Here is a 57,671-nt window from a genome sequence, read left to right as displayed (position 1 = left end):
ATATAAAAAGTGATTTAAATAATATAAAAGATAAAGTCATAGAATTATATAAAAATGGTAATAGTATTGATAATATAGCAAAAACTTTGGATAAAGGTAAAAGAGAAGTAGATATGATAATAAAACTTAATTATTTAAATAAAAAATAAAAAAGAGGTTGTAATCAATATAAGTTTTATGATATACTACTTAAGGTAAAAATACACACACTTATTGATTTCTATGAATGTGCTGTAAGAGGTCTCATAGAGAAATGATTTAAGTGGAGGAAAAACAAAGGAGGTGTACTTATGTCAGTAATAACAATGAAGCAACTTCTTGAAGCAGGTGTTCATTTTGGACATCAAACAAGAAGATGGAATCCTAAGATGGCTGAATATATATTTACTGAAAGAAATGGAATCTATATTATAGATCTTCAAAAAACAGTAAAGAAAGTGGAAGAATCTTATAATTTCATAAAAGAGATTGCTGAGAATGACGGTGAAATTCTTTTTGTGGGAACTAAAAAACAAGCTCAAGAGTCAATTGAGACTGAAGCTAAAAGATGTGGAATGCACTTTGTAAGTCAGAGATGGCTAGGAGGTATATTAACAAACTTCAAAACTATAAATAAGAGAATAGCTAGACTTCATGAATTAAAGAAAATGGAAGAAGAAGGAACTTATGAATTGCTTCCTAAAAAAGAAGTTATAAAGCTGAAGCATGAAGAGGAAAGACTTGAAAAATTCCTTGGTGGAATTAAGGATATGAAAAAACTTCCTGATGCATTATTTGTAGTTGATCCTAGAAAAGAAAAAATTGCTGTTAAGGAAGCAGAAATTTTGGGAATACCCGTAATTGCAATAGTTGATACTAATTGTGATCCAGATGAGGTTGACTATGTGATACCAGGTAATGATGATGCTATAAGAGCGGTGAAATTACTTGCTGAGACAATGGCTAATGCTGTTTTAGAAGGTAAGCAAGGTGAACAAATAGAAGATAATGAGTAATCCAAATGGTAAGGGCTATAAGGGATTTTTCCCTTACTACTCTTACCATTTATTAATATACGAAGATTAATGAGGAGGCGTTTATATGGCAGTAACAGCATCAATGGTAAAAGAATTAAGAGAACGAACTAGTGTTGGTATGATGGATTGTAAAAAGGCATTAGTTGAAACTGATGGAAATATGGAAGAAGCAGTGGAATTACTTAGGAAAAAAGGATTATCCAAAGCAACTAAAAAAGCAGGAAGAGTTGCATCTGAAGGAATAATTGAATCATATATACATGGAGGAAGAATTGGTGTTTTAGTTGAAGTTAATAGTGAAACAGATTTTGTTGCCAAAAATGATGAATTTATAGAATTTGCTAGAGATGTAGCTATGCAAGTAGCAGCTCAAAATCCTCAATATGTATCTAGAGAAGAAGTACCTGTTGCAGAAATAGAGAAAGAAAAAGAAATTTTAAGAGAACAAGCATTGAATGAAGGAAAACCAGAAAAAATTGTTGCTAAAATGGTAGAAGGAAGAATAGAAAAATACTATAAGCAAGTATGTCTAATGGAACAATCTTTTATTAAAGATCCTGATAAAACTATACAAGATTTAATCAATGAAAAGATATCAAAAATAGGAGAAAACATTAAAATAAGAAGATTTACAAGATATGAAGTAGGAGAAGGAATAGAGAAAAAAGAAGAAAATTTTGCTGAAGAAGTAGCAAAACAAATGCAAAATTAATAATATTATATAAATGGAGAACACCAGGTGTTCTCCATTTGAATAATTTTTAAAATAATATTAATTAAAGGAATTTACTTACTAATGTAGAATAACATTTATTAGGAGTGTTTATATGGATAAACCTATTTATAAAAGAGTAGTATTAAAATTAAGTGGTGAAGCCTTAAAAGGTGATAAAGATTTTGGATTAGATGAAAAAACTATAATGAATATAGCAGAAGAAGTAAAAAAGTTGCAAAGTGCAGGTGTTGAAGTGGCTATTATAGTTGGTGGTGGTAATTTCTGGAGAGGTAGAAGTGGTAAGGAAATGGATAGAACTACAGCTGATTATATGGGGATGTTAGCTACAGTAATTAATGCTTTGGCTATGCAAGATGCATTGGAGAATATTGATGTTTTAACTAGGGTACAAACTGCTATAGAAATGAGACAAATTGCTGAACCGTATATTAGAAGAAAGGCAGTTAGACATTTAGAAAAAGGAAGAGTTGTTATATTTGCAGCTGGAACTGGAAATCCTTATTTTACAACTGATACTACTGCTGCTCTTAGAGCCGCAGAGATTGAATCAGAAGTTATTTTGTTAGCTAAAAAAGGTGTTGACGGTGTATATGATTCAGACCCTAAAGAGAATCCTAATGCCAAGAAGTTCAATGAGCTGAAGTATAAAGATATGTTAAATTTAGAACTTAAAGTAATGGATTCAACTGCTGCTTCATTATGTAAGGATAATAATATTCCTATAATTGTGTTTGGTATAGAAAATCCTACAAATATATCAAAAGTAGTTTTTGGTGCTAAAATTGGTACAAAATTAAAGGAGGATTAATTATGTATTTAGATATTCATAAAGAAATTGAAAATAAAATGAAAAAAACTGTTAGAGTTTTCAACGATGACTTAAAGACTATTAGAGCAGGAAGAGCAAATCCTGCAATATTGGATAAAGTAATGGTAGATTATTATGGAGCTGCAACTCCACTTAAACAAATAGCTAATATCTCTGTTCCTGAAGCAAGACAATTACTTATATCTCCTTGGGATGTTAATGCTCTTCCAGAAATTGAAAAAGCAATTCTTAAGTCTGATTTGGGTTTGAATCCATCTAATGATGGTAAAACTATAAGATTAATAATACCAAAATTAACTGAGGAAACTAGAAAAGATATGATTAAATCTTTAGGGAAAATTTCTGAAGGAGCTAAAGTTGCTATAAGAAATGAAAGAAGAAATGCAAATGATGAATTAAAAAAATTAAATAAGAAAGGTGAACTTACTGATGATGAATTAGTAAAAGCAGAAGAACAAACTCAAAAGTTGACTGATAATTATATAAAAGAGATTGAAAAATTAAGTGAAGATAAGGAAGCAGAATTATTGGAGGTATAAAATGAAGGACCTTAATATAATAGGGTTACCATTAAAGTGTGCTATGTCAAAGATAAATAATGATTTATCCATTACGATATTTGAAACTAAGGGAACAAATAATAAACTAAATAATAAATTAACTGATTTAAGAGTTGTTAAATATAATAGCGTGGATAAGTCAATCAAAATTATAGTATGCGCCTTTTAATCCCCTTCTATTAAGAAGGGGTTTTTAGTCATTATAATGGAGGTATATCAGAGTGGAAATTTCAAAAAATAAAGATATGAATGTGAAAAATAATTATTTGGATAAAATAAATTTTGATAATTTACCTAAACATATTGCTATAATAATGGATGGTAATGGAAGATGGGCCGAGAAGAGATTTTTACCAAGAACTTCTGGACATAAAGAAGGAGTAAAAAGAGTTATGGATACAGTAGAGGAATGTGGTAATTTAGGTATAAAATATTTAACACTATATGCTTTTTCTACTGAAAATTGGTCTAGACCAAAAAAAGAAATAGATTATTTAATGAAACTTTTAGTTAAATTTATAAAAAATAAATTAGAAGAAATACATAAAAATAATGTTAAATTAAATATTCTAGGAGATTTAAATAGATTTGATAAAAATATAATTAAAGAAGTTGAATATGCTGTTGAATTAACTAAAAATAATTCTAAATTAATATTAAATATTGCATTAAATTATGGAGGTAGAGATGAGATAGTTAGAGCTACTAAAAGAATTTGCAATGATATTATAAATAATAATATATCTATAGAAGAAATTAATGAAGAATATTTCAAAAGATATTTATATACTGAAAATCAATCTGATCCTGATATAGTTATAAGAACTAGTGGCGAAAAAAGATTAAGTAATTTTTTAAATTATCAAATTGCATATAGTGAATTTTTCTTTTTAGATATAAATTGGCCTGATTTTCATAAAAATAGTTTACATAAGGTTATATTTGATTATCAACAACGAAATAGAAGATTTGGTAATATTTAATTATTAAACAAATAAAGGAGTTAAAAAATGAAGACGAGAATAATTAGTGGAATAATAGGAGTTTTTTTATTATTAATTGCAGTAATAAGTGGTGGTTTGATATTAAAAACTTCTGTCTTATTAATCACTTTATTAGGTATTAAAGAATTTAAAGAAGCTTTTGAAGGCATCAATATAAAAATAACAAATTACTTATATGTTTATTCTATATTTCTATATATTTTTTCTGTAATAGATAATTATAATCTAGTAACTTTTAGTATAGTCATTAATATGATTGTATTTTTAAGTATGTATGTATTTAATAAAAATTATGATATAAAGGAAATTGGTATTAATCTATTAACTAGTTTATATATTCCTTATTCTTTAATTCACATTTCATTTTTAGAAGGTAATATTTTATTATGGCTTATATTTATTATAGCTTTTGCAACGGATACATTTGCATATTTTAGTGGTATATTATTAGGCAAAAGAAAACTAGCTCCTATACTTAGCCCAAAAAAAACTATTGAGGGAGCAATTGGTGGATTGATTGGTGCTGTGTTGTCAACTATTCTTTTTATTAGTATTTTGAATTTAAATAATATATATATGTATATTATTCTGGGCTTCGTATGTTCAATAACATCAATGATTGGAGATCTTACTGCATCTAAGATAAAAAGAAATATAGGAATAAAAGATTATGGAAATATTATGCCAGGACATGGTGGTATTTTAGATAGATTTGATAGTATTATATTTATTTCTCCTTTAATATTTAATTTTATTAAATATTTAGTATAAATATAATAATAATTAAAAGGTTTTTAAGGAGTGATATTTTGAAAAACATAGGTATATTAGGCTCTACAGGGTCTATAGGAACTCAAACACTAGATGTTATAAGAAATAATAATGATTTATTTAATGTAATTGCATTAAGTGGTAATAATAATATAGAGTTATTGGAACGACAGGCTTTAGAATTCAAACCAGAAATTGTTGCTGTATTTAATGAACATAAAGCTGATATACTTAGAGATAAACTATTTCCTTTTGATATAAAAGTTTATAGTGGTTTAAATGGTTTGATTGAATTAGCTAAACATGAAAAAATAGAAGTATTAATAACATCAGTTGTAGGTATGATAGGATTAAAGCCTACTTTAGCTGCTATTGAATCTGGAAAAGATATAGCATTAGCTAATAAAGAAACTTTAGTAACAGCAGGTAAAATTGTTATGAATAAAGCTAAGGAAAAGAATATTAAGATTATACCTGTAGATAGTGAACATTCAGCAATATTTCAATCAATAACTACTAAGGAAAAAAAAGAAATTAATAAACTTATTTTAACTGCATCTGGAGGTCCATTTAGGAATAAGGAAAAAAAAGATTTGATAGATGTAACATATAGGGAAGCCTTGAAGCATCCAAATTGGAATATGGGACGAAAGATTTCGATAGATTCTTCTACATTAATGAACAAAGGTTTGGAAGTTATAGAAGCAAGATGGCTATTTGATGTAGAGATTAAGGATATTGATGTTGTAGTTCATCCTCAAAGTATAATTCACTCTATGGTTGAATATATTGATGGTAGTATAATAGCTCAATTAGGAATATCAGATATGAGAATACCAATTCAATATGCATTGACATATCCTAAACGAATATTCAATAATATTAGAAAACTAGATATTATTGAAGTTGGAAATCTTACTTTTGAAAAACCAGACATCGAAACATTTCCATGTTTAAATCTAGCATTTAAAGCCTGTGAAGAAGAGGGAACAATGCCATCTGTATTGAATGCATCAAATGAAGTACTAGTAAATTATTTCTTAAATGATAAGATTAAATTCTACGATATTCCAAATATTATAGAAAAAATATTATTAAAACATAAAAAAATAAGTAATCCTACAATAGATGAAATTTTATATAGTGATAGTTGGGCAAGAAATAAAGCTAAAGAATTATTAAAATTATAAGATAGGAGTGAATTTTTTATGACTACAGCAATTGCAGCAATATTAATATTTTTTATTGTCGTATTGGTACATGAATTTGGACATTTTGCAGTAGCTAAATTAGTAGGAATAAAGGTACATGAATTTTCAATAGGTATGGGTCCTAGAATTACGAAATTTGGTAAAGGTGAAACTGAATATTCTCTTAGGGCATTTCCTATTGGTGGATATGTTAAAATGGAAGGTGAGGATGAAAAATCTGATGATGAAAGAAGTTTTAGTAATAAATCTCCTTTATTAAGAATTTTAGTATTAGCAGCTGGTGGAATAATGAATTTTATTTTAGCATTAATTATATTCTTTATAATTTCTTTAGTCATGGGTACTCCTACAACTGAAATAGATAGCATTTTGGAAGGTGGTCCAGCATATAAAGCAGGAATTAAAAGTGGAGATGAAATAGTTGCAGTTCAAGGAAAAGATATTGATGAATGGCAAGAATTTAAAACTATAATTTCTGAGGCTGAGGATAAAGTTAGTGTTGAAGTTTTAAGAAATGGTGAAAGAATTAAATTTATTTTAGAACCAGAACTAGATGAAGATAATAATAAATTAGTTGGAATAAGTTCGAAAACTAAACTATCTATTATAGAGTCAATCAAATATTCTTTTACTAATTTAATATTTATTATTACACTTATGTTTGATTTTATAAAAATGGCTTTAACAGGAAATATTAGTCAAGGAGATGTTGCCGGGCCAATAGGTGTTGTACAGCTGATTGGAGAAACAACAAAATATGGGATTTTAAGCATATTAAATTTAGCAGCTTTTATTAATATAAATTTAGGATTTTTTAATTTATTACCAATACCAGCGTTAGATGGTAGTAGGATTTTATTTGTTTTAGTAGAATTAGTTAGAGGAAAACCATTAGATCCAGAGAAGGAAGGACTAGTTCATTTTATAGGATTTGTATTTTTAATGGCTCTTATGTTATTTATTTCATATAACGACTTAAATAGATTAAATATTTTTTAAGGTGGTAATCTAATGAGGAGAAAAACAAAAGAATTTTATTATGGAACAGTTGGGATAGGAAGTGATTTTCCTATAACTGTTCAATCAATGACTAATACAGATACTAGGGATATAAAATCAACGGTTAATCAAATAATAAAATTAGAGAAAGTAGATTGTGATATTATTAGAGTAGCTGTCCCTGATATTGAAGCAGCAGAGGCAATAAAAGAAATAAAAAAACAAGTAAATATACCAATAATTGCTGATATTCATTTTAATTATAAATTAGCTTTAGAATCTATAAAAAGTGGAGTCGAAGGTTTAAGAATTAATCCAGGAAACATAGGTGATGAAGGAAAAGTCAAAGAGGTCGTTAAAGCATGTAAAGATAAGAATATACCTATTAGGATAGGAGTTAATTCAGGTTCTATAAAAAAAGAATATTTAGAAAGATATGATGGAGTAAATGTTAATTCTATGGTTGAAAGTGCTATGGAACATGTTAGAATATTAGAAAATATGAATTTTGATAAAATAGTAATATCAGTTAAGTCTACAAACATAGATATGACAATTAAATCCTATGAAAAATTAGCTAATATTGTGGATTATCCATTACATATTGGTATTACAGAGTCAGGTTCTCCTTGGAAAGGAACTATTAAATCTTCAATAGGAATAGGTTCATTATTATATAAAGGAATAGGAGATACTATTAGAGTTTCATTAACAGGGAATCCTATTGAAGAGGTTAAAGTTGGGAAACAAATTCTTCGATCCTTAGGATTATTAAATGATAGAATAGAAATTATTTCATGTCCCACATGTGGAAGAACTCGTATTGATTTAGAAAAGATTGTACAAGAGGTTGAAAACAAAGTAGAAAAGCTAAAAAAACCTATAAAAGTGGCAATTATGGGATGTGAAGTTAATGGGCCAGGAGAAGCAAAAGAAGCTGATATTGGAATTGCTGGAGGAAATGGCTTGGGATTAATCTTTAAAAAAGGAAAAATAATAAAGAAAGTTACTAAAGATAAACTTATTGAAGAATTAATAAAGGAAATAAATCAGTTATAATGAGAGGTGAAATGAATGTATCATATTACTGCTATAATACCTGCTCTAAATGAAGAGAAAACTATAGAAAATATTATTGAAACAGTAAAAAAGGTTGATTTGATTGATAATATTATAGTTATAAGTGATGGTTCAACTGACGATACAGCATATATTGCAAAGAAAACTGGAGTTAATGTAATTGAATTTAATATGAATAAGGGTAAAGGGGCAGCAGTAAAAAGTGGTTTTGAATATTCAGAAACTGATATTGTTCTTTTTTTAGATGCAGATCTTTTAGGTTTAACTCCTAAACATATAACTAATTTAATTTTACCAATTATTTCCGATGAATATAGTATGACTATAGGAATATTTACTAAAGGTAGATTTAAAACAGATTTTGCCCAAAAAATTACACCTTTTTTATCTGGGCAAAGGGCAATAAGAGGAGATCTATTTAAAAAAATTCCTAATATTGATATATCTAAATATGGTCTTGAAATGACTATTACTAAGTATTTTATCAACAATGATATTAAATTTAAAGAAATACCTTTAAATAATTTGACTCATTTAGTAAAAGAAGAAAAAATGGGAGTTTTAAATGGATTTAAAGAAAGATTTAGAATGTATTTAGATATAAGTAAATTTTTAATTAGAAGCTAGTTTAGGAGGTTTTAAAATATATTATTTAGAAATTGCATTTAAATTATTACTATCTATAATATTGTCTGGTTTGATAGGAATGGAAAGAGAAAGTATAAAGAGGCCAGCTGGATTTAGAACACATATATTAGTTTGTGTAGGTTCTACATTAAGTATGCTTTTAGGTATATATATTTCTAATATACCAGGAAATTTTGGTATTGATGCTACTAGAATAGGAGCACAAGTAATAAGTGGTATAGGTTTTTTAGGTGCTGGGACGATTATTAAAGAAGGATCGTCTGTAAGAGGTTTAACAACCGCTGCAAGTTTATGGGCTATTGCATGTGTTGGGTTAGCTATAGGAGCAGGTTTTTATTTTGGAGGAATAATTGCAGCATTATTTATTTTCATAGTATTATTATTACTTTCGAATATAGAAAGGAAATTTTCAAGAAAAAAACATTTAAACATTAGAATTGTAACTTATGATATACCAGGTCAATTAGGTAAAATTGGACATGTAACAGGAAGTTTGGATTTATCAATAATATCTATTGAATTTAAAGATTTAAAACCGAATAAAAAAATAATAAATATTTTTTTAAAAACAAATAAAAATATAGATAATATGGAAATTATAAACAAATTATCTGAAATAGAAAATATTATAGAAGTAACCCAAAAGTAATAATTAGGGGGAGTTTATAAAATGATACAGATAAAAAAACTAGAATTTTTAGTAGATAAACATAATATTGAATGTAGTGAAGATTTAAAGGGATCAATGATTGAAAAAGTATATTTAAATAATAATAGAAAACTCATAACTATAATACTGAAAAGTAAAGAAATTATTAATTATAAACAAATTAGTTTATTACAATCATCTTTTAAAAAAATATTGCCAAATTTAGAAAAAGTGAATATTAATATGAAATATGAAATAGAAAAAAATGATATAAATTTAATTGTTGAGAAATATTGGGAAAATGTAATTTATATAATAAAAAAATGTATACCTTCAAGTACTGGTTGGATTAACAATATAAAAAGAACAATAAAAGATAATACTTTAATTTTAGAAACGGAAGATGAATTATTTATGCAAGCAATATTGAATAAAAAAGTTAATAAAATAATAAAAAAGAAAATAAAAGAAGAGTTTAATATAGATATAGAAGTTAAAATGTTACTTTCAAATAATAAATCACATGATTTTAATGAACATTATCAACGTAAGGAATTAGCGGAAAAAGATATTGTGAAAAGTATGAAAATTAATACTGAATCTTCCAAAATGAATAATACTAAAAATACTAATAAAAAAAGTGAATATATTTATGGAAAAAAAGTAGGAAATGAAATAGTAGAAATACAAACAATAAATACTAATTCTGGTACTATAACAGTAAAAGGTGAAGTTTTTGATATTGAAATAAAAGATATAAAAAATAATAAAAAAATTTACATGATAAATTTTACAGATTTCACCAATTCTATTCAAGTTAAATTTTTTGCTAATAAGAAACAACAAGAAATGTTAGATGATAATTTGAAGATAGGTTCTGCATATATTATTACAGGAGATATAGTATTTGATAGTTTTTCAAAGGAATTAGTTATGATGGGGAAAGGTATTAAAACTTCTTATATTTCAAAAAGAAAAGATAGTTCTAAAGAAAAGAGAGTAGAATTACATTTACATACTCAAATGAGTGATATGGACGGTATGACTAATATAAGTGAATATGTAAAGAGAGCTAAGGAATGGGGACATAAAGCAATAGGAATTACAGATCATGGTGTTGTGCAGGGATTTCCTGATGGAATGGCTGCAGCAAAAAAACATGGTATAAAATTACTTTATGGAGTAGAAGGTTATTTAGTTAATGATTCAAAACAAATTGTTATTAATTCTAGAGATCAAGATATAGATTGTGAGTATATTGTGTTTGATATAGAAACCACTGGGTTTTCACCAAATAATGATAGAATTACTGAAATTGGTGCTGTGAAAATTAAACATAATGAAATTGTGGATACTTTTAGTCAGCTTGTTAATCCAGAAAAAAAGATTCCTCAAAAAGTGATTGAACTCACAGGAATAACTGATGAAATGGTTAAAGACAAACCAACAATAGATAATATTTTGCCAGAGTTCAAAGAATTTATAGGTGAAGGAGTATTGGTAGCTCATAATGCTTCTTTTGATATGGGTTTTATATCTAAAAATTTTAAAGATATAGGAATAACTTTATCTAATCCTGTATTAGATACTCTTCAATTTGCTAGAGAATTATATCCAAATTTAAAAAGTCATAAATTAAATAGAATAGCTAAATACTTAAATATAAGTTTAGAAAATCATCATAGAGCAGTAGATGATTCAAAGGCAACTGCAGAGATATTATTAAAGATGATTTCAGAACTAAAAGAAAAAGATGTGATGAAATTAGAAGATATAAATACTTTTTTTAGTGGTAATATAAATTATAAATCTCAAGATTCATATCATATTATAATATACGCAAAAGATTATAAGGGATTAAAAAATCTATATAAAATTGTATCGGAAAGCCATATTAATTATTTTTACAGGAAACCAAGAATACCAAAATCCCTTCTTAATAAATATAGGGAAGGATTAATTATTGGAACTGCGTGTGAAGCAGGAGAATTATATAGAGCTATTATAAGAAACAAATCTAGTAAAGAAATTAGAGAGATTATAAGTTTTTATGATTACTTAGAAGTACAACCTTTAGGTAATAATAATTTTTTAATTGAAAATGGAATGGTAAAGGATATAGAAGAATTAAAAAATATTAATAGAAGAATATATCAACTTGGCAAGAAATATAATAAAATTGTTGTTGCTACTGGAGATGCTCATTTTTTAGATCCACAAGATGAAATATATAGAAGAATATTAATGTCTGGTAAGGGCTTTTCAGATGCTGATAATCAAGCTCCATTATATTTTAAAACTACAAATGAAATGTTAGAAGAATTTTCATATTTAGGAAAAGAAGTTTCAGAAGAAATTGTTATAAAAAATACAAATTTAATTACTGATATGTTTGATGATATATTACCTATACCTGATGGTACTTTTCCTCCGGTAATTGAAGGTTCTGATAAAGATTTAAAGGAAATGACTTATAAAAAAGCTGAAAGTATTTATGGTAAACCAATACCTGAAGTTGTAAAAGAAAGGTTAGATAAAGAATTAAACTCTATTATTAGTAATGGATATGCTGTACTTTATATTATTTCACATAAACTTGTTAAAAAATCTCTTGAAGATAATTATCTAGTAGGTTCAAGAGGATCTGTAGGTTCTTCTTTTGTGGCCACAATGAGTGATATTACTGAAGTAAATCCATTGCCACCTCATTATGTATGTCCAAAATGTAAAAATAGTGAATTTATTATGGATGGTTCTGTTGGTTCAGGAGTAGATATGGAAGATAAAATATGTCCTAAGTGTGGTACAAATTATAAGAAAGATGGTTTTGATATTCCTTTTGAAGTATTTTTAGGATTCGAAGGAGATAAAGAACCTGATATAGATTTAAATTTTGCAAGTGAAGAACAAACGGTTGCTATGGCTCATACAGAAGAATTATTTGGTAAAGGACATGTATATAGAGCTGGAACTATAGGTACTATAGCAGATAAGACCGCATATGGGTTTATAAGAAAATATTATGAAGAAAGAGAATTAATGTTAAATAGAGCAGAAACTAATAGATTGATTAAAGGATGTACTGGAATAAAAAGAACATCTGGTCAACATCCTGGAGGAGTTATGGTTGTACCTCAAGATAAAGAAATTTATGATTTTACTCCAATTCAATATCCAGCAAACAATTCAGATACAGGAGTAATAACAACCCATTTTGATTATCATTCTATAAGTGGTAGAATTCTTAAATTAGATATTCTAGGACATGATACTCCTACAATTATAAGAATGCTTGAAGATTTAACTGGAGTAGATGCACAAAAAATTCCTTTAGATGACCCTTATACTATGAAAATATTTACATCAACCGAATCATTAAATATTAAGCCAGAAGATATAAATTGTAAAACTGGATCTTTTGGAATTCCAGAATTTGGTACAAGATTTGTAATTCAGATGTTATTAGATACCCAACCTACTACTTTTGCAGAATTGGTTCGTATAAGTGGTCTTTCTCATGGTACAGATGTTTGGTTAAATAATGCTCAAGATTTAGTAATCAACGGTATAACAACTTTAAAAGAGGTTATTTGTACTAGAGATGATATTATGATGTATTTGATATATAATGGATTAGATAAAAAAAGATCATTTAAGATAATGGAAAAAGTTAGAAAAGGCAAAGGCTTGACGGAAGAAGAAGAAGAATATATGAGAGATAATGATATTCCAGAATGGTATATTGAATCTTGTAAAAAAATTAAATATATGTTTCCTAAAGCTCATGCTGTTGCTTATGTTATGATGTCTTTTAGAATAGCATATTTTAAAGTTCATTATTCTGAAGCTTTTTATGCTACATATTTTACTATGAAAGCAAATGATTTTGATGCAGAATTAATTACTAAAGGGAAAGAGACTATAAAAAATAAAATTCAGGAGTTAGAAAATTTAGGTAATAATAAAACTGCTAAGGAAAAAAATTTACTTACAGTATTAGAAGTTGCTTTGGAAATGTATGCAAGAGGATATAATTTCAATAGAGTTGATCTTTATCAATCTGACAGTGATGTCTTTATTATAAAGGAAGATGGGATATTACCTCCTTTAAAATCATTGCAAGGAGTTGGAGAAAATGCTGCTAAGAGCATAGTTGAATCTAGAAAAAATGGGAAATTTTTATCTGTAGAAGATATTATTAAAAGAAGTAAGATTTCTAAAACTGTAATAGAAGCATTAAGAATTCATGGATGTTTAGATGGAATGTCTGAGAGTAATCAATTAGATTTATTTAGTATTTGATTTATATTAATTTATGTGATATATTTAAATTAATATAAATCTGTTTTAGAAAGAGTGGGTGGAGACCCACTCTTTAATTTTAGTTTATTGTATTAATAATTGTAATTTTAGATAAAATATTAGTAAGGAATTTTGGAGGTGAATGCATATGACAAAAAAAGAAATTGAACAATTAGTATTTAATTTACTAGAACCAGTAGCTAAAGATATGGAATTTGATTTAGTTGATATAGAATATGTTAAAGAAGGTCCATATATGTACTTAAGAGTATTTATAGATAAAATAGGTGGTGTAACAATAGATGATTGTCAGGATTTTAGTCAAATTGCAAGTCAAAAAATTGATAAAATAGATCCTATAGAAGGAAATTATTTCTTAGAAGTATCATCACCAGGTATTGATAGACCTTTGAAAAAAGATAAAGATTTTAAGAGGGCTTTAAAAAAAGATGTTGAAGTTAGTTTATATAAACCAGTTAATAATTCAAAAAAATTTATAGGTGAATTAAATGATTTTGATGAAAATAGTATTAGTTTAAATATTGAAGATGAAATTATTAAATTGAATAGAAGTGATATAGCAAAAATAAATCTTGCTATAAAATTTTAAAGGAGGTCAAATGGGGATGAAAGCCGATTTTATTCAGGCGTTAGAAGAAATAGAAAAAAATAAAGGGGTTTCTAAAGATATATTAATTGAGACAATAGAAGCAGCATTAATTTCAGCCTATAAGAGAAATTTTGGTTCTTCACAAAATGTAGAAGTTTTAGTAGACAATAATACTGGCGATGTTAATGTATATGCTCAAAAGGAAGTTGTTAATGATGTAGAAGATAATTTGTTACAAATTTCTTTGGAAGATGCTAAAGAAATAGATATTAAATATGAAGTGGGAGATATTATAAAAATTGAAGTTACACCTAAAAATTTTGGGAGAATTGCAGCTCAAACTGCTAAACAAGTAGTTGTACAACGCATAAGAGAAGCAGAAAGAGATATAATATTTGATGAATTTATTAATAGAGAAAATGAGATAGTAACAGGTGTAATTCAGAAATTAAACAATAATGTTTTAGTGGATTTAGGTAAAGCGGAAGGTGTATTATTACCTTCTGAACAAATAAAAGGTGAAACATATAATCATAATAGTAGAATTAAAACATATATTATTGAAGTAAAGAAAACTACAAAAGGACCTCAAATATTATTATCTAGAAGCCATCCTGGATTAGTAAAAAGACTTTTTGAATTGGAAGTACCAGAAATTCAAGAAGGAATCGTAGATATATATAGTATATCTAGAGAAGCTGGTTCTAGAACAAAAATAGCAGTACATTCAAATGATGAAAATGTTGATCCAGTAGGTGCATGTGTAGGACAAAATGGAAGTCGCGTAAAGGTAATTGTAGATGAATTAAATGGAGAAAAGATAGATATAATTAATTGGAGTAATGACCCTGGTGAATTTATAGCGAATAGTTTAAGTCCAGCTAAGGTTTTAAAAGTAGATGTAAATGAAGAAGAGAAGAATGCTACTGTAATTGTTCCTGATTATCAACTTTCTTTAGCAATAGGAAAAGAAGGACAGAATGCAAGATTAGCTGCAAAATTAACAAGTTGGAAAATAGATATTAAAAGTGAAAGTCAAAATCAAGAAGATAATTATGAAAATTTAGATTGTTAGAGGTGATAGTATGAAAACTAAAAAAATTCCTCTTAGAAAATGTATTGTTTGCAATGAGAGAAAAGAAAAAAAAAATTTAATACGAATTGTAAAAAATAAAGAAAATAGAATTTTTATAGATAGAAGCGGGAAAGCAAACGGTAGAGGTGCATATATTTGTAATACTGATGAATGCATAAATAAATTATTTAAAACTAAAGCTTTAAACAAAACTTTTAAAGCTAATGTTTCAGATGATATATATGATACATTAAAAGAGGAGTTATATGAAAATGAATGATTTGATTTCTTTTTTGGGTATTGGTAAGAAAGCAAATATTGTTAAAGCTGGTGAATATAAAACAGAAGAATCTATAAAATCAAAAAAATGTAATTTAATAATATTAGCTGAAGATGCTTCAGATAATACTAAGAAAAAATTTAATAAGTTGGCAAAAACGAATAATATAGAATTTCTTGTTTATGGAAATAAAGAAACTTTGGGTAAAGCCTTGGGAAGACACTATATATCAATTATAGCTGTATGTGATAAGAAATTCTCTGATACATTAAAAATAAAGATTAAATGTATCACCTAATTTTATAGGGGGTGAATGTGATATGACAAAGAAAAGAGTCTATCAGTTAGCAAAAGAATTAAATATTACTAGTAAAGAATTAATGAATAAAATGAAAGATTTAGATATAGAAGTATCTAGCCATATGAGTACGGTTGATGATGATGAGTCAAATATTTTAAAGGAATTATTATCAAATAAATCAAATAGTGATATAAATAAAAATGGAAATGTAGAAAATGAAAATATAGAGGGTGAAGATATAATAGAGGAAAAAAATGAAAAAATTATAAAAATAGAAAATACAATCACTGTTAAAGATTTAGCAGAAAAATTATCTATAAATAATAATGAATTGATAAGCAAATTAATAACTCTAGGTATTATGGCAAATATAAATCAAGAATTAGATTATGACACTATTGAGTTAATTGCTGATGAATATGGTTATGGTGTAGAAGAGATAAAATCTCTAGATGAGGATAGCGAAGAATTGGATTATGAAGATGATGAAGAAAATCTTGTATTAAGGCCACCTGTAGTTACAGTAATGGGTCATGTTGATCATGGTAAAACATCTTTATTAGATGCAATAAGGGAAAGTCATGTAACTGAAGGAGAAGCAGGAGGAATTACTCAACATATAGGTGCTTCAACAGTAAAGATAAATGGTAATAAAATTGTATTTTTAGATACACCTGGTCATGAAGCTTTTACTGCGATGAGAGCTCGAGGTACACAAGTAACTGATATAGCAATTTTAGTAGTTGCTGCAGATGATGGAGTAATGCCACAAACTATAGAAGCTATTAATCATGCTAAAGCGGCTAATGTACCTATAATAGTGGCTATTAACAAAATGGATAAGTTAGAAGCAAATCCTGATAGGGTTAAGCAGGAGTTAACTGAATATGGTCTTGTTTCTGAAGATTGGGGTGGAGATGTTATCACAGTACCAGTGTCTGCTATAAATAAAAAAGGACTAGATGAACTTTTAGAAATGATAACATTGGTTGCTGAAATGAGTGAATTAAAAGCTAATCCTAATCGTAAGGCTGTAGGTACTATAATAGAAGCGGAATTAGATAAAGGTAGGGGTCCTGTAGCTACTGTATTGGTTCAAAAAGGAACTTTAAAAATAGGTGATTCAATAATTGCTGGAACAGCTAGTGGTAGAGTAAGAGCAATGATAGATAGTCAAGGTAGGAGAGTTAAAAAAGCTGGTCCATCTACTGCAGTAGAAATATTAGGTTTATCTGAAGTTCCGCAAGCTGGTGATAAATTATATGCAGCGAAAAATGATAAAAAGGCTCGCGAAATTGCAGATGATAGAAAAGATAAGATTAAGAGAGAGCAGATTAAATCGAAACAAAATATTTCCCTTGATGAATTGTTTGATCAAATAAAAATCGGAGAAGTTAAAGATCTTAATATAATAATTAAAGCCGATGTACAAGGATCAATTGAGGCTGTAAAAGAAGCTCTGATTAAATTAAGTAATGAGGAAGTAAAAGTTAATCCAATTCATGGAGGAGTAGGTGCTATAACAGAGAGTGATGTTATGTTGGCTACTGCATCTAATGCTATTGTAATAGGTTTTAATGTAAGACCTACTGCATCTGCAACTAATTTAGCTGAAAGGGAATCTGTTGATATTAGAACTTATAGAGTTATATATAAAGCAATAGAAGATATTGAAGATGCTATTAAAGGTATGCTAGAACCAGAATATAAAGAAGTTGTGCAAGGAAGAGCTGAAGTTAGAGCTACGTTTAAAGTGCCAAATATAGGAACAATTGCTGGTGTATATATATTAGATGGTAAAGTAACAAGAAATTCTAATGTTAGATTATTAAGAGATAATATTGTAATTCACGAAGGTGATATTTCATCTTTAAAAAGATTTAAAGATGATGTTAAAGAAATAGTTTCTGGATATGAGGGTGGTGTAGGAATCGAAAATTATAATGATATTAAAGAAGGAGATATAATAGAATCCTATATTATGGAAGAAATCAAGAAGTAATATTGAGGAAGGTGAACTAGATGGGTTCAAAAAGAATATCAAGAATATCTGAAGAAATTAAAAAGATTGTAAGTGAATTAATCATTAAAGAGATTAAAGATCCAAGAATGTCTAGTATGACAACTATTACAGAGGTAGAAGTAACTAATGACCTTCGTTACGCTAATATATATATATCTGTATTAGGCAATGAAAAAGAAAGGGAATCTACTATAGAGGCTTTGCAAAGTGCATCTGGATTTATAAGAAGAGAAATAGGTAAAAGAATAAAATTGAGATATATACCGGAGCCCAAATTTAATTTAGACAAATCTATTGAAAATGGTATATATATATCAAAATTAATAGATAGTATCAAAGAAAATGGAAAGAAAAATAATGAATAATATAATTAGAGAATTAGATAGATCAAAGAAGATCTATCTAATTTCTCATATTAATCCGGATGGAGATAGTATTGGTTCTTTATTGGCATTAGGGACTTCATTACAATATAAATATATGAATAAAATTGTGTTATTAAAATCAGATGCAATTCCTACAAAATTTAATTTTTTAAAAAATGTTGATACTCTTATAGATATTGATAATATAGGGGATATAGAAGAAGATTCTGTATTAATAACTTTAGATTGTGGAGACATATTTAGAATAGGTGAATTTTATAATTATATTGATAAATTTAAAAAAATAATCAATATAGATCATCATGTTTCTAATAGTGGTTTTGGATATATTAATATAGTAGAAAGTGATTCTAGTTCTACAGGAGAAATAGTCTTTAATATTATAAAAGAAAATAATTTAAAAATTGATAAAAATATAGCTACAGCTTTATATACTGCTATATCAACTGATACAGGAAGCTTTAAATATGATAATGCTAAGGCTGAAACTCATAGAGTTGTTGCAGAATTATTAGAGTTTAATATAGATAAGAATCAAATTATACAGGAAATATATCAAAACAGGTCTATTGAAAAAACTAATATTTTTATAGAAAGTTTAAAAGGATTAGAGTTTTATTGTAACAATAATATAGGAGTTATTATTATTACTGAAAAAATGATGAATAATATTAATGCTTCATCTCAAGATACTGATGGAATTGTAGAATTCATAAGAGATATTGAATCTGTAGAGGTAGCTTGTGTTATAAAAGAAATCAACAATAGCAAAGTAAAAATTAGTTTGAGATCAAAAAAATATTTAGATGTATCTGAGGTTGCTGGAGTATTTAATGGCGGTGGACATATTAGGGCAGCTGGATGTACTATTAAAGAAAATATTGATTTTGCTAAGGAACAAACATTAAAAGAAGTAATCAAACGATTAAGGTGATTTTATGAATGGTATAATAAATGTATTAAAACCTACAGGAATGTCTTCTCATGATATTGTTAATTTTATAAGAAAAACTCTTAATATGAAAAAGGTCGGTCATACAGGTACATTAGATCCAAATGCTGTTGGAGTTCTTCCGATTTGTATTGGTAAAGGAACTAAAATTATTAAATATATACAATATAGAAATAAGAAATATAGAGCAGAATTAACATTAGGTTCTGCTACAGATACACAAGATAAATATGGAAAAATTATTAACACTTCTGATAAAGTTGTTAATGAAGAAGAAATTATTAAAGTAATAAAAAATTTTAAGGGAGAAATTAATCAAATTCCGCCAATGTTTTCAGCGATTAAAAAAGATGGTAAGAAATTATATGAATTGGCTAGAGAAGGAAAAGTTATAGAAAGAGAATGTAGGAAGATATTTATTGAAGAAATTAATATAATTAATATGTATAAAAATAAGGTAATATTTGATGTAGTATGTTCTAAGGGGACATACGTAAGAACCTTATGTAATGATATAGGTGAAAAGTTAGGAACATATGGTCATATGTCATTTCTAGAGAGACTTGAAGTAGGGATGTTTAAATTAGATTCAGCATATACAATAGAACAAATACAGGATAGAGCAAGATTAAATAATTTTAATTTTATTTTACCTATAGATTATCCTTTAGAATTTATGCAGGAGATAAATATAAGTAAACATTTTTATAAACATATAACAAATGGATTAAAGATAAGTACAAAAAGATTAAATGTAGATGATTTTGAGATGAATGTTGAATATAAGATTTATTGTGATAAAGTATTTATTGGAATAGGAAATATAGTAGAAAATAATGATGATACTATACTTAAAATGAATAAAGTATTAGTGTGAAGGTGAAGTCTAATGAGAATTATTGAAAATATTAATAATAAAATAGAAGATGAAACTGTAATATGTTTAGGTAGCTTTGATGGTATTCATAGAGGGCATAAAGCATTAATAGAGGATGTTATAAAAGAAAGTAAAGAAAAAGGCTTAAAAAGTTTAGTTTTTACTTTTAGTAATCATCCCGCTAGTATTATTTCTGACAGAAATGAACCTAAATTATTAATTAATAATGACCAGAAAATTAAAATGTTTCAAAAATTAGGAATAGATTATCTAATTATGATTCCTTTTAGTATTGAATTTATGAAAGTAGCACCTGAAAAATTTGTAAAAAATATATTAATTGATAATTTAAATGTTAAAAAAATTGTAGTAGGATTCAATTATAGATTTGGTTATAAAGGTAAAGGAACTACAAGATTACTTGAAGAATTAGGTATAAAATATGAATTTAAGGTTGATATAGTATCACCAGTAAAATATAAAGGTGATGTCGTAAGTAGTACAACCATTAGAAAGCTTATTTCTGAAGGTAATGTTCGAAGAGCTAGTAAATTTTTAGATAGATATTTTTCTCTAGAAGGTAAAGTGATTCATGGTAAAAAAAGAGGTAGAAGTATGGGATTTCCAACTGTTAATATTCAATTGAGTAGTAATTATATATTACCTAAAAAAGGTGTTTATGAAACTGAAACAATATATAATTCACATAAATATAAAAGTTTAACAAGTATAAGTATTAATCCAACTTTTGAATGTGAAAGAGATATATCTGTTGAAACGTACATTTTGAATTTTAATAAAGAAATATATAGTGAAAATATAGAAATAAATTTTATAAAATATATTAGAGATATAATTAAATTTAAATCTAAAGATGAATTGATTAAACAATTAAAATTAGATGTAAATAGTATATCTAATTAATTATTTACATGAACATAATAGTATGTTAAAATAAACTTATTAGCCTTGTTCTATGGATATCGTTACCTCGGCGTTATTCTTGGAGCTAGGATTATATGAAAATTAGGAGGTATTCAAATGATAAGTAAAGAAACAAAATCAAGAATTATTGAGGAATATAAAACTCATGAAGGAGATACTGGGTCTCCAGAAGTACAAATTGCTATACTAACTCATAGGATTAATGAATTAAATGATCATTTAAAAGAACATAAAAAAGATCATCATTCAAGAAGAGGTCTTTTAAAAATGGTTGGTAAAAGAAGAGGTCTTTTAAATTATTTAATGAAAAATGATTTAGATAGATATAGAAATTTAATTGAAAGACTTGGATTAAGGAAATAATAAGAGCGGGGATGACCTCGCTCTATTATTTTTAATATATTGCATATAATATATTGAAATATTAATTATATGTTTATAAAACATAAGGAGGTTTAACATGGAGAAAACATTTGAGTATATTCTTGCCGGGAAGAAACTAAGTGTTACAATAGGTAAGGTTGCTGAACAAGCCAATGGAGCATGTTTAATAAGATATGGTGATACAGTTTTGTTAGTGACTGCGACAGCATCACAAGCTCCTAAAGAAGGTATAGATTTTTTTCCTTTAAGCGTAGATTTTCAAGAGAAATTATATTCTGTAGGAAAAATACCAGGAGGATTTATTAAAAGAGAAGGAAGGCCTAGTGAAAAAGCTATTCTTACTTCAAGACTTATAGATAGACCTATAAGACCACTATTTCCGAAAGGGTATCGTAATGACGTACAAGTTATAGCTACAGTACTATCCGTAGATCAGGATTGTACACCTGATATTGTTGCTATGATTGGATCTTCAATAGCATTAACTATTTCAGATATTCCTTTTAATGGACCAATAGGTGGAGTGTCAGTTGGCTTAATAGATGATAAGTTAATTATAAATCCTGATAGTAAAGCTAGAGAAAAAAGCGATCTTAATCTAATTGTTGCAGGTACAAGGGAAGCCATTATGATGGTAGAAGCTGGAGCTAATATAGTATCAGAAGGAACTATGTTAGAAGGAATATTAACAGCTCATGAAGAGATAAAAGGTATTTGTAAATTTATTGAATTGATTAGAGAAGAAATTGGTAAAGAAAAAGCTGACTATGAAGTATTTTTAGCAGAAGAAGAAATTGAAAAAGAAGTTAAAGAATATGCTACAGAAAAAATGATTAATGCAATTAAAATTGAAGATAAGATTGTAAGAAAAGAAAATATGGATAAAGTTAAAGAAGAGACTAAAGAATATTTTGAAGAAAAATATCCAGAAAATATTAAGGATGTAGATGAAGTTCTATATGACATAATAAAAGAGCAAGTAAGAAAGATGATTACAGTAGATGGTATTCGTCCAGATAATAGAAAAATTGATGAAATAAGACCTATATCTTGTGAGGTTGGATTACTTCCTCGAACTCATGGTTCGGGATTATTTACAAGAGGTCAAACTCAAGCATTAACTGTAGCAACTTTAGGTGCTGCTGGTGATGTTCAGATAATTGATGGTCTAGGAGAAGAAGAATCTAAGAGATATATGCATCATTATAATTTTCCACCTTATAGTACTGGAGAGGCTAGATTTTTAAGAGGACCAGGAAGAAGAGAAATTGGGCATGGTGCATTAGCAGAAAGAGCATTAGAACCTGTAATACCAAGTATAAATGATTTTCCATATACAATAAGATTGGTTTCTGAAGTATTAAGTTCAAATGGTTCATCATCACAGGCAAGTGTATGTGGAAGTACTTTAGCATTATTAGATGCTGGCGTTCCTATTAAAGATAATGTAGCTGGAATTGCAATGGGACTTATAAAAGAAGAAGAAAAAGTAACAGTTTTAAGTGATATTCAAGGAATGGAAGATTTTCTAGGAGATATGGATTTTAAAGTAGCAGGTACTAAAGATGGAATTACGGCTATTCAAATGGACATTAAGATTTCGGGTATTGATAGAGAAATATTAACAGAAGCTTTAAAACGAGCTAAGGATGGAAGAAATTATATTCTTGATAAAATGAATGCTGTTATATCAAAACCTCGAGAAGAATTGTCTCCTTATGCTCCTAGAATACTTACTATGAAAGTGGATCCTGATAAAATAAGGGATATTATAGGTCCAGGTGGAAAAACTATTAATAGTATTATTGATGAAACTGGAGTAAAAATAGATATCGAAGATGATGGTAAAGTATTAATAGCATCAGAGGATATGAATATGGGGAAAAAAGCTATTGAGTTAATTAACGATATAGTTAAAGAAATAGAGGTAAATGAAATATATTTAGGAAAAGTAGTTAAAATAATGCCATTTGGTGCATTTGTTGAAGTATTACCTGGTAAAGAAGGATTAGTTCATATTTCAAATATTGCTAAAGAAAGAATAGAAAAAGTTGAAGATGTATTATCTATAGGAGATGAAGTTCTTGTTAAAGTTACTAATATTGATAAACAAGGAAGAGTAAATTTATCTAGAAAAGATGCTTTACCAGAAACAAAAGATGATAAGTAAGACATAAAGCAATAAGTTTTATGTCTTTTTTTATTGTCTATAATAAGGCAAAATAATATTAGTTTTAATATATTTATTATAATTTTTTAAATTATGAATATTAATATAATATAAAACTAATGGAGGGATAGCTATGAAGATCTATTATATAAAGTATAAAAACATTTATATTTTATTAATAATATTGATTGTTTTACTTGTATTAGGATTTCTCTTTTCAAGGAATGCTGCTGTGAAAACATTTAATAATAAAGATAATATTTATTACGAAGGAAATGCTGAAGATAATATGGTAGCATTTACTTGCAATGTAGATTGGGGAGAAGAATTAATTCCAGATATGTTAGAGATATTTGAAAAAGAGGACGTAGAAATAACTTTTTTTGTTACAGGAAAATGGGCTGAGAATAATCCAAATCTTTTAAAATTAATGTCTGAAAAAGGACATGAAATTGGTAGTCATGGATATTTACATAGAAATTATGGAGATCTTAGTTATGAAATAAATTTAAATGAAATAAAAAAAGCGGATAATATTATAGCAAAAATTATTGGACAGAAGCCTTTATTATTTGCACCACCATCAGGAGATTATAATGATAATACTATTAAAGCTTCTATGGAGCAAAATCATAAAATAATAATGTGGTCAGTTGATACAATTGATTGGAGAAATGATAGTAATAAAGATAAGATAATAGAAAGAGTTATTCAAAAAAGCAAAAAAAATTCTATAGTACTTATGCATCCAAAAGAAGAAACTATTAAAGCATTACCGATTATAATAAAAGAATTAAAAAATAAAGGACTTAATGTAGGAAAAGCATCAGATGTATTGAAATAAACTTTTTTCTTTATTATAATTAAGTTATCATTATAGTTTAGGAGAGAGGGATTAGTGTATAATAAATTTAAATTGTCTAATGGAATAAGAGTAGTATCGGAAAACATACCTTATGTGAGATCAGTTTCTATTGGTTTGTGGGTTGAAGCAGGTTCAAGATATGAAGGTTTAAATAATAATGGTATATCTCATTTTATTGAACATATGTTATTTAAAGGAACTAAAAAACGTTCTGCTAAAGATATTGCTGATGAAATTGATAGTGTAGGTGGACAAATAAATGCTTTTACTAGTAAAGAATGTACTTGCTATTATATTAAAATATTAGATTCTTATATTGATTTAGGAATTGATATACTACAAGATATGTTATTTAATTCTGAGTTCGATAATAAGGAAATTGAGAAAGAAAAAAGTGTAATTATTGAAGAGATAAATATGTATGAAGATTCACCAGAAGAATTAGTACATGATTTAATATCAAAAATTTTATTTAATAATCATCCACTATCTTATCCTATATTAGGAAGCAAAAAAAGTATAAGAAATTTAACGAGAGAAGATATTTTAGAATATTTTCATAATCATTATAATCCTGAAAATATAGTGATTTCTGTGGTTGGTAATATTAATGAAAAAAATCTATTAGAATCTTTAGAAAGAAATTTTGGAAGTTTAAAAATGACTAGAAATAAAATTTCAAGAAATATTAATATGCCTTTTATAGAAGATAGTCTTGTTGGAAGATCAAAAAAAACAGAACAATTACATTTATGTTTAGGATTAGAAGGAGTTAATCAATCATCTAAAAACTTATATTCGTTATTGGTTTTAAATAATATCTTTGGAGGAAGTATGAGTTCTAGATTATTTCAAAAAATAAGAGAGGATAGAGGATTAGCTTATTCAATATATTCATATCCTTCTACTTACAAAGATACAGGTACTTTTACAATATATGCTGGTTTAAATCCAAATAATATATTAGATTTATCAGAAATAATATTAAATGAAATAGATAATATTAAAAAAAATAGTTTTACTTCAGAAGAAATATATAAATCAAAAGAACAGCTAAAAGGCAATTATATATTAGGATTAGAAAGTACATCAAGCAGAATGAGTTTTTACGGTAAATCAGAATTATTAAATAGGAAAGTTGATACATCGAAAGAAATAATTAATAAAATTAATAAAGTAAATAAGAAATCAATTGATAAATTAATTAATGAGATATTTGATTATGATAAAATGAATATTGCATACATTGGAAATCTGAAAGATTCTAATAAAACAAAAAAAGATTTATATGAATTATTTAAAAGAAACTCCTAAATATTTAGGAGTTTCTTTTAAATAATTCATATCATATAAAATCTTATCATAATTGATAATGAATACTTCAAAAAATTCAACATATAATATATAGGAGGTGTAAAAATGTCTATTTATGAAATAGGAAGTCAAAAGATTGTTACATTAAGTGAATTAGGAGGTAAAGAAATAGTAAATCTTAATAATGGAGGTCGTTTAGGAGTTATAGCTGATTCAGATTTATTAATTGATGAAAAAACTGGGAAAATACATTCTTTATTAGTGCCTGATAATAGAAGTCAATTTAAACTTTTTGGAGAAAAAAAAGAAATAGATATACCATGGAATACAATTAGAAAAATTGGTAATGATATGATAATCATAGAATTAGATTATTAAATTAAATATAATATTTCACAATTTCAATATTATTGCATATTATATATTAATATTGAAATAATGAGGTGAAATAATGAGTATAGTTATACAAAAATTTGGAGGTACATCAGTAGGAAATGAAGCCTCAAGGAAAAGAGTAGTAGAAAGAATAATCGAGAAAAAAAAGAAAGGACATAATATAGTCGTGGTAGTATCTGCAATTGGAAGACGAGGAGATCCTTATTCAACTGATTCTCTTTTATCATTAATTAAAACTAAATATAGCAATAAAAGAGATTTGGACTTGCTTATGGGATGTGGTGAGATAATTTCATCAGTAGTATTATCAAACTTATTAAATCAAAAAGGTTTTGAATCACAAGCGTTAACTGGAGGTCAAGCTGGAATAATTACTGATGAGAATTATGGGAATTCAGAAGTTTTATCTGTTAATAAAGATAATATACTCAATAAACTAACTAATGATAATATTATTGTAGTAACAGGATTTCAAGGTATTACAAGTAAAGGAGATATAACAACATTAGGTAGAGGTGGAAGTGATATTACAGCTGTTTTATTAGGAGAAGCATTAAAAGCTGAATTTGTAGAAATATATACGGATGTAGATGGTATTATGACTGCTGATCCTAGAATTGTATTAGATGCACAAGTTATAGATGAAATATGTTATGAAGATTTATATAATATGGCCGAAAATGGAGCTAAAGTAATACATCCTAAAGCAGTTGAAATTGCAGAAAGAAGTAATATTAAAATTAAAATTAGAAATACTTTAAATAATTCAAAGGGCACTATAGTTTTGAGACGTGAGAAAGCAAAAAATAATATGCCAAAGATAATTAATTCTATTACATATAAAGATGGAAAAACTCAAATAATTATTAATAATAAAAAAAATAATAAAAATATACAACAATTAATAAATTTATTTACAAAATCCAATATTAGTATTGATTTAATTAGTATTTCTTTAGAAACAAATATGTTTACTATTGATGATAAGGATGTAACTTTAGCTATAAAAATTCTATCTGAAAATGGCTATAACTATTCATTAAATAGAGATTGTTGTAAAATAAGCATAGTAGGTCATAAAATGAAAGGCATTCCTGGTATTATGTCTAGAATATTAAAGAGTGTATATAAAGAAAATATACAAATACTACAAACTTCTGATTCCCATTCTTCTATCTGGATATTAGTAAAAACTAAAGATACTATTAAGGCAACGAAATCATTGCATAAAGAATTTAATTTAGGTAAAAAATAGACTTATATAAGTCTATTTTTTATTTAATAATAATCGAAAGGATGTTATAAATAATGTCAGATAAAATACACAATCCTAATCCAAAACGAGAGCCTAAAAAATCAGACGTAGTTAAGTCCATTGAAGCATTAGGTACAACTAATATACCTATAAATAAAGGAGACATTTATTTTATTTCCATAATAGGAGAAATAGAAGGACATAGTTTATCTCACCCACAAAAAAAAGCTACTAAGTATGAACATATCATTCCACAATTATTATCAGTTCAAAGAAATCTTGACATCAAAGGGTTATTAGTTATTCTTAATACATTAGGAGGTGATGTGGAAGCAGGCTTAGCTATATCTGAAATGATCAATACAATAAATAAACCTACTGTATCATTAGTTTTAGGTGGAAGTCATAGTATTGGTATTCCTTTAGCCACTTCTACTAATTATTCATTTATAACTCCTACCGCTACAATGACATTACATCCTATTAGAATGACAGGTCTTGTAATTGGTGTTCCTCAGACTTTTAGATACTTTCAAAAAATGCAAGAACGAATATCTAGTTTTATATTAAGAACTACTGAAATATCCTCTGAAAATCTAAAAAAATTAATGTATGATACTGATGAAATAGCAAATGATGTAGGAACAATTTTAGTTGGTAAAGAAGCAGTAGAATATGGATTAATAAATGAAATTGGAGGATTAAATTCGGCAATTAAAAAGTTAGAAGAGTTAATTAAAAATAAATAGTATAATTATCTAAATTATGTTATAATTACTTGAGTGAAGTATTAATAATTTCTATTAATACTTCACTCATATATGAAAAATTTATTATATACTTATCTTTAATTAATAGCTTTATAGAATATTAAATTTACTCCATCAATATTGATGGAGTAAATTTAATATAAGAATTAGTTTTATTAAAGGAAATCAATAGTTTAATAAAGAATTGAATTATTTAGAGGTGATAAAATGAGTAGTAGAACAAAAAAAAGTAAAAAAAAGAAAAAAAATAATAATTTTACTGAAGTAAATAAAGAAGTAATAGGTGTTATTATTATTTCCTTTGGTCTTTTATTGCTATATAGTATGAATACAAATTCTAGTGGAATAATAGGAAATTTAATAGGTGAAAAATCATGGCAACTCGTGGGATCTGGAGGATACTTATTACCTTACATAGTTATAATTATAGGTATTTTATTTTTAATTAATAAATTAGATGTATATCAAACAAAAAAAACTATATCTATAATATTTATATTTATTACTTTAATTATATTATTTGATATAAAATTTCTTCCAACAATAAAAAATTTAACATTAATAGATAGAATAAAATTATCTATGGAAGCATCATTAATGTTATTTCATCGAAGTGGAGGAATTATAGGAGCTTTATTTGCTTATATATTTTTGAAACTCTTTGGTATTATTGGATCTTATATAATTCTTTTTACAATTTTAATAATAAATACTTTATATTTAACCAATAAAAGTATTATACATATAATTCAAAAAATCATAAATTCCTTTTCAAATAGTGTTAAAAATTCAAATTTATCAATTGAAAAAAATAAAAAATCAAGAAAAAACGAAAAAAAATCTCTTAAAAAATCAAAAAAGACTAATTTAACTTCAGATGAAAATGAAATGACTGATAATAAAATTAAAATCTTAGACTATACAAAAAATGAATATAAAAATGATAGTAGTGATAATAATACTTGTTTAGATAAAAGTATCGCAGAAAAAAAAGAAAATATAGAGGATAATAAATTTGATAATATATCAATTACAAAAAATGAATATATAGATTATGAATTCCCTAAATTAAATATATTACGTAAAAGTGATATTTTAAAAAATAATAAAGAAAATAAAGCTATATTAAATAATGCAAAAAAGCTTGAAGATGTATTAATGAATTTTGGAATAGAAGCACAAGTTACTCAAATAAATAGAGGTCCGACTATAACAAGATATGAATTACAACCTGCTCCAGGAATTAAAGTTAGTAGGATAGTAAATTTATCTGATGATATCGCTTTAGGATTAGCATCTTCTGATATTCGAATTGAAGCACCTATACCAGGAAAAGCAGCTATAGGAATTGAAGTGCCTAATATAGATAAACTTACAGTCAATTTAAGAGATGTTCTTGAAACAAATGAATATAATAGTATGAAAAGTAAATTAGCTTTTGCTTTAGGAAAAGATATTGCAGGAAAACCAATAATAGCAAATATTGAAAAAATGCCTCATTTACTTATTGCTGGAGCAACAGGTTCTGGAAAAAGTGTATGTATAAATACTCTTATAACCAGTATATTATATAAAGCAAAACCTGATGAAGTAAAGCTATTAATGATTGATCCAAAGGTTGTTGAGTTAAGCATATATAATGGAATACCTCATCTTCTTATTCCTGTAGTTACAGACCCAAAAAAATCATCTCATGCATTAAATTGGGCTGTACAAGAAATGAATAATAGATATAATTTATTTGCTGGAAAAGGTGTACGTGATATAAAAAATTATAATGAAAAAGCTGCAAAGGATGAATCAATAGACGGATTACCTCAAATAGTAATTATTATAGATGAATTGGCTGATTTAATGATGGTATCACCGAATGAAGTTGAAGATAGCATATGTAGATTAGCTCAAATGGCAAGAGCAGCTGGTATACACCTTATTGTTGCAACTCAAAGACCATCAGTAGATATTATAACAGGCACCATAAAAGCTAATATTCCTTCCAGAATATCTTTTTCAGTATCATCTCAAGCTGATTCTAGAACTATATTAGATATGGGTGGAGCTGAAAAATTACTAGGAAAAGGAGATATGTTATTTTATCCAGTAGGTGCATCTAAACCTCAAAGATTACAAGGCGCTTATATAGATGAGAAAGAAGTAGAAAAATTAGTTGATTTTTTGAAAAAAGATAATATTGTTGAATATAAAGAAGAAATAATAGATACTATCGAAAAAGAAATTAATACTGAATTTGATGATACAGATAAGTTATTACCATCAGCTATAGAATTAGTAGTTGATGAAGGACAGGCCTCTATATCTTATCTTCAAAGAAAATTAAAGGTTGGATATTCTCGTGCAGCAAGAATTGTTGATGAAATGGAAGAAAGAGGTATAGTAGGACCTCATGAAGGAAGTAAGCCAAGAAAAGTATTAGTAAACAAAGAAGATATTGAAAATTAATATTAAAATAAAAAAAATATTATACTAATTAATATTCAGAATAAAATATCTCATAAAATAAAGTAGGTGTAACAATGATAGAAAGGATAAAATATAAAAATACAATTAATAGAAAAAATATAGTATATATTGATGTTAGAAGTCCAAAGGAGTACAATGAAGATACAATACCAGAAGCAATTAATATTCCAGTACTAGATGATAATGAAAGGGAAAAAATAGGTTATACTTATAATCATATTAGTAAAGAAAAAGCTCAAAGAATGGGCTTGGAATATGCCTCAAAAAAATTAGTTAATTATTATGATAAAGTAAAGGAAATATTAAAAGAAGATAAAGTCGTTATTCTTTTTTGTTATAGAGGAGGTATGAGAAGCACTTCAATTGCTCAAATACTAGATATTATGAATCTTCCAATCTATATAATAGATGGTGGTTATAAAGAGTATAGAAATTTTGTGATTAATCATCTGAAAAATTATAAAAATAAATTCAAATATATTGTTCTTCATGGATATACAGGTGTAGGTAAGACTAAAGCTTTAGTTAATTTACAAAATAAAGGACATGGTATATTAGATTTAGAAAATATGGCTCAAAATAGTGGTTCTGTATTTGGAAATATTTTTTATAACAATCCTTCAAATGGACAGAAAAAATTTGAATCTTTATTATTAGATAAATTTATGAATTTAAAAGAAAAATATATATTTGTAGAAAGTGAAAGTAAAAGAATAGGAAATGCTATAATGCCAGATTTTCTTTATAATGATATACAAAATGGATATCATGTTTTATTAAGTACCCATATAGATAATAGAGTTGATATAATTGCTGAAGATTATTTAAATAATAAATTTAATAATACTGAGCTAGTAATTAATGCAATAAGAAAACTAAAAAAAAGGTTAGGCAAAGAAAATGTTCAAAAATTAGAAGAAGAATTTCTCAAAAATAATTATAAATATGTTATAAAGGAATTGATGTTAAACTATTATGATCCTCTCTATGATTATTCTATAAATAAAATAAATAAATATAATACAAAAATTTATTATGAAGAAGAAAATCAATTAGTAGAAAAATTAATTAATTTTAAAGAAAATATAAAAGGAGAGATAACATAAATGTCAATTAATATAGCAATGATCTCTTTAGGATGTTCTAAAAATCTTGTAGATTCAGAATTAATTATGGGATCATTAAATAATGAAGGATATAAAATAGTAGATGAATTAGATAAAGCTAATATTATAATTGTAAATACTTGTGGTTTTATAGATGCGGCTAAAGAGGAATCTATAAATGCTATTTTAGAAGTAGCAGAATATAAAAAAACTGGAATATGTAATATGCTCATTGTAGCAGGATGTTTAAGTGAAAGATATAAAGATACATTAATTAAGGAAATGCCAGAAATTGACATTGTTATAGGTACAGGGAATATTAATGAAATCTCAAAAATAATTAAAGAATATAAAAATGATAAAATAATAAAAGTAGGAAATATTCATAATGATTATTTAGAGGAAAATCCAAGAATCCCATTAGAACCAGGAATCACATCCTATGTAAAAATAGCTGAAGGATGCAATAATTTCTGCACTTATTGTATTATACCAAAATTAAGGGGGAGATATAGAAGTAGAAAAATAGAATCAATAATAAAAGAATCTAAGGAATTAGTTAAAAGAGGGACTAGAGAAATTATTTTAATAGCTCAAGATACTACAAAATATGGAATTGATATTTATGGAAAATATATGCTTCCTAAATTATTAGATGAATTAAATAAAATAAAAGATTTAAAATGGATTCGAATATTATATATGTATCCTGAAACTTTTTCAAAAACTTTAATTAATAGCATAAAAAATAATGATAAAGTAGTAAATTATGTAGATATACCAATTCAACATATCAGCAATAATATATTAAAAAACATGAATAGAAAAACTGATAAAAAAACAATAACTAATCTAATTAATAATTTAAGAAGTGAAATTCCTAATATTATAATAAGAACTACATTGATTGTAGGATTTCCAGGTGAAACTCAAAAAGATTTTGATGAATTATATGATTTTGTAAATGATGTAAAATTCGATCGTTTAGGTGTATTTACTTATTCTAAAGAAGAAGATACAGCTGCAAGTAAATTTAAAAATCAAATTTCTGATGGAATAAAAGAAGAAAGAAGAGACAAATTAATGCAATTACAACAGCAAATCTCAGAAAAAATAACAAATGAAAAAGTAGGTAATATATATGAGGTAATTGTTGAGGAAAAAATTAATGGAGAAAATTTGTATTTAGGAAGAACATATATGGACTCTCCAGAAATTGACGGGTGTGTATATATATCCTCAGAATATAGTTTAGAAATTAATAGTTTTAAAAATGTGAAAATATTAGAAAGTTATGATTATGATTTGAAGGGGGAAATAATTAATGAATTTAGCAAATAAATTAACTTTATTTAGAATCTTTTTAGTTCCTATTTTTATGATTTTCTTATTAAGTAATATTTCATATGGGCGAATTATAGCTGCTATTATATTTATAGTAGCTGCATTAACTGATATGTTAGATGGACATATAGCTAGAAGTAGAAATTTAATAACTAATTTTGGTAAATTTATGGATCCATTAGCAGATAAAATATTAGTTTCTGCTGCTTTAATATCACTTACTGAAATGGGAGAAATAGCAGCTTGGATGGTTGTAATAATAATATCTAGAGAATTTGCAATAACAGGATTAAGAGTTTTAGCAGCATCTGATGGTATTACAATTGCTGCTAGTAAATGGGGAAAGATTAAAACTATTACACAATTAATTGCACTAACTAGTATATTGATTAATAACTTTCCTTTTAATTATATAAATTTTTCTTTTGATAGAATTATGCTAATTTTAGCAGTAATATTTACTATTATTTCTGGTGTAGATTATATATATAAAAACATTAATTTATTTAAAATACAAAACTAATAGGAGAAATGTAATATGAAGATTACTATCATAAGTGTAGGTGATGAAATATTAGCCGGCGATATTTTAAATACAAATAGTCAATTTATTTCTAAAACATTAAATAAAATAGATATGGATATTTCAAAAATATATACTGTAAAGGATGATATAGACTCTATTATAACTACTACCAATGAAGCATTAAAAGAATCAAATGTAATTATAGTTACAGGAGGATTAGGTCCAACAGAAGATGATAAAACAAGAGAAGCAATTGCTAAAGCTTTAGACTATAAATTAACATTGGATTATAATCTATTAGAAAATTTACAAGAAATATTCCATAAAAAAAATTACATTATGTCTGATAATAATATAAAACAAGCTTATAAAATTGAAAATTCTATAATTATGGAAAATGAGATAGGAACTGCTCCTGGAATGATAATTAATAAAAATGACAAAAAAATTTTTTTATTGCCAGGACCTCCTAAAGAATTACAACCAATGTTTAATAGATATGTATTAGATTATTTAAAAAAATTTTCACATAAAAAAACATTTACTAAAATTATACATACAACTGAAATTGGAGAATCTTTATTAGAAGAAAAAATCAAACCTTATTTTAATAATAAAATAAAGATTGGTATGTATCCTAGAAATGGTATTGTTGATATAAAAATTTCATCTACAACAAATAATTTAAATGAATCTAAAAATAATGTTTATGAATTTTTAAACTCTATTGATATTAGTGAATTTATTTGGGGCTATGATGAAGATACTTTGGAAAGTGTAGTATTTAAATTATTAAAAAAACATAAACTTAAAATTGGATTTTCGGAATCTTTAACTGGTGGATTGATAAGTAGTAATTTTACAAGATTACCTGGAGTATCTAAAGTATTTCCTTTATCTTTAATTACATATAGTAATGAATCAAAGCATAAATTATTGGAAGTAAAAAAAGAAACTTTATATAAATATGGAGCTGTAAGTAAAAAAACGGCTATAGAAATGTCTAGAAACTTAGTGGATAAATATAATTTAGATATTGGAGCATCAGTTACAGGAATTGCTGGTCCTACAGGAGCTACAAAAACTAAACCAATCGGATTGGTATATATAGGGATTGCAGATAAATATAATAGTTTTTCTAAAACTCTTTACTTAAAGGGCAATAGAAAACAAATTCAAGATAGAACATCATTAAATACATTTAATGAAATTCGTAAATTTTTAATAAAATTTTATTAAAGAGTTGACTTAAATAGAAAGCTATTATATAATTTAATTAGAACATTTGTTCGTAGAAAGAAAGGTAGGTGAACCAGTAGTTTTACTGGAATTAAATTATGGAAAAGAAAAAAGCGTTAGAAATGGCTATTAATCAGATTGAAAAACAATTCGGAAAAGGTTCTATTATGATGCTCGGAGAAGAATCTAAATTGAATATTGCTTCTATATCCACGGGCTCATTAGAGTTAGATATTGCTTTAGGTATAGGAGGTCTTCCAAAGGGAAGGATTATTGAAATATTTGGTCCTGAATCTTCAGGTAAAACCACAGTAGCACTCCATGCTATTGCTGAAGCTCAAAAATCAGGAGGTTCAGCAGCATTTGTAGATGCAGAGCATGCTTTAGATCCAGTTTATGCAAGAAAGTTGGGAGTGGATACAGAAAATTTAATTGTATCTCAACCAGATACTGGAGAACAAGGACTGGAGATTGCTGAAGCTTTAGTTAGAAGTGGAGCAATAGATATAATTGTTATTGATTCTGTTGCAGCTTTAGTACCTAAAGCCGAAATTGAAGGTGAAATGGGAGATAGTCATGTAGGTCTTCAAGCTAGACTAATGTCTCAAGCTCTTAGAAAATTAGCAGGAGCCATTAAAAAATCAAATACTATTGCAATTTTTATAAATCAATTAAGAGAAAAAGTTGGAGTTATGTTTGGTAATCCTGAAACTACTCCAGGTGGTAGAGCCTTAAAGTTTTATTCTTCTGTTAGATTAGATGTTAGAAGAATTGAAACCTTGAAACAAGGAGATAATATGATAGGAAATAGAACTAGAGTCAAAGTAGTCAAAAATAAAGTTGCTCCACCTTTTAAGAAAGCAGAATTTGATATAATGTATGGTGAAGGAATATCAAAAGAGGGTAATATATTAGATGTGGCTGCTAATTCTGATATAATTAATAAATCTGGTTCATGGTATAGTTATAAAGATCATAGATTGGGTCAAGGACGAGAAAATGCAAAAGATTTCCTTAAAGAAAATCCAGAAATCACTAAAGAAATAGAAGGAAAAGTTAGAGAATATCATGGATTAACTACAAATAATTCTAAAGAAGATAAAAAAAGTAATAAGGAAGACGATAAAAAATCTAATAAATAAAAAAGACTTCCTTGGAAGTCTTTTTTATTTATTAGATCAATGTTTATGTTATAATTATTATAAAATATTTAAGACTGGAGTGTATGATTTGAAGATACTTTATTTTACAGATACACATATACGAGGAACAACTCCAAAGAACAGAAAAGATAATATTCTAGAAACTTTAGAAAGAAAATTTAATGAAATTGTAAATATAATTAATTTGAAAAATATTGATTTTGTTTTGCATGGAGGAGATATATTTGATAGACCAGATATTTCTCCATCTGTAGTTAGAAAGTTTGCGATGATATTAAATAATATAAAAGTTCCTATTTATGCTATAGCTGGTAATCATGATCTTTATGGTCATAATCCAAATACATTACATAGAACTATGTTGGGATTATTTGATGGTATTGAATTATTAAAACTTATTAATGAAAAAGAAAAAATCATTTTAGAAAAAGATGATATAAAAGTTCAACTTACTGGTGCACCTTATAAATATGGAATAGATTCGGATAGAAATAAAGCTTCATATATAATAAATGAGAAAGATGAAAATGTTAATTATGCTATACACTTAGTTCATGGTATGTTATTAGATAAACCATTTATAAAAGGAATACCTTATACTTTGATAGATGATATTTTAGAAACAAAAGCAGATATTACCTTATGTGGTCATTATCATTCTGGATTTGGAATAAAGGAATTTAATAATAAGTTTTTTATAAATCCAGGTAGTCTTATAAGAATAACAAATAGTTTAAAAGAAATTAAAAGAATACCTAAAGTTTTAATTATAAATATACAAAAAGATATTAAATTAGATTTTTATTATCTTGAATCAGCAAAAAATGGAGAAGAAATATTAGATAGAAGTGTTATTGAAAAAAATATGTTTAAAAATGAAAAAATGATTTATTTCAAACAATCCGTAGAAGCATCACAAGATTTTAATAAATTAGATATAAATCATGTTTTAAATGATTTAAGTATTGCTGATAATATTGATAAAAAAGTAAAATCTGAAGCAATTAAAAGAATTGAGGAAGCTCAAATAGAAATAGGGAAAGAGGATTGATATATGAAATATATAACTAATGTAGAAATAAATAATTTTCAATCCCATAAGAATACCAAGATTGACTTTATAAATGGTCTAAATGTAATAGTAGGACCTTCAGACCAAGGTAAAACTGCGATAATAAGAGCTATAAAATGGGTATTGTATAATGAACCATTAGGTGACTTTTTTATAAGACATGGAGAAAATGAAGTTAGTGTAATTATAACTTTTAATACAGGAGAGAAAGTAAAAAGATTACGTTCAAAAAGTAAAAATATATATGTATATATATGTAAAAATGGTAGTGAAGAAATATATGAAGGATTTGGAACTAATCCTCCAATAGATATTGTTGAAAAACTTAATATAAAAAAAATAAATTTAGATAGTAAAGAATCAAAATCAATAAATATTGGTGAACAATTAGAAGGACCTTTTTTACTTTCACAAAAAAATTCTATAAAAGCAAATGCTATTGGCAGATTAGTAGGAGTTCATGTGGTAGATAAAGCAGTTCAAAATACAATTAAAGATACAAGGAGTCTTACTATTAAAAATAATTCTTTAAAAGATGATATAGATACTTTAGAATTAAAATTATCTAAATATGATTATTTAAAATCTTTAGAAAATAAAATTGTAAAATTAGAAACAATAGAAGAAGCCATTAATTATAAAGAGAATTCTTTATCAAAATTAATTCTTATAAAAAAGAAATATTATAATAATATAAAGGAAATAAAAAAATATAAAGAAATCATATTTAAATTATCTAAAATTGATACTATCATGAAAGATATATTAGATTTAGATAATAAAATTCATAAAGTCAAAAGACTAAATAAATTAAAAATAAAATTATTAGAAACTAAAGAATTAAAAAGTAAAAATACTTATCTTTTAAATAATTTTAAAAACTTATATTATGTTGAAAACTCAATTAATATTCTAGAAGAAAAATTAAATATTAATAAAAGCTTAATTTCTAAATATAATAATTATAATATGCTAACAGCAGAAATTAAAAAAATAAAATCTATTAATTTTAGATTAGATAATATTAATGATTTAAATAATATATATTTAAAAATTGAATATAAATCAAAAAAATTAAATGATTTAATTGTCTATAGTAAAAACTTTAACAAAATAAATTTTAATATTAAAAAAGGCAAAACATATATTAATAAATTTAAATTTATTAATGAAGTTAACTATTTATATAATGAAATATCAGATAAAATAAATAAACTTAATAAATTAAATTTATTGGTTGTTAAATTTAAAAAAATAAATACAGAAATATCTAAAACTACAGAAATATTTAATAATGAGAAATTAAAACATAATCAATTATTGAAAAAATATAAAGAACTACTTGAAAATATTGAAAAATGCCCTTTATGTTTTAATAAAATATCAAACGATGATATGAAAAAAATTATTAATACCTTAAAATAGAAAAGGAGTTTTTAATTATGGAAAAACATGAAAAAGAATTAACCAAATTAAAGGATAATTTAGATAGAGCAAAAAATTTAAAGTATAAATCGGAAGCAAGATTAGAGCAATTAAATAAACAACAAGAGGAATTAATATCTGAATTGAAAGAATATGGTATAGATCCTGATGAATTAGAAAATGAAATAAATAAATTAGAAAATGAAATATCAAATTTATTTAATAAAGCCAAAGAATTACTTCCCATGGATATTTTAAATGAATATTCAAAAAAATAGTTAAATAATTTAGGTGATATTATGAATTTTAATATGGATAATAAAAGAAAACTTAATGAAAATATTAAAGAATTAAGAAGCATATATTCTTTAGAAAATGGAAAAAAACAAGCTATTGAAGAAGAAGTAAATATAAAAAGAGAAAAAATAAAATCTATAGAACAAAATATTGATATTTTAGAAAAAACAAATATTTTATTGCAAAAAACTAGTGAATATGCAAGGGAACAGGCAAAGAAACAAATAGAAGGTTTAGTAACTAATTGTCTTCAATACATATTTGATGAAAATATAGAATTTGAAATAGATATACAAGAAGCATATGGAAAACCTAGTGCAGAATTTTATGTCGTCACAAAATCTGATGAAATAATAAAAACTAAGCCTGAAGAATCTAGAGGTGGAGGCGTTATAGATATTATTTCTTTAGCATTACGAATTGCTTTTCTTCATATTCATAAACCAGAAATTTATGGCCCATTAATATTAGATGAACCTGCAAAACACGTAAGTGAAGATTATATATTTAATGTTTCTGAATTTTTGAAAGAAGTTTCTGAAATGTTTAATAGACAAATAATAATGGTTACTCATAATAATCATTTAGCTTCTATAGCTGATATTTCATATAGAGTTGAATTAAATAATATAACTAGTAAAGTAAGTAAAATTCAAGAATAAATGCCATGTAAACTATTACCAACATATCCTTAATTCACTTGACATATATGTTGAAAAATATTAAAATAAAGTCGGGTGATAGTAAATCATTATCTATAATAAAAAAATTCTACAGCTTAGAATTAGCATAATGTAGAGATATCTAAGCCGAGGGTACTCGGTTTATATTTTTATTATGATTTATTTAAATAGTCCATTGATAAAAAATGAAACGAAACTTGAAAAATTAATAGTAAAGGAGGTGCTTCCAATTTTAGACGGAATAATCCCAGTATTTATAGCAATTATTACACTAATAATAGGTGTTTTTATTGGTATATATATAAGAAAAGTGATTGCTGAAGGAAAGATTAGAACTGCTGAAGAAGAAGCTAAAAGAATAATTCAAGAGGGTATAAAAGAAGCTGAAACTTCTAAAAAAGAATATCTAATTGAAGGAAAAGAAGAAGTTCACAAAATGAGAAACGAAGTTGAGAAAGAAAATCGCGAAAGAAGAAATGAATTACAAAAACTTGAAAGAAGGTTAATCCACAAAGAAGAATCACTAGATAGAAAAAATGATACATTAGAAAAACGAGAAGATTCATTAAATAAGAAAGTAAAAAATATAGAAAATAAGGAAAAGAAAGTTAATGATCTATATCAAAAACAGATTAATGAATTAGAAAGACTTTCTGGGTTAACTAGTGAACAAGCTAAAAATTTATTGCTTAATGACATAAGAAAAGAAATTAATCATGAAGCAGCAATAATGATTAAAGAAATAGAAAATAAGGCTAAATTAGAAGCAGAAAAGAAATCAAGAGAAATTTTATCTTATGCAATACAAAAATGTGCTGCTGATCATGTAGCTGAAACGACTGTATCTGTAGTTTCTTTACCGAATGATGAAATGAAAGGGAGAATTATTGGTAGAGAAGGAAGAAATATAAGAACTCTCGAAACCCTTACTGGAATAGATCTTATTATTGATGATACCCCTGAAGCTGTAATCTTATCTGGATTTGATCCTATAAGAAGAGAAACAGCTAGAATTGCATTAGAAAAACTTATTTCTGATGGTAGAATACATCCTGCTAGAATTGAAGAAATGGTTGAAAAAGCAAAAAAAGAAGTAGATAATCATATTAGGGAAGTAGGAGAACAAGCTACTTTTGATACGGGTATTCACGGACTTCATTCAGAAATAATTAAATTATTAGGTAGATTAAAATATAGAACAAGTTATGGACAGAATGTATTGAAACATTCAATTGAAGTATCTCATTTAGCAGGTATTATTGCATCAGAAATAGGAGCAGATGTAAGAATAGCAAAAAGAGCTGGATTACTTCATGATATTGGAAAGGCTGTAGATCATGAGGTGGAAGGTCCACATGTTGCTATAGGAGTAGATATATTAAAACGCTATAAAGAAAATAAAGATGTTATTCATGCAGTAGAAGCTCATCACGATGATGTAGAGCCAACTACAATAGAAGCTATATTAGTACAAGCAGCTGATGCGATATCAGCAGCTAGACCTGGTGCTAGAAGAGAAACATTAGAATCTTATATTAAGCGACTAGAAAAATTAGAAGAAATAGCAAATTCTTTTGAAGGTGTAGAAAAATCCTATGCAATTCAAGCAGGTAGAGAAGTTAGAATAATAGTAGATTCAAATCTTATAAGTGACTTAGATATTATTCATATTTCTAGAGATATAGTTAAAAGAATAGAAAGTGAACTTGATTATCCGGGACAGATCAAAGTCAATGTTATTCGAGAAACTAGATCTATAGAATATGCCACATAATAAATTTTAAAAAGAAGATAATTTTTAAAATTATCTTCTTTTTTAGTATCCATAATTTACTTTATTAATGTGTTTTTTTCAAATAATTAAATATTCTAAAAAATTTCCAATAAATAAAGGATTTCTTATAATTTTGTAGAATACTTACTATAAATCCAAGTATAAAATTATTAAAGGGGGCAAAATAATGGATATATTAAAAGTATCAGCAAAATCAAATCCAAATTCTGTAGCAGGAGCATTAGCAGGTGTATTAAGAGAAAAAGGGTCAGCAGAGATACAAGCTATAGGTGCAGGGGCATTAAATCAAGCAGTAAAAGCAGTAGCTATTGCTAGAGGGTTTGTAGCTCCTAGTGGTGTAGATTTAATTTGTATACCTGCATTTACAGATATTCAAATTGACGGTGAAGAAAGAACCGCTATTAAATTAATTGTAGAACCTAGATAAATAAAAGAATCTGCTTTAAAGCAGATTCTTTTATTTATCTAGTAAATCTATTTGTAATTTATATAAAAGATTGGTTATAATAGTTATGAATATATTTTATTTTGGAGGACAAAAATGAAAAAGGCAGATTTACATATTCATACTACGGCATCTGATGGAAAATATTCTCCTTCTGATATTGTTAATTTAGCTATTAGAGAAAATTTAAATTTAATTGCTATTACTGATCATGATACAATAGAAGGAATAGATGAGGCAATAAATAAAAGTAAGATATATGATGATTTTACAGTTATACCTGGAATAGAATTAAGTACAATATATAACGATAACGAAGTTCATTTGTTGGGTTATTTTATAGATTATAAAAATAAAGATTTAATAAATTTATTGAAAAAGATAAAAGAATATAGATATAATAGAGCTAAAAAAATAGTGAATAAATTGCAAAATTTAAATATTAATATTACTTTTAATGAAGTATTAAAAGAATTAAAGGGTGAAAATATAGGAAGACCTCATATAGCTAGAGTATTGGTAAATAAAGGTTATACAGAGAATATTTCTGAAGCATTTAATGAATATATTGGAAAAGGTAAAAAAGCTTTTGTAGATAGATACAGATTAAGCTTTAAAAAAGGAATAGAAATAATTCATAAATGTAATGGTATTGCTGTTCTTGCTCATCCATTCTTATTAGATGTTAATATTAATCATTTAATTGATAATTTCAGTGTTGATGGCATAGAAGTATATCATTCTAAACATTCAAAAGAGATTTCTAATAAGTATTTAAATCTAGCTAAAAGTAAAAATTTATATATTACAGGAGGATCTGATTTTCATGGAGATAAGTCTGAAGATTCACCAAATATAGGTGATTCTTATATTGAATTTAATTCTTTAAAAGAATTATTATATAAATTTAAATATAAATAAATTCTGAAGGTGATAAAATGATAAAAACAAGAAATCGACAATTTCCCACTAAAATAAGTACTACATCATTTGTTAAATTATACATACTACATTTATTAAGAGAAAAGAGTTATTATGGTAATGAAATAATTGATGAGATAAAAAAAAGATTGAAGGGAAAATGGGAACCATCTCCTGGTATGATTTATCCTTTATTAAGAGAATTTGAAGAAGAAAATTATATTAAAGGATGGTGGGAGGAACCTGACAAACGTTCCATAAGACATTATAAATTAACAGAAGAAGGATACAAACACTATATGAAAATAAAATTACTATATAAAGATAATTTTATAGATTCATTAACTATAGTTGAATGTATTTTAGAAGATGTATATAAAGAAAATTAAAATTTATTAATCATTAATTTTCTTGAAGGATTCATTATATATTTATAGAATATTAAAGATATCAATAAAAAATGGAGGTAAAGGTATATTATGAAATTAAAATTATCAAATAAAATTTCAAATATTTCACCATCTGTAACTTTGGAAATTACAGCAAAAGCAAAACAAATGAAAGCTAATGGAATTGATGTTATAGGTTTTGGTGCTGGAGAGCCAGATTTTAAAACTCCTGAAAATATTAGAAGAGCAGGTGTACAAGCTATAGAAGAAGGAAAAACTGGTTATACTTCAGCTTCAGGAATTAATGAATTAAAACAAGCTGTTTGTGATAAATTTAAAAGAGACAATGATTTAAATTATAATTTAGAAAATATAATAATATCAAGTGGAGCTAAACATTCATTATTTAATGCTCTTTCAGCTATATTAAATCCAGGTGATGAAGTTATAATTCCTGTTCCTTATTGGGTTAGTTATCCAGAGTTAGTAAAATTAGCCGATGGTATTCCTATAGAAGTAAAGACTTTAGAAAAAAATGATTTTAAATACTCAATAGATGATTTAAATAATGCTTTAACAAATTCGACTAAGGCAATAATATTAAATAGTCCAAGTAATCCAACTGGAACTGCTTATACAAAAAAAGAACTGGAAAACATAGCTAAATGGGCTGTAGATAATAAAATTTTTGTTATTTCTGATGAAATTTATGAAAAATTAATTTATGATGATAATGAACATGTAAGCATAGCTTCATTAAATGATAAAATTAAAGAACAAACAATTATTATAAATGGTATGTCTAAAGCCTACGCAATGACTGGATGGAGGATTGGATATACTGCAGCTCATAAAGATATTATTAAATTAATGAGTAATCTTCAAAGTCACTCAACTTCAAACCCTACATCTATTTCTCAATATGCTAGTCTTGAAGGATTAAATGGGAATGAAACTGCTATTAATGAAATGATTAAACATTTTATTGAAAGAAGAAACTATATGGTAGATAAGATTAATTCTATAGATGATTTGTCATGTAAAAAGTCAAAAGGGGCTTTCTATGTAATGGCAAATATATCTAAACTTAAAGGAAGAGTAATTCATGGCAAGAAAATAGAAAGCTCAGTTGATTTAGCTAATAAACTATTAGATGAAGCTCATGTAGCTGTTGTACCAGGTATAGCATTTGGAGATGATGATTATATGAGACTCTCTTATGCTACTTCTCTTGAAAACATAAAAGAAGGTTTAAACAGGATAGAAGAATATATAAAATAAATATAAAGGGGATGTAATTAATGCATCTCCTACAATTATTTCAAAAGGAAGTGATTAATTATGAAAACAGAATATGAAAACCCATTAATAACTAGATATTCAAGTAAGGAAATTTCTGAAATTTTTTCTCCAGATTATAAATTCATTACTTGGAGAAAACTATGGATTGCTTTGGCAGAGTCTGAAAAAGAATTAGGTCTAAATATTTCTGAAGAACAAATAGAGGAATTAAAATCAAATATAAATAATATTGATTATAAAAAAGCAAAAGAAATGGAAAAAAAATTTAGACATGATGTAATGGCTCATGTTCATACATATGGGGAACAATGTCCTAAAGCTAAAGGGATAATTCATTTAGGAGCAACTAGTGCTTTTGTAGGTGATAATACTGATGTAATAGTTATGAAAGAGGCTTCTATATTAATTAAAAACAAACTTATAAATCTTATAGATAAAATGTCTAAGTTTTGTTTAAAATATAAATCTTTACCTACACTAGGTTATACTCATTTCCAACCTGCACAAATGACAACAGTAGGAAAAAGAGCTTCTTTATGGTTATATGATATTTATTTGGATTATAATAAACTAATATTCGAAATTGATAATATTAAATTTAGAGGTGTTAAAGGTACTACTGGAACTCAGGCTAGTTTTTTAAATTTATTTAATGAAGATAGCAATAAAGTTGTGAAATTAGATAAATTAGTAGCTCAAAAAATGGGTTTTGATAATATTCATCCATTATCTGGGCAAACATATACTAGAAAACAAGATTTTGATATATTAGCATCATTAAGTAGTATTGCACAATCTTTGCACAAAATTACTAATGATATAAGATTATTACAACATTTAAAAGAAATAGAGGAACCTTTTAATAAAGATCAAATAGGATCATCCGCTATGGCTTATAAAAGAAATCCTATGAGATCTGAACGAATATCTTCTTTAGCTAAATATATCATATCTAATTTAATGAATCCGGCATTGATATATTCTACTCAATGGTTTGAAAGAACATTAGATGATTCTGCTAATAGAAGATTATCTATAGCTCAAGGGTTTATGGCATGTGATGCAATATTAAATATAGCTACAAATATATTTGAGGACTTAGTAGTATATGAAAATGTAATTAAAACTAATATAGATAAAGAATTACCTTTTATGGCTACAGAAAATATTTTAATGGAATCTGTTAAAAAAGGTGGAGATAGGCAAGTATTACACGAAAAAATAAGATTGCTATCAATGGAAGCAGCTAAAGAAGTGAAAGAATTTGGAATGAAAAATAACTTAATTGATAAGATAAAAAACTCAAATAAATTTCCATTATCTGATAATGAAATCGATAATATAATAAACCCTAAAAATTTCATAGGAAGATCTGAAGAACAAGTAGAAGAATTTATTAATGAATATATAAGTCCAATATTGAAAAATAATAAAGAAGTTTTAGGAGTAAATATAGAATTGAAAGTTTGATATATGAAATAACCCCATAGGTTTACATAATATTATTATGTAAACCTACTAGTAACATTAAAAATTTTTATAATTTACTACCAATATGATTTCAGAAATATTTTCATATGTTTCTTGAAACTCTTTTATGTAATCTTAACGAATCCTTCATTTTCTTATAAATAGTATAAATCATTGTCTTAGAAAGGGAATAGTTTTCTTAAATCTGTAAATCCAAAATATATTTTCATGAAAAAACTTCATTTCACAGCAAAAGCTTTTATAATCAAGTATAAGAAAGATTAATGTCTGAATATGTAAATACATATAAATATCGATTACGACTCCTTAAAATCCAATTTAACAAGCCTGATTTTGACAAATATAAAAATCATAAGGAATATTTAAAAATAAAATTATATATTAATATGAAGTAATGTTTAAGCATAAAAAGTAAAATTAAGTATAAAAATCATTCGATTTATTAAACAGATGATTAAAATAAAGAAAATATCTATAAAAAAGAATGTATTTTCTTTATTTTTTTGTCACAAAATAATAATTTTGTGACAAAAACCATCAAAAATGATATAATATCAATATATTTTGTTAAGGAGTGATAATTATGCATGATATACCTATTTTCTTAGAAGATTTTCTAAATTATCTAGACACAATTAAAGGTAAATCAAAGAATACAATACGGGAATATTATTATGATCTTAGAACTTTTTTAAGATATTTAAAAATCAGATATAGATTAGTTCCTAATGATATTGAATTCGATGAAATTGATGTTTCAGATTTTGATTCTAATATAATGAAAAAAGTTACTTTACAAGATTTATTTTCATATATATCATTTGTAGATAAACAAAGAAATAATTCTAGTACAACTAGAGCTCGAAAAGTTGCAAGCATAAAATCTTTTTTTAGATATTTACATAGTATAGTAAATTTAATAGATGAAAATCCAGCTGTGAATTTGGAAACACCTAAATTATCATCAAAACACCCCTCTTATTTAACTTTAAATGAATCATTAGAACTACTCAATAATATTAAAGGTCAATATCCCGAAAGAGACTATGCAATATTAATGCTTTTTTTAAATTGCGGATTAAGGATATCAGAATTAGTAAGTATTGATATTGATAGAATAAAAGATGACACATTAACAGTTACGGGTAAAGGTGATAAAGAACGTACTATATATTTGAATGAATCTTGCATATATGCAATAAATGAATATTTAAAAATAAGACCAAAAAGTAATATTAAAGATCCTAAAGCTTTATTTTTAAGTAAACGAAAGAACAGATTAAGTGTAAGAGCTGTACAACATTTAGTTAAAAAACATTTAGGTGAAGCTGGCCTTGATACAGAAAAAATATCTACACATAAATTACGCCACACAGCCGCTACCCTAATGTATAAACATGGAAATGTTGATATAAGAGCACTTCAACAAATATTAGGTCACACTAGTGTATCCACTACTCAAATTTATACTCACTTAGATGATGATAAATTAAGACAAGCAGTTAAAAGTAATCCTTTATCAAAAAATACCAAGAAATAATTACTTTCTTGGTATTTTTATCATATCTCCCGGTCTTATGTATTGACCTTCTAAACCATTTAATTTTTCTATCTTAAATACAATTTTTCTAATATCTTCTTCGTATGGATTATTTTTTTTAGCTATATTCCAAATCGTATCTCCTTCTCTAACAAAAATTTCATTATAATCTTGATAATCTTGAAAAATATTCGTTTTTGCAATTACTCTATTTAGTAAACCACTAAACAAAAAAGTTAATAATATTATTATAATTGTCAGAAATATAGTAAATCTAGATTTATTAACTATAACTATATTATTTTTTCTCATTTTTCAACCTCCCGAACATTAGTTCTTTTCATTGATTAAATTATATCAGAACGAATGTTCTTTTGTCAAGAGAAAAACGAACGAGTGTTTGATTTATTTTGAAAATTATGTTATACTATTTTAAAATAACTATTGTGGGGTGCTACATATGTATGAAGACTTATCAAAAAAACAGTACAATATATTAAATTTTATAAAAAAAGAAATTGAGACAAAAGGATATCCACCATCAGTAAGAGAAGTATGTAAAGCAGTAGGACTTAAATCTACTTCAACTGTTCACGGACATTTATCTAGACTAGAAAAAAAGGGTTATATTAGAAGAGATGCTACAAAACCAAGAGCTATAGAAGTCTTAGATGGTAGAAATGATAATATATTCAGTAGAAAAGAGATTACAGAAGTACCTATTATAGGTAAAGTTACTGCTGGTATTCCAATATTAGCAAATGAAAATATTGAAGATACTTTTCCATTACCTGTAGATCTTGTTAATAACGATACTGTTTTTATGCTTTCTGTAGTTGGAGAATCTATGAAGGATGCAGGTATATTAGATGGAGATTATGTTTTAGTAAAGCAACAAAACATTGCAAAAAATGGTGATATTGTAGTTGCATTAATTGAAGATGAAGCTACTATAAAAAGATTCTATAAAGAGAAAGATTATATTAGGTTACAACCAGAAAATCCAGACATGGATCCAATTATAGTTAAAGATGTAATTATTTTAGGGAAAATAAAAGGAGTATTTAGAACAATAGACTAAGATATTATCTTAGTCTATTGTTCTAAATTAATCCTTTATTTTTAAAATCAGATAACACCTGCATAAGAGCATGTTTGCCATGATAATAATTTAGCCCTCCTTGAAGATATACAATGTAAGGTTCTCTAATAGGTGCATCTGCACTTAATTCTATTGATGAACCCTCAATAAATGCTCCAGAAGCCATTATGACTGGTTCATTATAACCAGGCATATCCCAAGGTTCTGGTATTACATGAGAATCTACCGGAGATGAGGCCTGAATGGATTGACAAAAACTAATTACTTTATTTTTATTCTTCATTTTAATTGCTTGAATTATATCACTTCTTTTATCACTAATTTTAGGTATTACTTCATAGCCTAATTCAGTAAAAATTTTAGCGGTAAGTAATGCAATTTTTAAAGATTCAGCTACAATATGTGGAGCTAAAAATAATCCTTGTAATGTTCTCCTTGTTGTCCCAAATGTCAAACCACATTCTTTTCCTATACCTGGTGCAGTACTCCTATTTGATATTCTTTTTATTAAATTCTTCTTACCAACAATATATCCTCCGGTTAAAGCTAATCCACCTCCTGGATTCTTGATTAATGAACCTGCCATAATGTCTGCTCCTACTTCAGTAGGTTCCTTTATATCAACAAATTCTCCATAACAATTATCCACCATACATATTATATCTTTACTGATTTTTTTTATTTCTTTAATAGTTTCTTCTATCTCTTTAATAGTTAAAGCTTTTCTAAAACTATATCCAGTAGATCTTTGAATAAGAATCATTTTTGTTTTATCAGATATTTTAGAAAGAAGGTTTTCAATATCAATTCTATCACTTAATAATGGAATTTCCTTATAATTTATCCCCTGTTCTAATAATGTACCATCTTCATTCCCCTCTTTCCCTATCACCTTTAATAATGTATCATATGGAGCTCCAGCAGCTGATATAAGTTCATCACCAGGTAATAGAATACCAAACAATACTAAAGATAAAGCATGTGTTCCAGAAACAATTGTAGGTCTTACTAGTGCATCCTCTGTTTTAAATATATTTGCATATATTTTTTCTGTCTTTTCTCTACCTATATCTCCATATCCATATCCAGTTGTCCAATTAAAAGTTGTAGAATCTAATTTTTCTTTTTGCATTGCATTTAATACTTTTAATTGATTATATTCACTTACCTTTTCAATTTCTTCAAATTTTAAATTAACATCTTCTTCTGATTTAAATACTAATTCTAAAATATCTTCATCTATTCCGTTTTGTTTACATAATAAATTTATGGTTGACTTAATCATTTTTCCACCTCTTGTATTTTTAATTATAGTCGATATTTTATTATCCTAAAAAATCAACATTTTTTGAAGGTGTTATTGTTGAAATAGCATGTTTATATATCATATTTTGTTTTTCTCCGCTTTCTAAAACTATTATGTAGTTATCAAAACCTTTTACAAAACCCTTTAATTGAAATCCATTCATTAAATAAATCGTAATAGAAATTTTTTCTTTCCTAACTTTATTTAGAAACGTATCTTGCAAATTAATATTTTTTGTCATAGTTTTACCTCCTCATATATTTAAATCATTTTCTATAATAGATACAATTTTACTAATAATATCACTTTTATTTTTATATTCCTCTATATTAATCCATTTAATTCTATTATCTCTTCTAAACCAAGTAAGCTGTCTTTTAGCAAATCTTCTAGTATCTCTTTTAAGTAACTCTACAGCATCATTAAGTGATATTTCTCCATTAATGTAACTTATAATCTCTTTATATCCTAATCCTTGCATAGATACAAGATTTTTATGATAACCCATATCTAATAAGCCTTTAACTTCTTTAACTAAACCTTTATCTATCATTAAATCTACTCTACTATTAATTCTTTTATAAAGTTTTTTTCTGTCCATAGTTATTCCAAAAATAATGAAATTAAAATCAGGGTTAGGTTCTCTAAATTTATTATAACTTTCACTCATAGGTTTTCCTGTATCATAAAAGACTTCTAAAGCTCTTACAATTCTTTTAGTATCATTTTCATGAATCCTTATATATGATTTTTTATCAACTTCTTTTAATAATTCATGAATATACTTGTTTCCCTTTTCTTTAGCTAATTTATTAAAATTATATCTTAATTTAGAATTAGATACAGTTTTAGTAAAATCTAAATTATATACTAATGAATTTATATATAAACCAGTTCCTCCTACAACAATTGGAAATTTATTTTTATTGTATATTTTAGAGATATAATTATAAGCTAATTTTTTAAATTCAGATACGGTAAACTTTTCATCTGGATATATTTCATCTATTAAATAATGTGGTATTCCCTGCATTTCGTCATTAGTAACTTTTGCAGTTCCTATATCCATATATTTATATATTTGCATTGAATCTGCTGATATTATTTCTCCAGCAATTTTTCTAGCTATATCTATAGATATAGCTGTTTTTCCTGCTGCAGTAGGTCCTACAATAAGTATTAGATCTTTTTTCATAAAATCATCCTTATTATTGAATTCTTTTAAACATTTTTTCTAATTCATATTTTGTAATTTTAATAGTTATAGGTCTTCCATGAGGACAAGTAAAAGGATTATTACAATTTTTTAAATCAGAAATTAATTTATTAATCTCAATTTTTCCAATGTAATCTCCTGCTTTAATTGCATTTGTACAAGACATTTTCATGATCTTTTCCACTTTTAACTCATACCTATTATTTATTTCATTATTTAAATTATCAAGTATTTCAATAAATAATTTATGACCATCAGGTACTCCAAAGACCATAGGAACTCCTCTTAAAATAATAGTATTTGATCCAAATTCATCAATATCAAATCCTAATTTTCTGAATAATTGAATATTATTCAATACTAATTGATATTCCTGATGATTTAAATCAAGATTTTCACTAATTAATAAAGGTTGAATTATAACTTCTTCTTCTTCGTATTGTTTTCTGAATTTTTCATACATAACTCTTTCATGCGCTGCATGTTGATCTATCATATATAATGAATTTAATTCTTTATCTTCACCAATTATATAAGTATCAAAAACTCTACCTAATATATTTAAATCGGGAAAAATTTCTTTATTGTTGCTAGGATTGTTACTAGAAATTTCATTTTCTTTTTTATTTTTTATATTAAGCTCATTATGACCATTATAATCATTGTCATTAGATATATAATTATTTTCATAAACCTTATCTACATCTACAGTTTGACTCAAAGATTCATTGTATTTATTATTAGATAAATCCATTTCTTTATTATCAATACTACTAGTTGACACAGTCTTTGTAGTATTGATAATATCTATTATATTTTCTTGTTTATCTTGATTATTTTCCTTTGATAAGTTTATTTTGGGAACTAAATTTTCACCAAGTAATTTTTTTCTAATAATTTCTTTTATTTTATTTATTACTTTAGTTTCATTTTCAATCTTTATCTCTATTTTAGAAGGATGTACATTTACATCTATATCTTGAGGATTTAAATCAAGGTATAAAAACACTACTGGGTATCTATTAATTGTAATTAAAGAACTATAAGCATCTTCTACGGCTTTTGATAATATTAAGCTATTTACATACCTCTTATTAACAAAAAATAATTCGTTATTTCTATTACCCCTTGTTAATGATGGTTTAGATATATATCCTTGAATTTTAAAATCATCATTATTTTGAAAATTAATATCTATTAAGGATTCTATATATTCTTTACCATATATACTATAAATAGTTGATTTAATATCTCCATTCCCAGGTGTCTTAAGTATACTTCTATTGTCTTTAATATAATTGAAAGAAATATCAGGATTACACATAGCTAATTTATTTATTATATCACTAATTTTAGCTGATTCTGATCCATCAGATTTTAAGAATTTTTTTCTAACTGGAGTATTATAAAAAACATTTTTTACAATAATAGTTGTTCCTTTTGGAGCTCCTGTATCCAATTCTCGCTTTAATATTCCACCATGAATTTCAATAGATTTACCTACATCATTATCATCAGTTTTTGTTATTAATTCAACCATAGAAATTGATGAAATACTTGCTAAAGCTTCTCCTCTAAAACCTAAAGATAATATATTTGATAAATCATTAGAACTAGATATTTTACTAGTAGAATGTCTTAAAAAAGCTAATTGGACATCTTCTGGATTTATTCCTTTTCCATTATCTGTTATTCTAATATAACTTTTACCACCATTTTTAATTTCAATAGTAATGCTAGTAGATTCCGCATCAATAGAATTTTCTATAAGCTCTTTAACGATAGAAGCTGGTCTTTCAATTACTTCACCAGCCGCTATCTTATTAATAGTATTATCATCTAATATTTTAATTTTATTATTCATATAATCACCTAAATTTCTTTTGTCTTTTTAATTAATTTATTTAAAATATTCATTGATTCAAGAGGAGTTATATTAATAAGATCAATTTCCTGTATAATTTTAACTATTTCATCTTTCTTATAACTAAATATATTTATTTGATCATCTTTAGCTCCTAAAATTTCTTCATCCTTATTATAAGTACGATTTTTAAAATCAATATCATTATTTATATCTTTCATTTCAAGTTCTGATAGTATAGTTTTAGCTCTTGAAATAACTTCAGATGGTACTCCAGCTAAATTTGCTACTTCTATACCATAACTTTTATCAGCTTCTCCTCTTACTACCTTTCTTAAAAATATAATGTCATCACCATCTTCTTTTACAGTTATTTTATAATTTTTTAAACCGTTTATTACACCTTCTAATTCTGTCAACTCATGATAATGAGTTGAAAATAAAGTTTTTGCACCTATCTTGTTTTTATCACTAATATATTCAATAACTGCCCACGCTATACTTAACCCGTCATAAGTACTTGTACCTCTTCCAATTTCATCAAGTATTATTAAACTGTTTGAAGTACTATTATTAAGAATATTAGCAACCTCATTCATTTCAACCATAAAAGTACTTTGACCTTGTGATAAATCATCACTAGCTCCTACCCTTGTAAAAATCCTATCTACTAAAGAAATATTAGCATATTCAGCTGGAACAAAACTTCCTATTTGAGCCATCAAGTTTATAATTGCTACCTGTCTCATATAAGTAGATTTACCTGCCATATTAGGACCAGTAATTATATTTAACCTGTTATTTTCAGTGTCTAATATTGTATTATTAGGTATAAACATTTCTTCATCTAAGACTTTTTCAACTACTGGATGTCTTCCATTTTTTATATCTATTAAACCATTATTATTAATATTGGGTTTAATATAATTATTTTTATATGCTACTTGAGCTAAAGAATTTATAGCATCGATATTAGAAATTATTTTTGCGGTATTTTGAATCCTTTCTATTTCATTTCTTATCTCATTTCTTATCTCATTAAAAATTTTATATTCTAATATTGTACTTTTATCTTCCGCTCCTAAAATTTTTGATTCCATTTCTTTTAATTCAGGAGTTATATATCTCTCTGAATTTGATAACGTTTGTTTTCTAATATAATCATCAGGTACTAAATCTAAATTAGATTTAGTTATCTCTATATAATATCCAAAGACTTTATTAAAACCTACTTTTAAAGACTTAATACTCGTTCTATTTTTTTCAGAATTCTCTAATTTAGAAAGCCATTGTTTACCTTCTTTAGATGCAGTTATTAATTCATCCAAATCCTTATTGTATCCTTGCTTTATTATTCCACCTTCTTTTATAGTAATAGGAGGATCATTAATTATTGAGTTTTCTATAAGCTCATGAACATCTATTAACAAATCAATATTTTTTGATAGTTTTTTAAGATAAAACGAATTTAATTCTCCTAATATTTCTTTCAATTCAGGTAATATTTTTATAGAATTCTTAAGGGCAATTAAATCTCTAGCATTACAATTACCATAAGATATTTTACCAACAAGTCTCTCTATATCATATACTTCTTTTAATATTTCTTTTATATCATCCATTATAACAATATTATCTATTAAAACCTCTACGCCATTTAATCTTTCATTAATTAGCTTTTTATCTAATAAAGGTTCTTCTATCCATTTTTTTATCATTCTTGCTCCCATTGCAGTAGATGTTTTATCTAATACCCATAATAAAGAACCTTTTTTTGTTTTATCTCTTATTGTTTCAGTAATTTCTAAATTTGTTCTAGTATTTATATCTAAAATCATATAATTATCAATATTATATTTCGATATATTATTAATATGTGCTAATGATATCTTTTGTGTTTCCTCTAAATATTCTAATAAAGCACTAATACTATTAATAGAAAAATCCAACTTTTCTATACCATATCCTTTAAGGTTTAAAACATTAAAATGATTTTTAATTATTTTTTCACTTTCATTAGTATTAAATACCCATTCCGGAGATTTGTTAACAGTAGAATTGAATCTATTTTCAATTGTTTTCCTAATTTTTGAGTCATATATATCTTTATTTACTATTATCTCTTTAGGCTTTATTTTAGCTAACTCATCCATTAAAGTATTTATTAATTTATTTATATCTTTTTCATTTTTTTCAGTAGTATAAAGCTCACCAGTAGTTATATCTACATATGAAATTCCTATACCTTTATCATTTAAATAAATACTAACTAAATAATTATTTCTCTTCTCATCTAACATTTTAGAATCAATTACTGTTCCTGGAGTAACTATTCTAATTATATCCCTTTTAACAATACCTTTTGACAACTGAGGATCTTCTACCTGCTCACATATAGCTACTTTATATCCCTTTGAAATCAATTTTCCAATATATCCATCTGCAGAGTGGTATGGAACACCACACATAGGAGCCTTTTCTTTCAAACCGCATTCTCTTCCAGTTAAAGTAATTTCTAACTCTTTTGATGCAATCAGTGCATCATCAAAAAACATCTCATAAAAATCTCCTAAACGAAAAAATAAAATAGAACCTTTATTTTCATTTTTTATTTTCATATATTGTTCCATCATAGGTGTTAATTTACCCATATTAATTCCTCCTGATAAAGCATTATTTAAAGTAAATAGACTAAGAAATATTTCTTAGTCTATTTATTACATTTTTTGCTACAATTAGTACAACCAGATCTATTATTAATACCTGTATAATACTCAAGTATATTATTAATATTTTCCATGATCTTTTCTATCTTGCTCTTAGCTATATTATATTCTCTATAATTTTCATTTTCTATTAATTTTTGTTTTAGATTTTCAATTTCTAACTTTAAATTATTAATATTTTCTGTTTTTCTTTCTATTATCAATTGATTTAATTTTTTACTTTTTACTTGTATTTTATTTTGCAAATTTATAGCATCTTGATCTTTATGAAAGTTTTCTTCCTTTTGCAAATAATCTTTTAATATTTCAGATTCTTGAATAGATTGTCCTAAATCTCTAGCCATATCTAATATATTATTCAACTATCTCACCTTCCAAGGTCCACGTTTTAGCATCTGTAACCCTTACATTAACTATTTCACTTATTAATTCTTTATTTCCTTTAAAATGAATCAATCTATTAGTATCAGTTCTACCAGATAATTTAGTATCATCATTTTTACTTATATCCTCTACTAATACTTTAAATTCTCTATTAATTAACTCCTTATTTCGTTTAAGACTAATAGGATGTAATGTATCTAATAATCTTTGGAATCGTTCATGCTTTATTTCATCTGGAACTTGTTCAGACATTTTCGCTGCAGGAGTTCCTTCCCTCACTGAATATAAAAATGTAAAAGCTGAATCAAAATTAGACTTTCTTACAACATCTAAAGTTTCTTCAAAATCTTCTTTGGTTTCTCCAGGAAAGCCTACAATTATATCTGTAGTAAGAGATACATCTGGGATTTCTTTTCTTATCTTTTTTACTAAATCTAAATATTTTTCTTTAGTATACTTTCTATTCATTATTTTAAGTATTTTATTACTTCCAGCTTGAAAAGGTAAATGAAGATGATTACAAACTTTATCACAATTTTTTATAGCATCAATTAATTCATCAGATAAATCCTTAGGATGAGATGTCATAAATCTAATTCTTTCTAATTCTTCTATTTCATTTAACATATAAAGCAATTGAGCAAATGTAACTTGATTTTCTAAAGTTTTACCATAAGAATTAACATTTTGACCTAATAATGTGATTTCTTTATATCCCTCTTTACTAAGTTTTATAGCTTCTGCTAAAATATCTTCTGGATTTCTACTTTTTTCTCTTCCTCTAGTATAAGGAACTATACAATAAGAACAAAAATTATTACATCCATACATTATATTAATGAAAGCTTTAAAATCATATTTGCGTTTCGTTGGAATATTTTCGACGATATCTGGACTATCATTCCATACATCTATCAACATATTTCTTTTTTGATCATAGCTTTCTAATAATTCCGGAAGTTTATGAAAATTATGAGTTCCAAATATTAAATCTACATGAGAATATTTTTCTTTAATAATAGATCTAACCTCTTCTTTTTGCATCATACATCCACATACTGCTATTATTAAATCTGGATTTTTTCTTTTTAATCCTTTTAACTCTCCAAGATTTCCATAAACTTTTAATTCTGCATTTTCTCTTACTAAGCACGTATTATATATAATTAAATTGGCACTTTCTTTATTATCTGTAGATATATATCCTAGGGAATTTAATATTCCTTCAATTTTTTCTGAATCATGTTCATTCATCTGACAACCCCATGTGGTTATTAGATATTTTTTGTTCATACATATTCCTCCTAAATACTTCTTTATCTATAGTATCCAATTATCCTATATTATAACAAAAATAATGAAAAAATAGAAGTAAATAAATAATTTATCAGAGATTTCGCATCAAATTTCCAGTAAAAAATTTAATTTTACTTAAATTGTACTTGA

56 protein-coding genes (1 of these 56 running past the window's edge) are annotated in these 57,671 nt (G+C 25.8%); 48 read left to right on the top strand and 8 right to left on the bottom strand.

Annotated elements, in window-relative coordinates; all coding sequences use genetic code 11:
• The 47 genes from GOQ29_RS10400 to GOQ29_RS10170 form a co-directional block, all read left to right on the top strand.
• Positions 1 to 149, top strand: partial view of a DUF6115 domain-containing protein gene (locus GOQ29_RS10400; protein WP_203372587.1) — the end only. It extends 259 nt beyond the left edge of the window; the window shows 149 of its 408 coding nt (coding positions 260–408); its start codon lies off the left edge, out of view; it ends in the stop codon at positions 147 to 149.
• 141 nt (positions 150 to 290) lie between these two features.
• The gene (gene rpsB / locus GOQ29_RS10395; protein WP_203372586.1) at positions 291 to 995 is read left to right on the top strand and encodes a 30S ribosomal protein S2; all 705 of its coding nucleotides are present in this window, start codon (positions 291 to 293) and stop codon (positions 993 to 995) included.
• A gap of 85 nt (positions 996 to 1,080) precedes the next feature.
• Entirely contained in the window at positions 1,081 to 1,728 is a 648-nt protein-coding gene (gene tsf / locus GOQ29_RS10390; RefSeq protein ID WP_203372585.1) for a translation elongation factor Ts, read from the top strand.
• A gap of 115 nt (positions 1,729 to 1,843) precedes the next feature.
• Positions 1,844 to 2,560 carry a UMP kinase gene (gene pyrH, locus GOQ29_RS10385; RefSeq protein WP_203372584.1) on the top strand — a complete coding sequence of 239 codons (717 nt, stop codon included), beginning with the start codon at positions 1,844 to 1,846 and terminating at the stop codon, positions 2,558 to 2,560.
• A 2-nt stretch (positions 2,561 to 2,562) separates the two neighbouring features.
• On the top strand, positions 2,563 to 3,120 hold the full coding sequence (gene frr, locus GOQ29_RS10380) for a ribosome recycling factor (protein ID WP_203372583.1): 558 nt from the start codon (positions 2,563 to 2,565) through the stop codon (positions 3,118 to 3,120).
• 1 nt (position 3,121) lies between these two features.
• Complete coding sequence (locus GOQ29_RS10375; protein ID WP_203372582.1) at positions 3,122 to 3,310, top strand: hypothetical protein; 189 nt, start codon at positions 3,122 to 3,124, stop codon at positions 3,308 to 3,310.
• Positions 3,311 to 3,386: 76 nt separating this feature from the next.
• Positions 3,387 to 4,124, top strand: a complete 738-nt coding sequence (gene uppS, locus GOQ29_RS10370; protein WP_203372685.1) for an undecaprenyl pyrophosphate synthase — start codon at positions 3,387 to 3,389, stop codon at positions 4,122 to 4,124.
• A gap of 27 nt (positions 4,125 to 4,151) precedes the next feature.
• Positions 4,152 to 4,916 (top strand): phosphatidate cytidylyltransferase, encoded by a 765-nt coding sequence (locus tag GOQ29_RS10365; protein WP_203372581.1) that lies wholly within the window; start codon positions 4,152 to 4,154, stop codon positions 4,914 to 4,916.
• 38 nt (positions 4,917 to 4,954) lie between these two features.
• Positions 4,955 to 6,106 carry a 1-deoxy-D-xylulose-5-phosphate reductoisomerase gene (locus GOQ29_RS10360; protein ID WP_207750697.1) on the top strand — a complete coding sequence of 384 codons (1,152 nt, stop codon included), beginning with the start codon at positions 4,955 to 4,957 and terminating at the stop codon, positions 6,104 to 6,106.
• Positions 6,107 to 6,124: 18 nt separating this feature from the next.
• Positions 6,125 to 7,126: an RIP metalloprotease RseP gene (rseP, locus tag GOQ29_RS10355; protein ID WP_203372580.1), complete on the top strand. Its 1,002-nt coding sequence runs from the start codon at positions 6,125 to 6,127 to the stop codon at positions 7,124 to 7,126.
• 12 nt (positions 7,127 to 7,138) lie between these two features.
• Positions 7,139 to 8,185: a flavodoxin-dependent (E)-4-hydroxy-3-methylbut-2-enyl-diphosphate synthase gene (ispG, locus tag GOQ29_RS10350; RefSeq protein ID WP_203372579.1), complete on the top strand. Its 1,047-nt coding sequence runs from the start codon at positions 7,139 to 7,141 to the stop codon at positions 8,183 to 8,185.
• A 15-nt stretch (positions 8,186 to 8,200) separates the two neighbouring features.
• Entirely contained in the window at positions 8,201 to 8,833 is a 633-nt protein-coding gene (locus GOQ29_RS10345; RefSeq protein WP_203372578.1) for a glycosyltransferase family 2 protein, read from the top strand.
• Between the two features lie 16 nt (positions 8,834 to 8,849).
• Complete coding sequence (locus tag GOQ29_RS10340) at positions 8,850 to 9,503, top strand: MgtC/SapB family protein (RefSeq protein WP_350446012.1); 654 nt, start codon at positions 8,850 to 8,852, stop codon at positions 9,501 to 9,503.
• A gap of 21 nt (positions 9,504 to 9,524) precedes the next feature.
• Positions 9,525 to 13,805, top strand: coding sequence for a PolC-type DNA polymerase III (locus GOQ29_RS10335; protein ID WP_203372576.1), 4,281 nt, complete (start codon positions 9,525 to 9,527; stop codon positions 13,803 to 13,805).
• Between the two features lie 148 nt (positions 13,806 to 13,953).
• Positions 13,954 to 14,415 (top strand): ribosome maturation factor RimP, encoded by a 462-nt coding sequence (gene rimP / locus GOQ29_RS10330; RefSeq protein ID WP_203372575.1) that lies wholly within the window; start codon positions 13,954 to 13,956, stop codon positions 14,413 to 14,415.
• 16 nt (positions 14,416 to 14,431) lie between these two features.
• Positions 14,432 to 15,490, top strand: a complete 1,059-nt coding sequence (gene nusA / locus GOQ29_RS10325) for a transcription termination factor NusA (RefSeq protein ID WP_203372574.1) — start codon at positions 14,432 to 14,434, stop codon at positions 15,488 to 15,490.
• Between the two features lie 10 nt (positions 15,491 to 15,500).
• The gene (gene rnpM, locus GOQ29_RS10320; protein ID WP_203372573.1) at positions 15,501 to 15,770 is read left to right on the top strand and encodes an RNase P modulator RnpM; all 270 of its coding nucleotides are present in this window, start codon (positions 15,501 to 15,503) and stop codon (positions 15,768 to 15,770) included.
• Positions 15,757 to 16,068 carry a L7Ae/L30e/S12e/Gadd45 family ribosomal protein gene (locus tag GOQ29_RS10315; protein ID WP_203372572.1) on the top strand — a complete coding sequence of 104 codons (312 nt, stop codon included), beginning with the start codon at positions 15,757 to 15,759 and terminating at the stop codon, positions 16,066 to 16,068. Before rnpM ends, GOQ29_RS10315 begins: the two co-directional genes overlap by 14 nt.
• A gap of 22 nt (positions 16,069 to 16,090) precedes the next feature.
• Complete coding sequence (infB, locus tag GOQ29_RS10310) at positions 16,091 to 18,073, top strand: translation initiation factor IF-2 (RefSeq protein ID WP_203372571.1); 1,983 nt, start codon at positions 16,091 to 16,093, stop codon at positions 18,071 to 18,073.
• Positions 18,074 to 18,093: 20 nt separating this feature from the next.
• Positions 18,094 to 18,459, top strand: a complete 366-nt coding sequence (gene rbfA, locus GOQ29_RS10305; RefSeq protein ID WP_203372570.1) for a 30S ribosome-binding factor RbfA — start codon at positions 18,094 to 18,096, stop codon at positions 18,457 to 18,459.
• Positions 18,452 to 19,414: a DHH family phosphoesterase gene (locus GOQ29_RS10300; protein WP_203372569.1), complete on the top strand. Its 963-nt coding sequence runs from the start codon at positions 18,452 to 18,454 to the stop codon at positions 19,412 to 19,414. Before rbfA ends, GOQ29_RS10300 begins: the two co-directional genes overlap by 8 nt.
• A gap of 4 nt (positions 19,415 to 19,418) precedes the next feature.
• On the top strand, positions 19,419 to 20,309 hold the full coding sequence (gene truB, locus GOQ29_RS10295; RefSeq protein WP_203372568.1) for a tRNA pseudouridine(55) synthase TruB: 891 nt from the start codon (positions 19,419 to 19,421) through the stop codon (positions 20,307 to 20,309).
• Between the two features lie 12 nt (positions 20,310 to 20,321).
• Positions 20,322 to 21,233 (top strand): bifunctional riboflavin kinase/FAD synthetase, encoded by a 912-nt coding sequence (locus GOQ29_RS10290; protein WP_203372567.1) that lies wholly within the window; start codon positions 20,322 to 20,324, stop codon positions 21,231 to 21,233.
• Positions 21,234 to 21,350: 117 nt separating this feature from the next.
• Complete coding sequence (gene rpsO, locus GOQ29_RS10285; RefSeq protein WP_203372566.1) at positions 21,351 to 21,617, top strand: 30S ribosomal protein S15; 267 nt, start codon at positions 21,351 to 21,353, stop codon at positions 21,615 to 21,617.
• A 97-nt stretch (positions 21,618 to 21,714) separates the two neighbouring features.
• A complete protein-coding gene (gene pnp / locus GOQ29_RS10280; RefSeq protein WP_203372565.1) occupies positions 21,715 to 23,808 on the top strand; it encodes a polyribonucleotide nucleotidyltransferase in 2,094 nt (697 codons plus the stop codon).
• 133 nt (positions 23,809 to 23,941) lie between these two features.
• On the top strand, positions 23,942 to 24,652 hold the full coding sequence (locus GOQ29_RS10275; RefSeq protein WP_203372564.1) for a polysaccharide deacetylase family protein: 711 nt from the start codon (positions 23,942 to 23,944) through the stop codon (positions 24,650 to 24,652).
• Positions 24,653 to 24,706: 54 nt separating this feature from the next.
• A complete protein-coding gene (locus GOQ29_RS10270) occupies positions 24,707 to 25,987 on the top strand; it encodes a M16 family metallopeptidase (RefSeq protein ID WP_203372563.1) in 1,281 nt (426 codons plus the stop codon).
• Positions 25,988 to 26,092: 105 nt separating this feature from the next.
• Positions 26,093 to 26,365 (top strand): YlmC/YmxH family sporulation protein, encoded by a 273-nt coding sequence (locus GOQ29_RS10265; protein WP_203372562.1) that lies wholly within the window; start codon positions 26,093 to 26,095, stop codon positions 26,363 to 26,365.
• Between the two features lie 73 nt (positions 26,366 to 26,438).
• Complete coding sequence (dapG, locus tag GOQ29_RS10260) at positions 26,439 to 27,638, top strand: aspartate kinase (protein WP_203372561.1); 1,200 nt, start codon at positions 26,439 to 26,441, stop codon at positions 27,636 to 27,638.
• A 53-nt stretch (positions 27,639 to 27,691) separates the two neighbouring features.
• Positions 27,692 to 28,387 carry a ClpP family protease gene (locus GOQ29_RS10255; protein ID WP_203372560.1) on the top strand — a complete coding sequence of 232 codons (696 nt, stop codon included), beginning with the start codon at positions 27,692 to 27,694 and terminating at the stop codon, positions 28,385 to 28,387.
• Positions 28,388 to 28,615: 228 nt separating this feature from the next.
• A complete protein-coding gene (locus GOQ29_RS10250; RefSeq protein ID WP_203372559.1) occupies positions 28,616 to 30,868 on the top strand; it encodes an FtsK/SpoIIIE family DNA translocase in 2,253 nt (750 codons plus the stop codon).
• Positions 30,869 to 30,942: 74 nt separating this feature from the next.
• On the top strand, positions 30,943 to 31,995 hold the full coding sequence (gene mnmH / locus GOQ29_RS10245; RefSeq protein ID WP_203372558.1) for a tRNA 2-selenouridine(34) synthase MnmH: 1,053 nt from the start codon (positions 30,943 to 30,945) through the stop codon (positions 31,993 to 31,995).
• Entirely contained in the window at positions 31,996 to 33,336 is a 1,341-nt protein-coding gene (rimO, locus tag GOQ29_RS10240; RefSeq protein WP_203372557.1) for a 30S ribosomal protein S12 methylthiotransferase RimO, read from the top strand. It begins immediately after the preceding gene.
• A complete protein-coding gene (gene pgsA / locus GOQ29_RS10235) occupies positions 33,320 to 33,862 on the top strand; it encodes a CDP-diacylglycerol--glycerol-3-phosphate 3-phosphatidyltransferase (protein ID WP_203372556.1) in 543 nt (180 codons plus the stop codon). The genes rimO and pgsA overlap by 17 nt, the downstream gene beginning before the upstream one ends.
• Positions 33,863 to 33,877: 15 nt before the next feature.
• Positions 33,878 to 35,104, top strand: coding sequence for a competence/damage-inducible protein A (locus tag GOQ29_RS10230; protein WP_203372555.1), 1,227 nt, complete (start codon positions 33,878 to 33,880; stop codon positions 35,102 to 35,104).
• A gap of 98 nt (positions 35,105 to 35,202) precedes the next feature.
• Entirely contained in the window at positions 35,203 to 36,246 is a 1,044-nt protein-coding gene (gene recA, locus GOQ29_RS10225) for a recombinase RecA (protein ID WP_203372554.1), read from the top strand.
• Between the two features lie 79 nt (positions 36,247 to 36,325).
• The gene (locus GOQ29_RS10220; protein ID WP_350446010.1) at positions 36,326 to 37,318 is read left to right on the top strand and encodes a metallophosphoesterase family protein; all 993 of its coding nucleotides are present in this window, start codon (positions 36,326 to 36,328) and stop codon (positions 37,316 to 37,318) included.
• A 3-nt stretch (positions 37,319 to 37,321) separates the two neighbouring features.
• Positions 37,322 to 38,764 carry an AAA family ATPase gene (locus GOQ29_RS10215; protein WP_203372552.1) on the top strand — a complete coding sequence of 481 codons (1,443 nt, stop codon included), beginning with the start codon at positions 37,322 to 37,324 and terminating at the stop codon, positions 38,762 to 38,764.
• 17 nt (positions 38,765 to 38,781) lie between these two features.
• Entirely contained in the window at positions 38,782 to 39,042 is a 261-nt protein-coding gene (locus tag GOQ29_RS10210; RefSeq protein WP_203372551.1) for a hypothetical protein, read from the top strand.
• Positions 39,043 to 39,063: 21 nt separating this feature from the next.
• Positions 39,064 to 39,723 (top strand): DNA repair protein RecN, encoded by a 660-nt coding sequence (locus tag GOQ29_RS10205; protein ID WP_252187591.1) that lies wholly within the window; start codon positions 39,064 to 39,066, stop codon positions 39,721 to 39,723.
• Positions 39,724 to 39,898: 175 nt separating this feature from the next.
• Positions 39,899 to 41,518, top strand: coding sequence for a ribonuclease Y (gene rny, locus GOQ29_RS10200; RefSeq protein WP_203372550.1), 1,620 nt, complete (start codon positions 39,899 to 39,901; stop codon positions 41,516 to 41,518).
• 187 nt (positions 41,519 to 41,705) lie between these two features.
• Positions 41,706 to 41,966 (top strand): stage V sporulation protein S, encoded by a 261-nt coding sequence (spoVS, locus tag GOQ29_RS10195; protein ID WP_203372549.1) that lies wholly within the window; start codon positions 41,706 to 41,708, stop codon positions 41,964 to 41,966.
• 114 nt (positions 41,967 to 42,080) lie between these two features.
• A complete protein-coding gene (locus GOQ29_RS10190) occupies positions 42,081 to 42,905 on the top strand; it encodes a PHP domain-containing protein (protein ID WP_203372548.1) in 825 nt (274 codons plus the stop codon).
• Positions 42,906 to 42,922: 17 nt separating this feature from the next.
• A complete protein-coding gene (locus GOQ29_RS10185) occupies positions 42,923 to 43,294 on the top strand; it encodes a PadR family transcriptional regulator (RefSeq protein ID WP_203372547.1) in 372 nt (123 codons plus the stop codon).
• A 90-nt stretch (positions 43,295 to 43,384) separates the two neighbouring features.
• On the top strand, positions 43,385 to 44,575 hold the full coding sequence (locus tag GOQ29_RS10180) for a pyridoxal phosphate-dependent aminotransferase (protein WP_203372546.1): 1,191 nt from the start codon (positions 43,385 to 43,387) through the stop codon (positions 44,573 to 44,575).
• Positions 44,576 to 44,635: 60 nt separating this feature from the next.
• A complete protein-coding gene (gene purB / locus GOQ29_RS10175; protein ID WP_203372545.1) occupies positions 44,636 to 46,066 on the top strand; it encodes an adenylosuccinate lyase in 1,431 nt (476 codons plus the stop codon).
• Positions 46,067 to 46,670: 604 nt separating this feature from the next.
• Positions 46,671 to 47,627 (top strand): tyrosine recombinase XerC, encoded by a 957-nt coding sequence (locus GOQ29_RS10170; RefSeq protein WP_203372544.1) that lies wholly within the window; start codon positions 46,671 to 46,673, stop codon positions 47,625 to 47,627.
• Here the strand turns inward: GOQ29_RS10170 and GOQ29_RS10165 are convergent, their stop codons facing one another.
• Positions 47,628 to 47,939, bottom strand: a complete 312-nt coding sequence (locus GOQ29_RS10165) for a LysM peptidoglycan-binding domain-containing protein (protein ID WP_203372543.1) — start codon at positions 47,937 to 47,939, stop codon at positions 47,628 to 47,630.
• 148 nt (positions 47,940 to 48,087) lie between these two features.
• Between GOQ29_RS10165 and lexA the strand changes: the two genes are divergently transcribed.
• The gene (lexA, locus tag GOQ29_RS10160; protein ID WP_203372542.1) at positions 48,088 to 48,708 is read left to right on the top strand and encodes a transcriptional repressor LexA; all 621 of its coding nucleotides are present in this window, start codon (positions 48,088 to 48,090) and stop codon (positions 48,706 to 48,708) included.
• A gap of 22 nt (positions 48,709 to 48,730) precedes the next feature.
• Here lexA and GOQ29_RS10155 read toward each other — a convergent pair whose 3' ends face one another.
• Genes GOQ29_RS10155 through miaB form a run of 7 tightly spaced genes read right to left on the bottom strand, consistent with a single transcriptional unit; the run spans position 48,731 to position 57,518 of the window.
• Entirely contained in the window at positions 48,731 to 50,014 is a 1,284-nt protein-coding gene (locus tag GOQ29_RS10155) for a methionine gamma-lyase family protein (RefSeq protein WP_203372541.1), read from the bottom strand.
• Between the two features lie 40 nt (positions 50,015 to 50,054).
• Complete coding sequence (hfq, locus tag GOQ29_RS10150; RefSeq protein WP_203372540.1) at positions 50,055 to 50,276, bottom strand: RNA chaperone Hfq; 222 nt, start codon at positions 50,274 to 50,276, stop codon at positions 50,055 to 50,057.
• 12 nt (positions 50,277 to 50,288) lie between these two features.
• Positions 50,289 to 51,230, bottom strand: a complete 942-nt coding sequence (miaA, locus tag GOQ29_RS10145; RefSeq protein WP_203372539.1) for a tRNA (adenosine(37)-N6)-dimethylallyltransferase MiaA — start codon at positions 51,228 to 51,230, stop codon at positions 50,289 to 50,291.
• 13 nt (positions 51,231 to 51,243) lie between these two features.
• Positions 51,244 to 53,115 carry a DNA mismatch repair endonuclease MutL gene (mutL, locus tag GOQ29_RS10140; protein ID WP_203372538.1) on the bottom strand — a complete coding sequence of 624 codons (1,872 nt, stop codon included), beginning with the start codon at positions 53,113 to 53,115 and terminating at the stop codon, positions 51,244 to 51,246.
• Positions 53,116 to 53,123: 8 nt separating this feature from the next.
• The gene (mutS, locus tag GOQ29_RS10135; protein ID WP_203372537.1) at positions 53,124 to 55,766 is read right to left on the bottom strand and encodes a DNA mismatch repair protein MutS; all 2,643 of its coding nucleotides are present in this window, start codon (positions 55,764 to 55,766) and stop codon (positions 53,124 to 53,126) included.
• A 59-nt stretch (positions 55,767 to 55,825) separates the two neighbouring features.
• Positions 55,826 to 56,203: a YlbF/YmcA family competence regulator gene (locus tag GOQ29_RS10130; protein ID WP_203372536.1), complete on the bottom strand. Its 378-nt coding sequence runs from the start codon at positions 56,201 to 56,203 to the stop codon at positions 55,826 to 55,828.
• Positions 56,196 to 57,518 (bottom strand): tRNA (N6-isopentenyl adenosine(37)-C2)-methylthiotransferase MiaB, encoded by a 1,323-nt coding sequence (miaB, locus tag GOQ29_RS10125; protein WP_203372535.1) that lies wholly within the window; start codon positions 57,516 to 57,518, stop codon positions 56,196 to 56,198. Before miaB ends, GOQ29_RS10130 begins: the two co-directional genes overlap by 8 nt.
• Between the last annotated feature and the right edge of the window lie 153 nt (positions 57,519 to 57,671).

Origin of the sequence: Anaeromonas gelatinilytica (genome assembly GCF_016820635.1) — a bacterium.
In the GTDB taxonomy this organism is placed as follows: domain Bacteria; phylum Bacillota; class Clostridia; order Tissierellales; family SIT17; genus Anaeromonas; species Anaeromonas gelatinilytica.
This window is presented reverse-complemented; position numbering and strand designations above follow the sequence as displayed.

What these genes read in the sequence shown, in the direction of transcription:
- rpsB (WP_203372586.1), top strand. Translation starts at nt 291, where the DNA reads ATGTCAGTAATAACAATGAAGCAACTTCTTGAAGCAGGTGTTCATTTT.
- tsf (WP_203372585.1), top strand. Translation starts at nt 1,081, where the DNA reads ATGGCAGTAACAGCATCAATGGTAAAAGAATTAAGAGAACGAACTAGT.
- pyrH (WP_203372584.1), top strand. Translation starts at nt 1,844, where the DNA reads ATGGATAAACCTATTTATAAAAGAGTAGTATTAAAATTAAGTGGTGAA.
- frr (WP_203372583.1), top strand. Translation starts at nt 2,563, where the DNA reads ATGTATTTAGATATTCATAAAGAAATTGAAAATAAAATGAAAAAAACT.
- GOQ29_RS10375 (WP_203372582.1), top strand. Translation starts at nt 3,122, where the DNA reads ATGAAGGACCTTAATATAATAGGGTTACCATTAAAGTGTGCTATGTCA.
- uppS (WP_203372685.1), top strand. Translation starts at nt 3,387, where the DNA reads ATGAATGTGAAAAATAATTATTTGGATAAAATAAATTTTGATAATTTA.
- GOQ29_RS10365 (WP_203372581.1), top strand. Translation starts at nt 4,152, where the DNA reads ATGAAGACGAGAATAATTAGTGGAATAATAGGAGTTTTTTTATTATTA.
- rseP (WP_203372580.1), top strand. Translation starts at nt 6,125, where the DNA reads ATGACTACAGCAATTGCAGCAATATTAATATTTTTTATTGTCGTATTG.
- ispG (WP_203372579.1), top strand. Translation starts at nt 7,139, where the DNA reads ATGAGGAGAAAAACAAAAGAATTTTATTATGGAACAGTTGGGATAGGA.
- GOQ29_RS10345 (WP_203372578.1), top strand. Translation starts at nt 8,201, where the DNA reads ATGTATCATATTACTGCTATAATACCTGCTCTAAATGAAGAGAAAACT.
- GOQ29_RS10335 (WP_203372576.1), top strand. Translation starts at nt 9,525, where the DNA reads ATGATACAGATAAAAAAACTAGAATTTTTAGTAGATAAACATAATATT.
- rimP (WP_203372575.1), top strand. Translation starts at nt 13,954, where the DNA reads ATGACAAAAAAAGAAATTGAACAATTAGTATTTAATTTACTAGAACCA.
- nusA (WP_203372574.1), top strand. Translation starts at nt 14,432, where the DNA reads ATGAAAGCCGATTTTATTCAGGCGTTAGAAGAAATAGAAAAAAATAAA.
- rnpM (WP_203372573.1), top strand. Translation starts at nt 15,501, where the DNA reads ATGAAAACTAAAAAAATTCCTCTTAGAAAATGTATTGTTTGCAATGAG.
- GOQ29_RS10315 (WP_203372572.1), top strand. Translation starts at nt 15,757, where the DNA reads ATGAAAATGAATGATTTGATTTCTTTTTTGGGTATTGGTAAGAAAGCA.
- infB (WP_203372571.1), top strand. Translation starts at nt 16,091, where the DNA reads ATGACAAAGAAAAGAGTCTATCAGTTAGCAAAAGAATTAAATATTACT.
- rbfA (WP_203372570.1), top strand. Translation starts at nt 18,094, where the DNA reads ATGGGTTCAAAAAGAATATCAAGAATATCTGAAGAAATTAAAAAGATT.
- GOQ29_RS10300 (WP_203372569.1), top strand. Translation starts at nt 18,452, where the DNA reads ATGAATAATATAATTAGAGAATTAGATAGATCAAAGAAGATCTATCTA.
- truB (WP_203372568.1), top strand. Translation starts at nt 19,419, where the DNA reads ATGAATGGTATAATAAATGTATTAAAACCTACAGGAATGTCTTCTCAT.
- GOQ29_RS10290 (WP_203372567.1), top strand. Translation starts at nt 20,322, where the DNA reads ATGAGAATTATTGAAAATATTAATAATAAAATAGAAGATGAAACTGTA.
- rpsO (WP_203372566.1), top strand. Translation starts at nt 21,351, where the DNA reads ATGATAAGTAAAGAAACAAAATCAAGAATTATTGAGGAATATAAAACT.
- pnp (WP_203372565.1), top strand. Translation starts at nt 21,715, where the DNA reads ATGGAGAAAACATTTGAGTATATTCTTGCCGGGAAGAAACTAAGTGTT.
- GOQ29_RS10275 (WP_203372564.1), top strand. Translation starts at nt 23,942, where the DNA reads ATGAAGATCTATTATATAAAGTATAAAAACATTTATATTTTATTAATA.
- GOQ29_RS10265 (WP_203372562.1), top strand. Translation starts at nt 26,093, where the DNA reads ATGTCTATTTATGAAATAGGAAGTCAAAAGATTGTTACATTAAGTGAA.
- dapG (WP_203372561.1), top strand. Translation starts at nt 26,439, where the DNA reads ATGAGTATAGTTATACAAAAATTTGGAGGTACATCAGTAGGAAATGAA.
- GOQ29_RS10255 (WP_203372560.1), top strand. Translation starts at nt 27,692, where the DNA reads ATGTCAGATAAAATACACAATCCTAATCCAAAACGAGAGCCTAAAAAA.
- GOQ29_RS10250 (WP_203372559.1), top strand. Translation starts at nt 28,616, where the DNA reads ATGAGTAGTAGAACAAAAAAAAGTAAAAAAAAGAAAAAAAATAATAAT.
- mnmH (WP_203372558.1), top strand. Translation starts at nt 30,943, where the DNA reads ATGATAGAAAGGATAAAATATAAAAATACAATTAATAGAAAAAATATA.
- rimO (WP_203372557.1), top strand. Translation starts at nt 31,996, where the DNA reads ATGTCAATTAATATAGCAATGATCTCTTTAGGATGTTCTAAAAATCTT.
- pgsA (WP_203372556.1), top strand. Translation starts at nt 33,320, where the DNA reads ATGAATTTAGCAAATAAATTAACTTTATTTAGAATCTTTTTAGTTCCT.
- GOQ29_RS10230 (WP_203372555.1), top strand. Translation starts at nt 33,878, where the DNA reads ATGAAGATTACTATCATAAGTGTAGGTGATGAAATATTAGCCGGCGAT.
- recA (WP_203372554.1), top strand. Translation starts at nt 35,203, where the DNA reads ATGGAAAAGAAAAAAGCGTTAGAAATGGCTATTAATCAGATTGAAAAA.
- GOQ29_RS10215 (WP_203372552.1), top strand. Translation starts at nt 37,322, where the DNA reads ATGAAATATATAACTAATGTAGAAATAAATAATTTTCAATCCCATAAG.
- GOQ29_RS10210 (WP_203372551.1), top strand. Translation starts at nt 38,782, where the DNA reads ATGGAAAAACATGAAAAAGAATTAACCAAATTAAAGGATAATTTAGAT.
- GOQ29_RS10205 (WP_252187591.1), top strand. Translation starts at nt 39,064, where the DNA reads ATGAATTTTAATATGGATAATAAAAGAAAACTTAATGAAAATATTAAA.
- rny (WP_203372550.1), top strand. Translation starts at nt 39,899, where the DNA reads ATGATTTATTTAAATAGTCCATTGATAAAAAATGAAACGAAACTTGAA.
- spoVS (WP_203372549.1), top strand. Translation starts at nt 41,706, where the DNA reads ATGGATATATTAAAAGTATCAGCAAAATCAAATCCAAATTCTGTAGCA.
- GOQ29_RS10190 (WP_203372548.1), top strand. Translation starts at nt 42,081, where the DNA reads ATGAAAAAGGCAGATTTACATATTCATACTACGGCATCTGATGGAAAA.
- GOQ29_RS10185 (WP_203372547.1), top strand. Translation starts at nt 42,923, where the DNA reads ATGATAAAAACAAGAAATCGACAATTTCCCACTAAAATAAGTACTACA.
- GOQ29_RS10180 (WP_203372546.1), top strand. Translation starts at nt 43,385, where the DNA reads ATGAAATTAAAATTATCAAATAAAATTTCAAATATTTCACCATCTGTA.
- purB (WP_203372545.1), top strand. Translation starts at nt 44,636, where the DNA reads ATGAAAACAGAATATGAAAACCCATTAATAACTAGATATTCAAGTAAG.
- GOQ29_RS10170 (WP_203372544.1), top strand. Translation starts at nt 46,671, where the DNA reads ATGCATGATATACCTATTTTCTTAGAAGATTTTCTAAATTATCTAGAC.
- GOQ29_RS10165 (WP_203372543.1), bottom strand. Translation starts at nt 47,939, where the DNA reads ATGAGAAAAAATAATATAGTTATAGTTAATAAATCTAGATTTACTATA.
- lexA (WP_203372542.1), top strand. Translation starts at nt 48,088, where the DNA reads ATGTATGAAGACTTATCAAAAAAACAGTACAATATATTAAATTTTATA.
- GOQ29_RS10155 (WP_203372541.1), bottom strand. Translation starts at nt 50,014, where the DNA reads ATGATTAAGTCAACCATAAATTTATTATGTAAACAAAACGGAATAGAT.
- hfq (WP_203372540.1), bottom strand. Translation starts at nt 50,276, where the DNA reads ATGACAAAAAATATTAATTTGCAAGATACGTTTCTAAATAAAGTTAGG.
- miaA (WP_203372539.1), bottom strand. Translation starts at nt 51,230, where the DNA reads ATGAAAAAAGATCTAATACTTATTGTAGGACCTACTGCAGCAGGAAAA.
- mutL (WP_203372538.1), bottom strand. Translation starts at nt 53,115, where the DNA reads ATGAATAATAAAATTAAAATATTAGATGATAATACTATTAATAAGATA.
- mutS (WP_203372537.1), bottom strand. Translation starts at nt 55,766, where the DNA reads ATGGGTAAATTAACACCTATGATGGAACAATATATGAAAATAAAAAAT.
- miaB (WP_203372535.1), bottom strand. Translation starts at nt 57,518, where the DNA reads ATGAACAAAAAATATCTAATAACCACATGGGGTTGTCAGATGAATGAA.